The 57,671-nt window shown below is 40.1% G+C and carries 52 protein-coding genes (1 of these 52 running past the window's edge); 34 read left to right on the top strand and 18 right to left on the bottom strand.

Annotated elements, in window-relative coordinates; genetic code table 11:
• A protein-coding gene (locus FTV17_RS06365; RefSeq protein ID WP_179998627.1) for an ATP-binding protein crosses the window boundary here: on the bottom strand, positions 1-2,194 show its 5' portion. The gene continues 611 nt to the left of window position 1, outside the view; 2,194 of the gene's 2,805 nt are visible here — the first part of the coding sequence; its start codon is at positions 2,192-2,194; the stop codon falls past the left edge of the window.
• Positions 2,195-2,345: 151 nt separating this feature from the next.
• Between FTV17_RS06365 and cysM the strand changes: the two genes are divergently transcribed.
• The 4 genes from cysM to FTV17_RS06345 are packed head-to-tail and all read left to right on the top strand — an operon-like array spanning position 2,346 to position 7,841.
• Positions 2,346-3,266 (top strand): cysteine synthase CysM, encoded by a 921-nt coding sequence (gene cysM, locus FTV17_RS06360; protein ID WP_179998626.1) that lies wholly within the window; start codon positions 2,346-2,348, stop codon positions 3,264-3,266.
• Positions 3,267-3,282: 16 nt separating this feature from the next.
• A complete protein-coding gene (locus FTV17_RS06355; protein WP_179998625.1) occupies positions 3,283-4,104 on the top strand; it encodes a 3'-5' exonuclease in 822 nt (273 codons plus the stop codon).
• 9 nt (positions 4,105-4,113) lie between these two features.
• A complete protein-coding gene (gene rlmD / locus FTV17_RS06350; RefSeq protein WP_179998624.1) occupies positions 4,114-5,481 on the top strand; it encodes a 23S rRNA (uracil(1939)-C(5))-methyltransferase RlmD in 1,368 nt (455 codons plus the stop codon).
• Between the two features lie 53 nt (positions 5,482-5,534).
• Positions 5,535-7,841, top strand: coding sequence for a bifunctional (p)ppGpp synthetase/guanosine-3',5'-bis(diphosphate) 3'-pyrophosphohydrolase (locus FTV17_RS06345; protein ID WP_179998623.1), 2,307 nt, complete (start codon positions 5,535-5,537; stop codon positions 7,839-7,841).
• 54 nt (positions 7,842-7,895) lie between these two features.
• Here FTV17_RS06345 and FTV17_RS06340 read toward each other — a convergent pair whose 3' ends face one another.
• Positions 7,896-8,327, bottom strand: coding sequence for a hypothetical protein (locus FTV17_RS06340; protein WP_092768319.1), 432 nt, complete (start codon positions 8,325-8,327; stop codon positions 7,896-7,898).
• A 79-nt stretch (positions 8,328-8,406) separates the two neighbouring features.
• The gene (locus FTV17_RS06335) at positions 8,407-9,183 is read right to left on the bottom strand and encodes an SDR family oxidoreductase (RefSeq protein ID WP_179998622.1); all 777 of its coding nucleotides are present in this window, start codon (positions 9,181-9,183) and stop codon (positions 8,407-8,409) included.
• A gap of 107 nt (positions 9,184-9,290) precedes the next feature.
• On the opposite strand from FTV17_RS06335, the gene mazG reads away from it, so the two are divergent.
• The 9 genes from mazG (at position 9,291) to yjgA (ending at position 15,973) form a co-directional block, all read left to right on the top strand.
• Positions 9,291-10,085 (top strand): nucleoside triphosphate pyrophosphohydrolase, encoded by a 795-nt coding sequence (gene mazG, locus FTV17_RS06330; RefSeq protein WP_179998621.1) that lies wholly within the window; start codon positions 9,291-9,293, stop codon positions 10,083-10,085.
• Positions 10,078-10,491, top strand: a complete 414-nt coding sequence (locus tag FTV17_RS06325) for a helix-hairpin-helix domain-containing protein (RefSeq protein WP_179998620.1) — start codon at positions 10,078-10,080, stop codon at positions 10,489-10,491. Before mazG ends, FTV17_RS06325 begins: the two co-directional genes overlap by 8 nt.
• A 154-nt stretch (positions 10,492-10,645) precedes the next feature.
• Complete coding sequence (gene pcnB, locus FTV17_RS06320; RefSeq protein ID WP_179998619.1) at positions 10,646-12,103, top strand: polynucleotide adenylyltransferase PcnB; 1,458 nt, start codon at positions 10,646-10,648, stop codon at positions 12,101-12,103.
• Positions 12,100-12,588 carry a 2-amino-4-hydroxy-6-hydroxymethyldihydropteridine diphosphokinase gene (gene folK / locus FTV17_RS06315; RefSeq protein WP_035265339.1) on the top strand — a complete coding sequence of 163 codons (489 nt, stop codon included), beginning with the start codon at positions 12,100-12,102 and terminating at the stop codon, positions 12,586-12,588. Before pcnB ends, folK begins: the two co-directional genes overlap by 4 nt.
• A 40-nt stretch (positions 12,589-12,628) precedes the next feature.
• Positions 12,629-13,438 carry a 3-methyl-2-oxobutanoate hydroxymethyltransferase gene (gene panB / locus FTV17_RS06310; protein WP_179998618.1) on the top strand — a complete coding sequence of 270 codons (810 nt, stop codon included), beginning with the start codon at positions 12,629-12,631 and terminating at the stop codon, positions 13,436-13,438.
• A gap of 2 nt (positions 13,439-13,440) precedes the next feature.
• Positions 13,441-14,280 (top strand): pantoate--beta-alanine ligase, encoded by an 840-nt coding sequence (gene panC, locus FTV17_RS06305; protein WP_179998617.1) that lies wholly within the window; start codon positions 13,441-13,443, stop codon positions 14,278-14,280.
• Positions 14,281-14,319: 39 nt separating this feature from the next.
• A complete protein-coding gene (rapZ, locus tag FTV17_RS06300; RefSeq protein ID WP_035265345.1) occupies positions 14,320-15,171 on the top strand; it encodes an RNase adapter RapZ in 852 nt (283 codons plus the stop codon).
• The gene (locus tag FTV17_RS06295; RefSeq protein WP_035265349.1) at positions 15,168-15,437 is read left to right on the top strand and encodes an HPr family phosphocarrier protein; all 270 of its coding nucleotides are present in this window, start codon (positions 15,168-15,170) and stop codon (positions 15,435-15,437) included. The genes rapZ and FTV17_RS06295 overlap by 4 nt, the downstream gene beginning before the upstream one ends.
• A 2-nt stretch (positions 15,438-15,439) precedes the next feature.
• A complete protein-coding gene (gene yjgA / locus FTV17_RS06290) occupies positions 15,440-15,973 on the top strand; it encodes a ribosome biogenesis factor YjgA (RefSeq protein ID WP_035265351.1) in 534 nt (177 codons plus the stop codon).
• Between the two features lie 57 nt (positions 15,974-16,030).
• Here the strand turns inward: yjgA and FTV17_RS06285 are convergent, their stop codons facing one another.
• Entirely contained in the window at positions 16,031-17,671 is a 1,641-nt protein-coding gene (locus FTV17_RS06285) for an acyl-CoA synthetase (protein WP_179998616.1), read from the bottom strand.
• A 264-nt stretch (positions 17,672-17,935) separates the two neighbouring features.
• On the opposite strand from FTV17_RS06285, the gene FTV17_RS06280 reads away from it, so the two are divergent.
• Genes FTV17_RS06280 through FTV17_RS06270 form a run of 3 tightly spaced genes read left to right on the top strand, consistent with a single transcriptional unit; the run spans position 17,936 to position 22,167 of the window.
• Positions 17,936-19,678 (top strand): neutral/alkaline non-lysosomal ceramidase N-terminal domain-containing protein, encoded by a 1,743-nt coding sequence (locus tag FTV17_RS06280; protein WP_179998615.1) that lies wholly within the window; start codon positions 17,936-17,938, stop codon positions 19,676-19,678.
• Entirely contained in the window at positions 19,675-20,964 is a 1,290-nt protein-coding gene (locus FTV17_RS06275; protein ID WP_179998614.1) for a D-arabinono-1,4-lactone oxidase, read from the top strand. Before FTV17_RS06280 ends, FTV17_RS06275 begins: the two co-directional genes overlap by 4 nt.
• 3 nt (positions 20,965-20,967) lie before the next feature.
• Positions 20,968-22,167: an alanine racemase gene (locus FTV17_RS06270; protein WP_179998613.1), complete on the top strand. Its 1,200-nt coding sequence runs from the start codon at positions 20,968-20,970 to the stop codon at positions 22,165-22,167.
• Between the two features lie 59 nt (positions 22,168-22,226).
• Here FTV17_RS06270 and FTV17_RS06265 read toward each other — a convergent pair whose 3' ends face one another.
• Positions 22,227-23,846: a glutamate synthase-related protein gene (locus FTV17_RS06265; protein WP_179998612.1), complete on the bottom strand. Its 1,620-nt coding sequence runs from the start codon at positions 23,844-23,846 to the stop codon at positions 22,227-22,229.
• A 325-nt stretch (positions 23,847-24,171) separates the two neighbouring features.
• On the opposite strand from FTV17_RS06265, the gene thrS reads away from it, so the two are divergent.
• Together thrS and infC are read left to right on the top strand one after the other, a co-directional pair.
• Positions 24,172-26,094, top strand: a complete 1,923-nt coding sequence (gene thrS / locus FTV17_RS06260) for a threonine--tRNA ligase (protein WP_092768341.1) — start codon at positions 24,172-24,174, stop codon at positions 26,092-26,094.
• A gap of 71 nt (positions 26,095-26,165) precedes the next feature.
• Positions 26,166-26,651 carry a translation initiation factor IF-3 gene (gene infC / locus FTV17_RS06255; protein ID WP_373683335.1) on the top strand — a complete coding sequence of 162 codons (486 nt, stop codon included), beginning with the start codon at positions 26,166-26,168 and terminating at the stop codon, positions 26,649-26,651.
• A 499-nt stretch (positions 26,652-27,150) separates the two neighbouring features.
• On the opposite strand, the gene FTV17_RS06250 is transcribed toward infC, so the two are convergent.
• The gene (locus tag FTV17_RS06250) at positions 27,151-27,621 is read right to left on the bottom strand and encodes an Hsp20 family protein (protein WP_179998611.1); all 471 of its coding nucleotides are present in this window, start codon (positions 27,619-27,621) and stop codon (positions 27,151-27,153) included.
• A 281-nt stretch (positions 27,622-27,902) separates the two neighbouring features.
• On the opposite strand from FTV17_RS06250, the gene FTV17_RS06245 reads away from it, so the two are divergent.
• The 6 genes from FTV17_RS06245 (at position 27,903) to FTV17_RS06220 (ending at position 30,661) form a co-directional block, all read left to right on the top strand.
• A complete protein-coding gene (locus tag FTV17_RS06245) occupies positions 27,903-28,520 on the top strand; it encodes a glutathione S-transferase family protein (RefSeq protein WP_179998610.1) in 618 nt (205 codons plus the stop codon).
• A 72-nt stretch (positions 28,521-28,592) separates the two neighbouring features.
• Entirely contained in the window at positions 28,593-28,892 is a 300-nt protein-coding gene (locus FTV17_RS06240) for a hypothetical protein (protein WP_179998609.1), read from the top strand.
• Positions 28,889-29,314, top strand: coding sequence for a YqaA family protein (locus tag FTV17_RS06235; RefSeq protein ID WP_179998608.1), 426 nt, complete (start codon positions 28,889-28,891; stop codon positions 29,312-29,314). Before FTV17_RS06240 ends, FTV17_RS06235 begins: the two co-directional genes overlap by 4 nt.
• 158 nt (positions 29,315-29,472) lie before the next feature.
• On the top strand, positions 29,473-29,667 hold the full coding sequence (gene rpmI, locus FTV17_RS06230; protein WP_004278281.1) for a 50S ribosomal protein L35: 195 nt from the start codon (positions 29,473-29,475) through the stop codon (positions 29,665-29,667).
• A gap of 11 nt (positions 29,668-29,678) precedes the next feature.
• Positions 29,679-30,038, top strand: coding sequence for a 50S ribosomal protein L20 (gene rplT, locus FTV17_RS06225; protein ID WP_004867327.1), 360 nt, complete (start codon positions 29,679-29,681; stop codon positions 30,036-30,038).
• A gap of 83 nt (positions 30,039-30,121) precedes the next feature.
• A complete protein-coding gene (locus FTV17_RS06220; protein ID WP_179998607.1) occupies positions 30,122-30,661 on the top strand; it encodes an AAA family ATPase in 540 nt (179 codons plus the stop codon).
• On the opposite strand, the gene FTV17_RS06215 is transcribed toward FTV17_RS06220, so the two are convergent.
• Complete coding sequence (locus FTV17_RS06215; protein ID WP_179998606.1) at positions 30,646-31,671, bottom strand: hypothetical protein; 1,026 nt, start codon at positions 31,669-31,671, stop codon at positions 30,646-30,648. The two genes, FTV17_RS06220 and FTV17_RS06215, sit on opposite strands and share 16 nt — an antisense overlap.
• 169 nt (positions 31,672-31,840) lie before the next feature.
• On the opposite strand from FTV17_RS06215, the gene pheS reads away from it, so the two are divergent.
• The 3 genes from pheS to FTV17_RS06200 all read left to right on the top strand — a co-directional run bounded on the left by pheS (position 31,841) and on the right by FTV17_RS06200 (position 35,616).
• Positions 31,841-32,821, top strand: a complete 981-nt coding sequence (pheS, locus tag FTV17_RS06210; RefSeq protein WP_035265373.1) for a phenylalanine--tRNA ligase subunit alpha — start codon at positions 31,841-31,843, stop codon at positions 32,819-32,821.
• A gap of 120 nt (positions 32,822-32,941) precedes the next feature.
• Entirely contained in the window at positions 32,942-35,323 is a 2,382-nt protein-coding gene (pheT, locus tag FTV17_RS06205) for a phenylalanine--tRNA ligase subunit beta (protein ID WP_179998605.1), read from the top strand.
• Positions 35,320-35,616: an integration host factor subunit alpha gene (locus FTV17_RS06200; RefSeq protein WP_035265376.1), complete on the top strand. Its 297-nt coding sequence runs from the start codon at positions 35,320-35,322 to the stop codon at positions 35,614-35,616. Before pheT ends, FTV17_RS06200 begins: the two co-directional genes overlap by 4 nt.
• Before the next feature lie 143 nt (positions 35,617-35,759).
• On the opposite strand, the gene FTV17_RS06195 is transcribed toward FTV17_RS06200, so the two are convergent.
• From FTV17_RS06195 to trxA, 3 genes are all read right to left on the bottom strand, one after another.
• Complete coding sequence (locus tag FTV17_RS06195; protein ID WP_035268570.1) at positions 35,760-36,044, bottom strand: hypothetical protein; 285 nt, start codon at positions 36,042-36,044, stop codon at positions 35,760-35,762.
• Between the two features lie 401 nt (positions 36,045-36,445).
• On the bottom strand, positions 36,446-37,714 hold the full coding sequence (rho, locus tag FTV17_RS06190) for a transcription termination factor Rho (protein ID WP_035268567.1): 1,269 nt from the start codon (positions 37,712-37,714) through the stop codon (positions 36,446-36,448).
• 319 nt (positions 37,715-38,033) lie between these two features.
• Positions 38,034-38,360: a thioredoxin gene (gene trxA / locus FTV17_RS06185; protein WP_035268564.1), complete on the bottom strand. Its 327-nt coding sequence runs from the start codon at positions 38,358-38,360 to the stop codon at positions 38,034-38,036.
• A gap of 269 nt (positions 38,361-38,629) precedes the next feature.
• On the opposite strand from trxA, the gene ppx reads away from it, so the two are divergent.
• The 5 genes from ppx to FTV17_RS06160 all read left to right on the top strand — a co-directional run bounded on the left by ppx (position 38,630) and on the right by FTV17_RS06160 (position 43,755).
• Positions 38,630-40,150, top strand: a complete 1,521-nt coding sequence (gene ppx / locus FTV17_RS06180; protein ID WP_179998604.1) for an exopolyphosphatase — start codon at positions 38,630-38,632, stop codon at positions 40,148-40,150.
• 67 nt (positions 40,151-40,217) lie between these two features.
• Positions 40,218-41,042, top strand: a complete 825-nt coding sequence (locus FTV17_RS06175) for an acetyl-CoA carboxylase carboxyltransferase subunit alpha (protein WP_035268558.1) — start codon at positions 40,218-40,220, stop codon at positions 41,040-41,042.
• Positions 40,979-42,331 carry a tRNA lysidine(34) synthetase TilS gene (tilS, locus tag FTV17_RS06170; RefSeq protein WP_179998603.1) on the top strand — a complete coding sequence of 451 codons (1,353 nt, stop codon included), beginning with the start codon at positions 40,979-40,981 and terminating at the stop codon, positions 42,329-42,331. The genes FTV17_RS06175 and tilS overlap by 64 nt, the downstream gene beginning before the upstream one ends.
• Positions 42,332-42,352: 21 nt before the next feature.
• Positions 42,353-43,183, top strand: a complete 831-nt coding sequence (proC, locus tag FTV17_RS06165) for a pyrroline-5-carboxylate reductase (RefSeq protein WP_179998602.1) — start codon at positions 42,353-42,355, stop codon at positions 43,181-43,183.
• 23 nt (positions 43,184-43,206) lie between these two features.
• Complete coding sequence (locus tag FTV17_RS06160; protein ID WP_092768361.1) at positions 43,207-43,755, top strand: YggT family protein; 549 nt, start codon at positions 43,207-43,209, stop codon at positions 43,753-43,755.
• A 78-nt stretch (positions 43,756-43,833) separates the two neighbouring features.
• On the opposite strand, the gene polA is transcribed toward FTV17_RS06160, so the two are convergent.
• Positions 43,834-46,593 carry a DNA polymerase I gene (polA, locus tag FTV17_RS06155; protein WP_179998601.1) on the bottom strand — a complete coding sequence of 920 codons (2,760 nt, stop codon included), beginning with the start codon at positions 46,591-46,593 and terminating at the stop codon, positions 43,834-43,836.
• 160 nt (positions 46,594-46,753) lie between these two features.
• On the opposite strand from polA, the gene FTV17_RS06150 reads away from it, so the two are divergent.
• On the top strand, positions 46,754-49,465 hold the full coding sequence (locus FTV17_RS06150) for a DUF2339 domain-containing protein (RefSeq protein WP_179998600.1): 2,712 nt from the start codon (positions 46,754-46,756) through the stop codon (positions 49,463-49,465).
• A 29-nt stretch (positions 49,466-49,494) separates the two neighbouring features.
• Here the strand turns inward: FTV17_RS06150 and FTV17_RS06145 are convergent, their stop codons facing one another.
• Positions 49,495-50,412: a mechanosensitive ion channel family protein gene (locus FTV17_RS06145; RefSeq protein WP_179998599.1), complete on the bottom strand. Its 918-nt coding sequence runs from the start codon at positions 50,410-50,412 to the stop codon at positions 49,495-49,497.
• Positions 50,413-50,421: 9 nt separating this feature from the next.
• The gene (locus FTV17_RS06140) at positions 50,422-51,240 is read right to left on the bottom strand and encodes a hypothetical protein (protein ID WP_092768367.1); all 819 of its coding nucleotides are present in this window, start codon (positions 51,238-51,240) and stop codon (positions 50,422-50,424) included.
• 99 nt (positions 51,241-51,339) lie between these two features.
• Between FTV17_RS06140 and gspE the strand changes: the two genes are divergently transcribed.
• Positions 51,340-52,827 (top strand): type II secretion system ATPase GspE, encoded by a 1,488-nt coding sequence (gene gspE, locus FTV17_RS06135; RefSeq protein ID WP_035268540.1) that lies wholly within the window; start codon positions 51,340-51,342, stop codon positions 52,825-52,827.
• Positions 52,828-53,056: 229 nt separating this feature from the next.
• Here gspE and FTV17_RS06130 read toward each other — a convergent pair whose 3' ends face one another.
• From FTV17_RS06130 to FTV17_RS06110, 5 genes are all read right to left on the bottom strand, one after another.
• Positions 53,057-53,482, bottom strand: coding sequence for an organic hydroperoxide resistance protein (locus FTV17_RS06130; protein WP_179998598.1), 426 nt, complete (start codon positions 53,480-53,482; stop codon positions 53,057-53,059).
• A gap of 109 nt (positions 53,483-53,591) precedes the next feature.
• Complete coding sequence (locus FTV17_RS06125; protein ID WP_179998597.1) at positions 53,592-54,419, bottom strand: carbon-nitrogen hydrolase family protein; 828 nt, start codon at positions 54,417-54,419, stop codon at positions 53,592-53,594.
• A 38-nt stretch (positions 54,420-54,457) separates the two neighbouring features.
• Positions 54,458-54,964 (bottom strand): anti-anti-sigma factor GigB, encoded by a 507-nt coding sequence (gene gigB, locus FTV17_RS06120; protein ID WP_035268529.1) that lies wholly within the window; start codon positions 54,962-54,964, stop codon positions 54,458-54,460.
• A 112-nt stretch (positions 54,965-55,076) separates the two neighbouring features.
• Positions 55,077-56,045 (bottom strand): RsbU family protein phosphatase GigA, encoded by a 969-nt coding sequence (gene gigA, locus FTV17_RS06115; protein ID WP_035268527.1) that lies wholly within the window; start codon positions 56,043-56,045, stop codon positions 55,077-55,079.
• A gap of 117 nt (positions 56,046-56,162) precedes the next feature.
• Positions 56,163-57,137 carry a VacJ family lipoprotein gene (locus FTV17_RS06110; protein ID WP_179998596.1) on the bottom strand — a complete coding sequence of 325 codons (975 nt, stop codon included), beginning with the start codon at positions 57,135-57,137 and terminating at the stop codon, positions 56,163-56,165.
• Positions 57,138-57,671 lie beyond the last annotated feature (534 nt).

The following is a 57,671-nucleotide window of genomic DNA, read 5'->3' as shown; positions in this document are numbered from 1 at the left end:
TATCGATGCCGGACATCACTGGCATTTGAATGTCCATAAATATCAGATCAAACGGCTTTTCATCATTTTGAATCTGTTGTTGTAAAATTTGTAGTGCCTCTTGTCCACTTTGCGCTTTAGTCGTTTGAACATTAATTTCGCCGAGCAAAGCTTCTAAAACGATTAAGTTCGGTAGATGGTCGTCTACTGCAAGTACATGTAAATTAAGGGCTTTAAAATTATCATGAGTTTCAACTTCAAATATTGGTTGATTTTCCAAAAGCTGAATTAATGATGAACGGCTCAGAGGTTGATACAGTGGTCTCGCTTTGTATTCATTCAACATGTTGAGGTCGAGCGCCATTTGATAGCCATATACGGCTAAGTGACCTTGATAACGTCCGCGAATCTCTTTTAATAAAGCCTCTGGATCACCACTGTGATCTACAATCAACCACGTATTCTCAGGTTGATGTGTCAAACCATTCAGACGGCTGAATAAATCTAGAATGGATTGAGCTTCTGTGTGTTCAACACCGTAATTTTCTAAATAATGACGTAAAACATTTGCAGTTGCAGGGTGGGCTAAATAGGAGATGACACGCATGTCATGGAATTGCGGATGAATAATTTCATATTCATCAACCGCAAATTTCGCAGTAAACCAGAATGTTGAACCCTTTTCAGTTGGGGCGCGTTCTTGGTTATCTTCAAAGCCAATTTGGCCATGCATCAGATTAACCAATTGTTTTGAGATTGCTAAGCCTAAACCTGTGCCACCAAATTGACGAGTGACGGAAGCATCGCCTTGAGAAAAAGATTCAAATAACCGTTTCCGATCTGTACCACTTAATCCAATACCACTATCTTGAACACTGAAATGCAATAGGCAATGTTCTAGATCGTCATGCTCCATGCGAACACGTACAATAATTTCACCATCAGGAGTGAATTTGATGGCATTTGAAATCAGGTTAGTCAAAATTTGTTTACAACGTAAAGCATCGCCAATCACATACTTTGGAATGTTATCGGCATAGTAGAAGGCCATGTCGATATTTTTTTGGGCGGCTAATGGCGACAACATGTCCATAACATCGAAGATCGCTTCTTCTAAATCAAATGATGCGGTTTCTAACTCCAGTTTACCGGCATCAATTTTTGAAAAGTCCAAGACGTCATTGATCAGTGCTAAAAGATGTGCTGATGATTTGCGAATCGTTTGCAAATACAGGCTTTGATCATTGCTGAGATTCTCTTGGCGCAATAACAAGTGAATAAAACCATCGATACTATTCAGCGGAGTACGCAACTCATGACTGATATTGGCAAGAAAAACAGATTTTGCCTGATTGGATGAGATGGCCTGATCGCGTGCTTGTTTATAAGTAATATTTTGCACTTCAAGTGTATCAAGCGTACGTCTTAAATCGTCTTCGGTCTGCTCGGTATGTTCCTTCAGCTCTAAAAAGCTGAAATGTAGACGCTTCACGACATTCGCAATATCACGTTGGAGTAACCTTAACTCGCCAGTACTATTGATGACCATGTGTTGGTCGAGTGTGTCTGCATTGAGTCGCTGTAATTGCATACGTATTTCGTACATAGGTGCAATCCAACGTCGTGAATAAAAGTTCAAGCACAGTAATAAGAGTAAAAGTGTCAACAAACCCGTCGTGATCAGTACAATGAAAACACGATATTGAGAGATGGCTAGAGGTTGATTATCTAGCTCGATAACAAGCCATTTTTTACTTTGATCAGGCGTATTTAATGCTAAGCCATAAATATGATTATGTTGATCTTTAATCGGACCAAATGTTTGTACATTGGTTGGGAAGCTAGGCCAAGGTTTTTCATTGCGATAGCCTAACCCAAAATAAGGTTTTTGTTGTTGGTCTAGGACTGCGACACTGAGTAAATATTTTTCATTAAACATCTTTTGTAAGATGCTTTTAGCGCGGTCTTGTTGTGCTTGTGAGGGGTTTTTTTCTAGCGCAATAAGTAGGTTTTCTGTCGTGTATTTATAACGACTTAAAATTGCATTTGCGGCAAAGCGTTGTTCTGATTTTGCGGAATTAGAAGTCTCTGTGAGCACCAGTGCAGAACCAACGCTTGCCAGTACCGCAATGGGTACAAAAATGAGGGCAATCAATTGCCCATAAGCATGATTTAGTTTTAAGCGATTGAAGATTTTTTTATTCAAATTCGACATGTGCAGAGTGACTCATTCCCCATGTTGGGCATATTAGCACGCTTTAAAAAAATGATGGTGCTTTAATCACCCTCATTAAAAAGCCTTTGAAATTGATGCAGTGAGATACTTTTTTTCATACAATACCTGCACCTCAATATGGGTGCAAATAATGAGTAATACACAAGTAGATTTTCAATCAGACGATTTTTTATTAGACCACTATGTGGGTAAAACCCCATTGGTTAGGTTACAGCGTCTGGCAAGTCATACTCAAGCGACTGTATTGGCAAAACTGGAAGGGAATAATCCAGCGGGCTCTGTCAAAGATCGCCCAGCATATAACATGATCATGCAAGCTGAAAAACGTGGTGACATTAAGCCAGGTGATACGCTGATCGAAGCGACTAGCGGTAACACAGGTATTGCATTAGCCATGGTAGCGGCAATGCGTGGCTATAAAATGAAATTGATTATGCCTGCAAGTTCTAGCCAAGAACGCAAAGATGCAATGCGTGCGTATGGTGCTGAGCTTATTGAATCCGAAAATATGGAAGAAGCTCGTGATATCGCATTGCAAATGGAAAAAGATGGTCTAGGTTTGGTGCTCAATCAGTTTGGTAATCCAGACAATGTCCAAGCACACTATTTGACAACTGGTCCAGAAATTTGGCAACAAACTGGCGGTAAAATTACGCATTTTGTAAGTTCGATGGGAACAACGGGAACCATCATGGGGATTTCAAAATACCTCAAAGAACAAAATCCAGATATTCAAATTATTGGTCTACAGCCATCTGAAGGATCGAATATTGCAGGTATTCGCCGTTGGCCTCAAGAATATTTACCGACGATTTTTGATGCTTCTCGTGTTGATCAAATTATGGATATTCCACAAATTGAAGCTGAAAAAATGGCTCGTCAATTGGCACGTAAGGAAGGAATTAGTGCTGGTACTTCTTCTGGTGGTGCAGTTTGGGCGTCAATAAAAATCGCTGAACAACATCCTGGTGCTGTGATTGCATGTATCGTGTGTGATCGTGGTGATCGTTATCTCTCTACGGGTTTATTCTCTGTAGAAGATGAACAATAAATTCGAGTAAATCTATATGCGCTTACCTGTTTTAGTGTTTGATATTGAAACATTGACCGATCTTAAATCAGGAGCGCATCTATATGGCTTAGATTTACCAGAAGATAGTATTGAACAAGCGCTGAGTAAGTTAAGGCGTCAAGAAGCGGGCACTGACTTTCAGCGACTTGCTTTACATGAAATTGTCTGTATTTCAGGACTATGGATTGATGAAAAGGCGGGAATGAAATTATTTTCATTCAGTCGTGAACATTATTCAGAACCTGAAATTTTACAAAAATTTCTATCAATTTTTGATAAACGTAATCCGACTTTAGTCAGTTGGAATGGCTCCCAATTTGATCTGCCTGTTATTATGTATAGAGCAATGTATCATGGGTTGTCTGCGCCAAGTCTGTTTGATCAAGGCGAAATTGATACGCAAAAGCGCTATAATAACTACCAGAATCGTTACCATCATCGTCATATTGATTTGATGGATTTTATGGCAATGTTTAATGCGCGTCACTTCCAAAAACTGGATGATGTCGCCTATATGCTCGGTTACCCGGGTAAGCGCGGAATACCAGGTTATTTTATCCCTGAATATGTTCGTAACAATAATTGGATAGAATTAACCAGTTATTGTGAAGGGGATGTTTTAAACACATGGTTAGTCTATCTGCGCTATGTATTGTTAAAAGGACAGATTTTGCCTGAAGATCATCGTCTCTGGATTCAAGCGACGATTCATTATCTTCAAGGTCAACCCCAGCAAACAGAATTTTTGCGTATTTGGCAAGAAACTGCTGAAAAAACTGACTTCACCGCTTCGGATTTTAAATCAACTCAACATTAGGTTATCTCTTTGAAACAACGTGCCGCACATCGCTCATCTCAACTTCCTCGTTATACATTTACAGTTGAGAGACTTTCACATGAAGGGCGAGGGATCGCACATTTTCAAGGACAGGAACATCCTCAAGACAAATTGGGTAAAAAGGTCTTTATTCGTTTTGCACTGCCAGGAGAAACAGTAGAAGCTCAAATTACCCATCAGGCAAAAAAATTAGAAGAAGCTGATTGTGTGCAGTTGATTGGGGCGCCGAGTCCAATTCGTACACAGCCAGTTTGTCCACATTTTGGAAAATGTGGAGGCTGTAATATGCAGCACATAAAATTAGATGAACAAATTCGTTTAAAACAATCAGTTTTAGAGTCGCATCTCACCCACTTTGCAGGTGCTCTTCCAGAGTCGTGGCTAGAACCATTGCGTTCGACACGTGAAGATTATCGTCACAAGGCTCGTATTGGCGTTCGCTACATTGCTAAAAAAAATAAATTAGTCATGGGTTTTCGTGAGGCTCAATCTAATCAGCTTACTGAAATTAAAACCTGCAAAATTTTAGATGCAGAGCTAGATGCTGCGTTACCTCACCTCAAGGTACTCCTTGAAAAACTGAAGTCAAAAGCAGATATAGGTCATATTGAATTGGCGAAAGGAGATCAAGAGGTTGCACTTTTGATACGTCATACCAACAAATTACCGCAAAATGATGTCAACCAACTGCGTGAATTTGCGTTAGAAAGATCATGGCAGCTTTATTTACAACCAGCTGGTGTAAGTAGTGTTCATCGTGCGGATGGTGACCTATCTGAGCGATTACATTACTCACTACCTGATTTTAACGTGACGTTTGGTTTTAAACCGACTGACTTTACTCAGGTTAACCCCACCATTAATCCACAAATGGTTAAGCTGGCATGTGAATTGCTTGACCTGAGCGGAAATGAGCGTGTTCTTGATTTATTCTGTGGTCTAGGGAATTTTTCATTGCCACTTGCACGTTCTGTAACACGGGGTGAGGTCGTCGCGGTGGAGGGAAGTGAGGAAATGGTGATGCGTGGGACAGAAAATGCACTGAAAAACGGCATCACAAACGTAAAATTTTATGCTCAGGATTTAACGCAAGATTTTTCGCAACATTCTTGGGCAAATCAAGGGTTCGATGCACTCTTAATAGACCCACCACGCGCTGGAGCTGAAGAAATTATGCACTATGTGCCAAATTTTGGTGCAAAAAAAATCGTCTATGTTTCCTGTAATCCTGCTACATTAGCACGTGATACAGGGATTTTAGTACAACATGGTTATCAGTTGAAGAAAGCTGGTGTGATGGATATGTTCAGTCATACAGGCCATGTTGAATCTATTGCTTTATTTGAAAAAAGCTAGTGCTAAGTGTTGATTTAATAAAATGAAGATTAGATTTAAAAAAGGAGAAGGGTATGGTCACAGTACGTGAGCAGTTACCTGGACGACTGACTGAGTTGTCTGAGGAAACGACTGTAGAACATGCCGCTGAAGCGCAACTTGGTTTAGCAACTTGGCTAGACCGTGCGCGGATTATTTTAGACGGTGCAGAACTTAAAAAATTAGAAGAAGTCGCTCTTAGTGTTTTAAAAAAAGAACTGACTTCTGATCACCATCATAAAACCAATACCTTCGCGACTGGCTTAGGTATGGCAGATATTTTGGCTCACCTACATGTTGATGAAGATACTTTGTCAGCAGCGATGCTTTATCGTAGTGTGCGTGAGGGCATGACGTCGCTTGAGGAGATTCGTAAAAGCTTTGGTGAAAGTGTCTACAATTTGGTGAAAGGCACTTTGGCAATGGGTAAGTTGTCAGAGCTGATCGAAAAAAATAAACGTTTAGAAGATCACTTCAATAATAATCAGCGTGAACATTTAACTGGGATTTACAAGATGTTGATCTCAGTAACAGAGGATGTTCGCGTTGTATTAATCAAGTTGGCTGAGCGTACGCTGGCTTTGCGTGAGTTGGCAAACTCTCCAAAAGAGCGTCAAGAGCGTGTCGCACGAGAAATTTTAACCATTTACTCACCCTTGGCGCATCGTCTTGGTATCGCGCAGTTAAAATGGGAGCTTGAAGATCTTGCGTTTCGTTATTTAGCACCAGAGCGCTATAAAGAAATTGCATCTTTGCTCAATGAAAAACGCTTAGAGCGTGAACAATATATTCAATTCGTGGTCGATAAACTGAAAAGTGAGTTGCTGAAGCATGGCATTGAGGCTGAAATCTCAGGGCGTGTGAAACACATTTATTCGATTTATCGAAAAATGAAAAGCAAGAACTTAAGTTTCGATCAGCTATATGACATTCGAGCTGTTCGTGTATTAGTTCAAAATGTATCTGAGTGTTATCACGCTTTGGGGATCGTACACCAAATCTGGCGTCATATTCCCCATCAATTTGATGATTACATCACTAACCCGAAAGCCAATGGTTATCGCTCTTTACATACTGCAGTGATTGCTGAAAATAAATCTTTAGAGATACAAATCAGAACCACTGAAATGCATGAAGAAGCTGAGTTAGGCGTTTGTTCTCATTTCAATTATAAAGAAGGTGCGAAAACTACAGATTATTCATTTAATCATCGTTTGCACTCTTTACGTTCGGTGCTTGAGCATTATCAAGAGCGAAATGAAGCAGGTGCGCATCCGAATGAAGACGAAACTGAAAATTTCAATCAGCTTCAAGATTTTGAAGATTTTGAAAAAATTTATGTTTTTAGTCGTGATGGTGACATTAAAGAATTACCGCGTAATTCAACCGTTTTAGATTTTGCATATCATGTGCATACTGAGGTTGGTAACAAGTGTTATGCAGCACGTGTGAACCAACGTTATGTGCCACTGACTTATACGTTAAAAACGGGTGAACAAGTCGAGATTCTGACCAAGAAAGATCGTGAGCCAAATCGTGATTGGTTGGTGAACTCTTTAGGTTATATTAAGACTGCGAGAGCAAGAGACAAGTTACGCCATTGGTTCAGACAGCAAGACCGTAGTAAGAACTTAGAAGTCGGTCGAGAGATTCTCACCAAGGAATTATCACGTCTTGCAATTCACCCCAAAAGTATTGATTTGAGTGATTATTGTGCTCACTTTAACGTTAAAACAGGTGAGGACATTCTTGTATCCTTGGTGAGTGGAGATATCAGTCTTCATGCATTGATCAATCAAGTCAATCGTCATATGCACTTGGATCAAGATGAGCCTGAGTTAGTGCTGAAGCCAGCATTAAATCCACGGGCGAGTCATACACTATCAGCGCATGGGATTCTGATTGACGGTTTGGATAATGTTGAACTACATATTGCACAATGTTGTCAGCCTGTTCATGGTGAGTCGATTGCTGGATATATCACACTCAATCGTGGGGTGAGTATCCATAAGGTGGCTTGTCCGGATTATGTGCGTATGATCAGCCAAGAACCTGAACGCGCTGTTGAAGCAGATTGGGAAATGCAACCGACAAGAGGACAGAGTGTCCAAATTGTGGTTGAGGCTTATGATCGTCGAGGACTGCTGAAAGATCTAACCCAAGTGATTTTTGCAGATCAGATTAATATTCGCCAAGTGAATACTATTTCGGAAGCGGATGGTATTGCCAATATGAAACTATTGATTGAGGTCAAAGGGTTGGCTCAATTGTCACGTTTGTTGGCTCGATTGGAACAGCAACCAGGCATCATTAGCGCAAGACGTTTGGTTCAAGGAAATTAAAAAAAGCCTGCTTTAGCAGGCTTTTTTATGACTGATCACTCAAATAGCGTTAAATCAGATTTTGCATTTTTTAGAACCTTGATAGATTCCAATATTATCGATGTTTGCTTGCGATGCAGCTTTGATCTGTTGCTGTAATGGAATATTTGCAGCATCAGAAGTATCGCTTTCACCCGCTACAGAGTTTGCAACTTGCCCCATTTTTGTTGCTTTTTCTGAGTTGCCACCGAAAGTAGATAATGCATTACCTGCCATACCCGCCCATTTGCTCAATGATTTAGCTGGCGTTTGGGTTGCAGCAGCTGCAATATTTTTATCAGCATTTTCTAAGTTACGCTTAGCATTGGCTTTTTCAACAGCTAGTGTTGCACAATCCATTGCCTTGAGTTCAGCAGTTGAGTGTTGTTTCGTTGGTAGTTCACCCGCAGCTTGAGCAAGAGTCGTTGTTAAAGCAGTAGCGATAGCTAAAGTTAAAATTTTTTTCATTATATATTCTCATTTGTAACGCATTATTATAAATGCCCCTGTTGGGGCGAGAGAATATTACACAAATGTGACCAATTTGTCATTTATTTTTACTTAATAATAAATTTGTCACTCTGTTGATCAATTGGGGACTGAATCTTGACAGGTGATACATCAGTTCAGTTTTGATGCCAACAGTATGGTGAGTCACGGTTAAGTGATGGTTTTTTAAACGTGCGACACGGTAAATTTCCTGAGCAACGTCTTGGGCGCTGAGACTGACTCCCATATTTTGAATCGTACCCGCATCCATGCCTTTTACCATGGCAGTCTGAACAAATAATGGCATGATGTCTAATACGCGTATTCCATATTTTTGCCATTCAACATCAAGACCTTCTGTAATGCCGCGAACAGCAAATTTACTTGCTGAATAGGACACCAAATCAGCTTGACCATAGATAGCAGAAGCAGAGGACATATTGATGATACGTGCGTGGGAGGCCTGTTTTAAGAAAGGGAGCGCAGCATGACAGCCATTGAGAACGCCGTTAACATTGATATTAAATGTTCGATGATGCGATGAGATATCTGTATTTTCGAATGCCCCTGAATATAAGATGCCAGCATTATTTAATAATATATTTATTTCACCAGCCCATTCGTTGAACTCAGTTAAAGCACTTTGCCATTGGTCGTATTGGGAAACATCTAGCAAACCCGCTTTAGCATTTGGCCCTAAAGATTGAGCCAATTGTTCAGCTTGTTCGAGATTGATGTCATAAATACCGACTTTATAACCTTGCTGATAGAATAGTTTTGCGGTAGCTGCGCCAATCCCTTGTGCTGCGCCACTGATAAAAATGCTAGATGTCATCGAAAATCCTTGTTGTTTTACATCATTTTATGTTCCTAGTTGAGCATAAGATTGTTCATTAAATCAACAATATCTTTAAACTCATCATTCACTAGAGATCAACTTTCATGGAAAAACTTTTAAATATCATGCAAGAGCTTCGTGCGAAATGTCCATGGGATCAAAAACAAACGCCTGAAAGCTTGACTCGCTATGCGATTGAAGAGGCTTATGAGGTGGAAGAAGCAGTTCGATCACAAAATACAGCGCATGTAAAAGAGGAATTGGGAGATCTTCTGCTGCAAGTTGTATTTCAATCGCAAATGTATAGTGAGCAAGGAGCATTTAATTTTCATGATGTGGTGGAAACTCTGTGCGACAAGTTGATTCGAAGACATCCTCATGTCTTTCAATCAGCTCAATTTGAACAACTGAATGAACAGCAGGTGAGTGAACTTTGGCAAAAAATTAAGGCTGAAGAGAACAAAGACAAAACTAAATCACGTTTAGATGAAATTAAAGCGGGTCCTGCCTTAGCTCAAGCCGAGCAAATTCAAAAAAATGTAGCTCAGATTGGATTTGATTTCGAAAATGTTGAGCAGGCGTATGAAAAGTTAGATGAAGAGTTATCTGAATTAAGAGAAGCCCTCAACCATCAAAATTCCGACGAAATACAAGAAGAGTTTGGAGATTGTTTATTTTCTTTAATCAATATTGGACGTAAAATCGGCATTTCAAGTGAGATGGCTCTACTTGGAACCATCCACAAATTTAAACAACGTTTTTCATACATTGAGTTGCAGGCAAAAAATAGAAATACACCCATTGAAAATATGAGTCTCAAAGAAATGGACCAATTGTGGGATCAAGCAAAAGTGTATCTAAAGCAACATAACAATAAAATTCAGGTTCAACATGAATAGCATCATTTCTTTTCTTCTTCTGATATTTACTGCATGTGTGAGTTTAATCAGTTCGGCATATGCACAACAGTTTGATCAATCTTACTTAAAATGGAAAGCAGAGCAAGAAGCACATGATCAACGACTTAACCGACAAAGTGAGAACCATTATTTATCTCGACCAGCCGGAAATACATCATCAAAGCAAGCAACAGGTGGTGGTGTCGGGCAATCAGCCAAAGTTCGTCTTAATACGGCTTCAATGGTTGAATTACAAATGATTAAAGGTGTGGGTGAGAAGAAAGCTGCTGCAATTATTGAGTATCGGCAAAAGCATGGCAGTTTTAAGTCAATAGATGAACTTCAAAATGTGAAAGGAATAGGACCAAAGTTTATCGAAAAGAATCGCAACCAGTTAGCCCTCTAATGGTGTTTTTATAGAGATCAAATGGCGCTAAGGGGTGTTGAAATTTAATCAATTTTGACGGTGAATCTTGGAGAATAAAATTGCCCTTTGATTGTGTTAGAGCTATGATTAGCACAATTATGATTTTACGTTCTGACGTAGGAGACAGCGTCTTTTGCAAACTTTGCACGCGTCAAAGTGCGGTTTATCCACTGCACAATTACCTTCTTCCATTTTAGATGTTATTGATTCTTTAACCAAAGCCGGCTATGAAGCTTATATCGTCGGTGGTGGTGTCCGTGATTTGATGCTTGGACTTGCACCTAAAGATTTCGATGCTGTAACCAATGCGACACCTTCACAAATCAAAGAAGTATTTGGTCGTCGTTGCCGAATTATTGGTCGTCGTTTTGAGTTGGCTCATGTTTACTCTGGTCGTGAATTAATTGAAGTAGCCACTTTCCGAGCTCCCCCTAAAAAAGCAGTGACTTCTGCTGCAGGGATGATTCTAAGAGATAATAATTGGGGCTCAATTGAAGAAGATTTTGCTCGTCGAGATTTCTCAATCAATGCGATGTATTACCAACCGCGTAAGGGTATCGTTCTTGATTTCTGTAACGCTATAGATGATATAAAAACAAAAACATTGCGTTTATTGGGTGATCCAAAGTTACGTTTTGAAGAAGATCCAGTTCGTATGTTACGAACACTGAGATTTGCCGCAAAACTTAACTTTAAAATTGATCCTGCAATTTTAGATGTATTTACACCTGAAGCAACCTTGCTTTTACGTGATGTATCACCGCATCGTTTATATGATGAATCTCAAAAGTTATTCACAATGGGGCATTTGAATCGTGTGCTCCCAATGTTGATTGAGTTTGGAATCTGGAAGCAATTATTTGCAGATATTCCTCCTCATATTGATGCATTTATTGAACGTGCAGCGAAAAATACAGATCAGCGAATTCAAATTGGTAAAACGATCAACCCTGCATTTTTCTATGCGGTATTGTTGTGGAGACCGTTCCTTGAGCGTTGTGATTTTTATATGCACAAAGGTGTTGTGGCAGCTGAAGCACGTGCTCAAGCTGGCTTAGATGTACTGAAGCGCCAAGCGACACGCACGATTATCCCGCGCTTTGCAGAAACCTTTATTCGTGAAGTTTGGGAAATGCAAACTCGTTTGTTGAACCCAAAACCTCAGCAAATTGAAGCACTCTCAGGTCATGCTCGTTTTAGAGCAGGTTTTGACTTTATGTTGCTGCGTGAAAAGTCTGGAGATCAGACGACCAATGGCATGGGTCAATGGTGGGATGCTTATCAGATGATGTCTTTGGACGAAAAAGAGCGTGTAATTGCGCAGTACAATCGTCAAAGGACTAAATCACGACGTAAAGTTGCCGTGACCGAAGATGTTGTGGAAACAAAGCCTCAGCAGATTGAACCGCTAGTTAAAGAAACGGAGTTACGTAGCCGTCGCAGTCGTAAGGCCGCTTCAGCGAATGAGCGAAGAACAGAGCAAAATGCGAGTATCGCTTTGGATAATGGTATTGCAGCTGATCATCCTATTTTGAAGCGTAAACGTGTCAAACGCGATTTAAATACAGTGGTGTTTGGTCCTATCCAATGACAGTACGAACATATATTGGACTGGGAAGTAATTTAGGTGATTCTCAGCAGTTGATGGCAGAAGCCTATACGAAACTGGCAATGCTGGGTGTGGTGAAAGCATCAAGGCTTTATCATAGTCCACCTATGGGTCCTCAAGACCAACCACATTACCACAATGCGGTCGTTCGTTTAGATACGAGTCTAACGGCGCTTGAATTATTAGATGAATTACAAAAAATAGAAAATGAAGCAGGGCGGGTGCGTTTACGTCGTTGGGGTGAACGCACACTCGATTTAGATCTATTGTTATATGGTGATCAAACGATTCAAAATGATCGCTTAACTGTTCCGCATATCGGGATATTTGAGCGAGATTTTGTCATACTGCCGTTATTAGATCTGGATGTCGAATTAGAAATTCATGGACAGAAAATTCGAGAAACGAATATTGCAAAACACAGCCAATTGGATGTTTTAGCAGATTCATCTTGGATCAATATTTAAACTTTAAAATGTTCTAAGGAACTGTGTTAGAGGACATCTTATGATCAGTCTGAGCGATTTAAGACAATTCAAACAGCAAGGTCGAAAATTTTCTTGTCTGACTTGTTATGACGCCAGTATGGCGAAGGCAATGGAAATTGCTGAAATAGATACCATTTTAATTGGTGATTCGCTTGGGATGACCATTCAGGGCCATGATTCAACGTTGCCTGTGAATGTGGAAGATATGGTCTATCACACCTCAGTTGTACGTCGTGGAAATAACCATGCTTTCATCCTAACTGATCTTCCTTTTATGAGTTATGCCACACTCAATGATGCATTAGTAAACTCGAAAAAAGTGATGCAAGCTGGCGCACAAATGGTCAAGCTTGAAGGTGGTGCTTGGCTTGCTGAAACGGTAGAAGTGTTGACTCGCAATGGTATTCCAGTGTGTGTCCATCTTGGATTAACGCCACAATCCGTTCATGTATTTGGTGGCTATAAATTACAAGCCAAAACGCGTGAAGCTGCGGATCAACTGATTGCTGATTGTAAAGCTGTTGTTGAGGCTGGGGCAGCAGTGTTATTGCTAGAGTGTGTACCTGCACAATTGGGTCAAGAAATTACAGAATTATTTCCGCATGTACCTGTGATTGGTATTGGTGCTGGGGCACAAACCGATGGGCAAGTTCTGGTTGTTCAAGATATGCTGGGATTAAACTTCGGTCGTGTTGCACGTTTTGTACGTAATTTTATGAAAGAACAGTCTGGTGAAACGGCCATTCTTGATGCAATCAAATCGTATCATGCTGCTGTACTAGATCAATCTTTCCCTGCTAAAGAACATACGTTCCAAGTTGAGCTTTAATCATGAAAACTGAAACAACAATCCATGGTTTAACCGCATCACTTCATGCTGCTCGTCAAGCACGAAAGACTATTGGTTTTGTCCCGACCATGGGGAATCTACATCAAGGTCACTTAAATTTAGTACGTGAAGCACGTAAATTATGTGATGTGGTTGTGGTCAGTATTTTTGTGAATCCGATTCAATTTGGCCCAAATGAAGATTATGACAGTTACCCACGCACACTTGATCAAGACAGTCAATTGTTGGCTGAAGAGGGTTGTGACATTATTTTTGCACCTTCAGTTGAGCAAATGTATGGCAGTCAACCTCGCTTAACAAACATTAGTGTCGGTCAAATTACCAATGATTTATGTGGTGCTCAACGTCCGGGTCACTTTGATGGTGTTGCGGTAGTGGTAACAAAATTATTTAATATCGTACAACCACATTTTGCATTTTTTGGTCAAAAAGACTACCAGCAGTTGGCTGTGATTAAGACGATGGTACGTGACTTGAACATGCCGATTGAAATTATTGGTGTGCCAATTGCACGTGCTGAAGATGGCTTGGCATTAAGTTCACGTAATGGTTATCTTTCGGCTGAACATCGTCAAATTGCACCAGTCATTTATCAATCTTTAAAAACTGCTGAAACAAATTTAAAACAAGGTCAAGCGCTTACAGAGGTTCTTGCTGAGATAAAATCAACTTTAAGTGATGCTGGCTTTGTCGTGGATTATGTTGAAGCACGTAATCCAATGTTGCAGGCAGTAGAGCAATTTGACCAAGATATTGTGTTATTTGTTGCTGCGAAAATTGGTTCGACACGTTTGATCGACAATTTACAAATCAGTCATTAAAACAGGATTAAACTCGATGATGATCGTCAGGTGTGGTGCATGAAGCGAATTCTTATTGTTACAGGGCAATCCGGTTCAGGGAAGTCATCTGCATTGCAGGTTCTCGAAGATTTAGGTTATTACTGTATCGATAATTTGCCGCTAGCATTACTTCCTGAGATCGTTGGAAAGTTAGATCAAGAAAATAATTTAGAACAATTGGCTTTAGGGGTTGATGTTCGGAGTACGCGCGCTGATTTGCAAGAATTTGAGCAAGTTTATCAGCAACTGGAAAAACATGGTGAGGTCGAGGTGATTTATCTCACCACCAAAGATCAAGAATTAATTGCTCGTTTTAGTGCCTCGCGTCGACCTCATCCACTGGCGAATCGTTTTAAAAGTCTGAATGAGTGCATTCAGGAAGAGAAACAATTACTGTTGCCGATTCAATTAAGAGCAACTGTACAGATTGATACATCAGATAAAAGTGTCCATGATCTTAAAGATACATTATTATCCCGCTTAGGCCAGGTAGATAACTTAATTGTTATTTTACAGTCTTTTGGATATAAGCATGGTATTCCGTTGGATGCTGATTTTATTTTTGATGTGCGGCATTTACCCAATCCACATTGGGATTTAGAGCTTAGAAAATATTCGGGCTTAGATGAGCCCATTGAAAAATTCCTGACATCATTTGACCAAGTGAATATGATGTTTGAGGATTTAAAGCAATTTTTAGAGAAGTGGTTGCCTGCCTTTGCAGAAGGGCATCGCCATTACATTACGGTTTCGATTGGATGTACAGGTGGTCAGCACCGCTCTGTATTTATTGTGGATAGACTCAAAAAGGCGCTTGAGGCACAATGGTCTATTCAGGTCTTGCATAGAGAAATGAAGCACTGGTCATGATTGACACAACTGTTGACGTAATTAACAAATTAGGATTACATGCGCGTGCGTCAGGCAAGCTCATTGAGGTCACTACCAAATTTCGAAGTTCGATTAAAATTGGTAAGGGCGATAAATTAGTCGATGCCAAAAATATTATGTCTTTGCTCATGCTCGGTGCAGGCAAAGGAACTACATTAAGACTAGTGATTGAAGGGGCAGATGAAGAAAAAGCTTTGTCTGAGGTTCAAGCACTATTCGCAGCAAAATTTTACGAGGCTGAATAATCGTGGCACGTCGATCGCAACGTTTTACTGAAGATGATTTTGAGTCTTTAGAAGGGCGTGCAAGTAAAACTGAACAGAAGAAAGCTGTACAACGTATGGCTGCTTTAGGGGCTCAACTTGCTGAGTTACCCAAAAAAAAGATTGAAAGTCTTCCTGTGGAAGAGCGCTTAATTGAAGCTCTTTTGGATGTTCAATTGATAACATCAGGTGAGGCTCGTCGTCGTCAATTTTTGCGTATTGGTAAATTATTACGCAATGAAGACGAGAGCATGATCTTATCTTATTTGACACCTCAACAAGGGGCGAAAAAGACAGCGCAATTGCACCGCTGGGTCGACCGTATGATTGCACAAGGTGAGCCTGTCATTAAAGAATTTATGAAGACTTACAATGCTGCAGAGCATCATGCAATACGTCAGCATTTACTTCGTATTGAACGTGATATTCAAAAAAACTTAGGTGAGGATGCTGTTGCACAATCTAAGTTAAATTTGCTGAATTACGTTCAGCAAGTTGCACTTATCTCTGATCGTTAATGGTCATAAAAAAGGTCTGATGTTTCAGACCTTTTTTATTTCTTAGATGCTTAATATTTAGAGTGCAGCACGGTCTTTTGCCCAATCTCGTAATACAAACTTTTGCAGTTTACCTGTTGAAGTTTTAGGAATTTCAGTAATCACTACGTCTTTAGGTACCTTGAATCGAGCAAGATGTTGTTTGCAGTATTCAATGATTTCTTCAGGTGTAGCTTGTTGCCCTTGCTTCAATTCAATAAATGCGCACGGAACTTCTTGCCAACGTGGATCAGGTTTTGCAACAACTGCAGCTGTCAGCACGGCAGGGTGTTGATAAAGTACTTCTTCCACTTCAAGTGAAGAAATATTTTCACCACCAGAAATAATCACATCTTTCGAGCGATCTGTGATTTTGGCATAACCATCAGGCTGGCATACGGCAAGATCGCCAGTATGGAACCATCCACCAGCAAATGCTTCAGCGGTGGCTTCAGGATTCTTCAAGTACCCTTTCATGACAATGTTGCCACGGAACATAATTTCCCCCATGGTCTGACCATCATTCGGTACAGGCAGCATCGTTTCAGGATCTAGTACTTTCATCCCATCTTGAAGTGGATAAGGTACACCTTGACGTGAATGTAGTTGAGCTTGTTCTTGGATGCTTAAATCACTCCAGCCTGCTTGCGAAGCACATAGCGCTGATGGTCCATAGGTTTCAGTGAGACCATAGACGTGGGTAACATTCATTCCTAAATTTCGCATACCTTCAATAATGGCAGCTGGTGGCGCTGCACCAGCAACCATCACTTCAACTCGATGATTAATTTCGCGTTGTTGCTCTTTTGGTGTGTTGATCAACATGGACAATACAATTGGTGCACCACAGAAGTAATCGACTTGATGATCCGCGATCAATTGATAGATCTGTGCTGGATCAACTTTTCGAAGACAAACATTTGTGCCACCGTTGGCGGCCATGGTCCAAGCGAAACACCATCCATTACAATGGAACAGAGGCAAAGTCCATAAATAGGTGGCACGGGGTGTCATACCACAAGCAATGATATTACTTGCTGCATTAATATAAGCCCCACGATGATGATAGACCACACCTTTTGGATTCCCAGTTGTGCCTGAGGTGTAGTTTAAGCTGATGGCATCCCATTCATCCTGTGGTAATTGCCACTCAAACTCAGGATTACCTTGTGAAAGCCAAGATTCATACTCAATTTTTCCAATACGGGGCGCTTGATCATTGAATTCATATTCAGTATCTGCAACATCGATAACATAAATGTCTTGAGGAACTTGTGCTAAAGCTTCCTGTGCTAATTCTGAGAATTCAGGGTCAACTAAAAGTACTTTTGATTCAGCATGTTCAAGCATAAATGCGAGTGTTTTTGCATCTAGGCGCGTGTTTAATGTATTGAGTACAGCACCTGCCATGGGTACTGCAAAGTGTGCTTCGATCATGGCTGGAATATTTGGAAGTAATACCGACACAGTATCATTTTTTTGAATACCAAGCTTTTGCAGCTGATCGGCAAATTGACGGCAACGTTTGTACTTTTCTTTCCAGCTAATCCGGCGTGTACCATGAATAATTGCATCTTGCTGAGGGTAGATGTAGGCCGCACGCTCTAAATATCTGAGTGGAGAAAGGGCAACAAAATTTGCTGGCGTTCTAGGTAGTTCGTCATACGGACTTAAATTCATTTTAGTATCCATCTTCATTTTTATAATCCTGAGTAAAAGATAAGCAAAAAATAAACAGAATACATTTATCCTTTAGTCTAGCAAACGTGACATTTTGTCAATTAGGAGAAAATTCATATTTTTTAACTTCATTTTATTGCGATTTATTCGTGAAGTTGGTGATATTTATTTGTGCTGAATAATGTAATTGATCGAGAAATAGGGTAAATTTTAAACAGATTTTAAGTTTCAAAATTGAATAATAAAAGCAAAAGGATTTTGCGTATGTATATTGTTGGGTGGGGGAAAGATGAAATTAACATCGAACCCAAAGGCTATGCCATGTTTGGCTATGGGATGTGGCATCACCGTGCCTATAAAAAAAGAACTGCGCTGTATGCGAGAACAGTGACCATTCAAAAAGATCGAGATGCTCCATTAATTTTATGTTGTCTAGATTTTGGCTGTATTACTTCAGCAATTCGAATTACTGTAATCCAACGCTTGAATGAAACGTTGAGGGATCGTTTCGATCCACATCGTTTGGTTCTAATGGCAACGCATACCCATTCAGGTCCAGGCGGTTGTGGTTATGAAGCTCTTTATAATATGCCGACACCAGGATTTGTGCCTGAGCACCTTGATGCAGTAGTGGATGCTGTGCAATCCAGTATTCAACAGGCATTATCCAATCGCGATTTTACAGAGATTCGGTTAGCGACAATTGACATTCCTGAGCAAGTTCCTGTGGCATGGAATCGCTCGATAAAAGCGTATAATCGAAACCTAGATACTGCATTTGTCGACGAATCTGAAACTTACAAAGCGATCAATCGACAAATGCAAGTCCTTGGCTTTTATCGTGGGGAAAAGCTGCATTCTCTGTTGTCACTGTTTGGTGTGCATGCGACATGTTTGGGCAATCAATTAGACGCTCATGATGGTGATAATAAAGGCTATGCCGCAACACTTTCGGAAGAGACATTAAGCGCTGCTGGAGTGGATGGACCAGTATGTATATTTGCGCAAGCAACAGCAGGCGATGTGTCACCACACCTCCATGGAAAGAATCAGACTAAGATCAGAAAAAAGATAAAAGGAGAAGCAGAGTACATCTATGCGAGAAACAATGGTCGTATACAGAGTGAGTATGCTTTAGCCGCTTTACTTGAGCAACAGAATCAAAACATCCAATATCAAGATTTGGATGCAGTACTCGAGTATGTGGATATGGCAAATACTGTGGCTGATCCAGAGTTTTCAGGTGGATATAGCAATGCGATAACAAGCCAAGCTTGTCATGGGACAGCATTTATTGCGGGCACACCAGTCGATGGTGTGGGTGCTGCAAAGCCATTGATCATGGCTATGAATTTACTTTCAAAACAATTCAAACGAAGTAAGTTGAATTCAAAAGATCCAGCGGAAAGTGCTTATTATCAGAAGCTTTATCATGCTCAAGGACCCAAAAATATTATTTTTGAATCGGGTCAGCATCGGATATTAGGAAAAAAATTAGGTTCACTTCCCAGTGTTTTAGATCCACTCATTGCTGAAATGAATGCTCAAGTTCACGCCGGCGCAATTCAAGAAAGCGATTTAGTGCCACATATTGTGCCAATTCAGCTCATTCGAATCGGTCAACTTTTTTTGGTATGTGCTCCCGGAGAATTTACAACAACCTCAGGTAAGCGCGTATTAAATACCATTCAGAAAAGTGTATTACCGACATTTCCTAACGCAAAAATTTGGTTTGCATCTTATTGTAATGATTATATGGGCTATGTCACGACATTCGAAGAATATCAAGAACAAGCCTATGAAGGTGGACACACTTTATTTGGTCAATGGACTTTGGCAGCTTTTCAAACCTATTTTAAACATTTGGCTAAACAGGTTTGTTTGCCACCTGAACAACGTCAATTATCAAATTGCGTACCTAAAGCAGTACCTCAAAAAGAATTAGAGAAAAGAACCAATCGGGGAAATGTTCAAACCGCCGTTGCACAAAAGGAGTTGGCAACATGAGTAATCTGACACATCATTATTGGTCTAACTGGTCGGGATATTGCCACTCAAACCCGCAACACATCTTATATCCAGACCAACTACATGAATTACAGGATATTGTGATTCAACATCCTAAAGTTCGTGTGGTTGGTGCAGGGCATTCATTTACTCCGTTGGTAAAAACGGATGCGTCTATTATTTCTTTAGACCGATTTTCAAGTGTCTTAAATGCTGATCAGGCTAAATGCCAAGCGACGTTATGGGCAGGTACTCGACTATTCAATTTAGGGCAGCATCTTGCGCCTTTTGAACAGTCGCTTATGAATCAGGGTGATATTGATCAACAAAGTTTAGCTGGTGCTGTGTCTACAGGAACACACGGGACAGGTGCAGCGCTATATTCTATTTCAGGTTATGTAGAAGATTTTGAGCTATTACAGGCAAATGGAGAGTTGATCCAGTGCTCCAAGACGGAGAACCCTGAAATTTTTCAGGCAGGAAGAGTATCGTTGGGATCGCTCGGGATATTAACGAAAATAACCATGCAAAACCGCCCTAGATATAAATTGAAAGAGAAAATTCATTTAGCCCCTGTAGAAGAAAGCCTTGATCAATTTCTCCAATTGATGCATCAACATCGGCATTTGGAATATTTTATTTTCCCTTTTACAGATCAGTTAATTTTTAAAACACTTGATGTTACAGAGGGGGAGGTGAAGCCAAGAGAAACTTCTTGGCCATCTGAGGATCAACTTTTAACATGGTGTTGTGAAATTTCTAAAAAAGCCCCTTTTTTAACGAAATATCTTCAAAAATTAGTCGGTGTTTTTGTGAAGCCAACAGAATTCATTGATTGGTCGGGTGATATTTTTGCAACACCTCGGAATACCAAATTCAATGAAATGGAATATCAAATTCCAATTGAGAATGGCATTCAATGCATCAAAGAAGTGATTGCAACGTTTAGAAAATATCAGATAAATTCTTTTTTCCCTATCGAATTTCGCGTGGTCAAAGGGGATGATATTTGGCTAAGTCCTTTCTATCAGCAGGACAGTATTTCGATTTCCATCCATCAATATTATAAGCAGTCACCTCAAAAAGTATTTGATCTTATTGAGCCCATTTTTCAAAAATATCGAGGCCGTCCACACTGGGCTAAGATGCATCAACTGTCTCACCAAGAGATTCGAGCTCTTTATCCGAAATGGAATGAATTTATGCAAATCAGAGAAGCGCTCGATCCCCATCGAAAGTTTCTCAATCCCTATCTTGAAAAACTATTACTTGGGCAGCAAGGATGAGAGATGAATAGTTTTTTTAATCAAATGAATGATGATTTGCGGGCACATGGTTTAGGTCAACCTATGCTCTTGATCGATGACGATGCATTAAACTTTAATATTGCTTATGTAAAACAGCAGCTAGCTTCGGCAAAGCACTTAAAACCGCGGTTGGTCGTTAAATCTTTGGCTTGTTTGCCTTTGTTAAAAAAGCTAAGTTTCGATTTAGACACCCGACACTTTATGGTGTTCCATATTGATCACTTAGAATTGATGTTTAATCATTTTGATCAAGCTGATTTACTCTTTGGCAAGCCGATGCCAATTCGTGCAGTAGAAAGGTTTTATCAAAACCATCACACGCCAATCAAATGCAAGATACATTGGTTAATTGATTCCTTTGCTCGTTTGCAACAATATCATGCCTTGGCTGATCAACTGGGACTTAGCTTCAATATCAATCTTGAAATTGATGTGGGATTACATCGAGGAGGTGTTCAAAATTCTGCTGAATTTATACAAATGCTCAATTATATTCAGCAGCATCAAAAAACGCTAAATTTGAGTGGCTTAATGGGCTACGATGCGCATGTCACTAAACTACCTAAGGTGGTGAAGCGTGCAGAAACAGCTTATGCTGAATCTCAACATATTTATCAAAATTATCAGCACATCTTAAAGCACCAATTCCCAGATTTAAATCATGCTCAGCTGTGTTTTAACGGAGGAGGAAGTCCAACCTTTAGTTTTCACGTGAAACATAGTGTGTGTAATGATCTGTCATTTGGCTCAATGTTGCTTAAGCCCAGCGATTTTGATTCTGAATATCTTTCTTCACTTAAACCCGCTTTATATATAGCGAGTCCCGTACTGAAAGTTTTAGACCAAGTTTCATTGCCAGGGATGCCTTCATTTAAAAAAATAAAATTCTTTCAGAAGCATCAAGCGGTTTTTATCTACGGTGGCTATTGGATGGGTCAATATGTTTATCCAGCAAAATCTCATCCTCATTTATTGTATGGACGAAGCACCAATCAGGAAATGATTTGTGTCGATCGTAAAATTGATATCCATCCTGATGACTATGTATTTATTCGACCGAGCCAGAGTGAGGTGGTCATCCCGCATTTCAATCGCACGTATCTTTATCGAAAAGAAAATGAGTGGAATTCATCTGATTTGGAAACAAGTAGATTTGAACCTTGGGAAAATTTTAGAGAGTAGTGATTAAAAGAAAAAAAAGGGATGAAGTTAATCATCCCTTTTTAGCATTGGTTTGAAATTTATTGGACGCCGCCGTAGTGGATGCCCGTTAATTCACTGATTTCTTTTTTCCAAGTGGTTAAGTCATCTAAATTAAATTTACTTAAATGGTCATGCCCACAAGCACGCGCCATTACCTGCATCAACTCGACTGAAGCATTGAAGAAGTTGGCGAGTTGCTGTGCTGATTTTTCAATTTCGAGTCTTCGACGCAAATGATCTTTTTGTGTTGCAATACCGACAGAGCATTCATTTGTATTACACGCGCGCATTCCTAAACAACCAATTGCCTGCATGGCAGAGTTAGACACGGCAATGGCATCTGCACCCAGCGCTAAGGCTTTAATAAAATCAGCAGGGACACGTAAGCCACCTGTAATGACCAAACTAATGTCACGACGTCCTAAACGATCTAAATGACGACGTGCCCGTGCCAAGGCAGGAATGGTCGGCACTGAAATATTGTCACGGAATAATGTTGGTGCTGCACCTGTACCACCACCACGACCATCTAGAATAATGTAGTCCACACCTATCGCAATCGCAGCATCAATGTCTTTTTCGATATGCTGTGCAGACAGTTTAAAGCCAATCGGAATGCCACCTGTCTGCTCGCGGATATAGTTTGCAAACTCCTTATACTGTGAAAGCTCAGTCCAATCCGGGAAGGTTGCGGGAGAAATCGCAGATTGTCCTTCTTCTAAACCACGTACTTCTGCAATTTTTCCGACCACTTTATGCCCAGGTAGATGTCCGCCTGTTCCTGTTTTTGCTGCCTGTCCACCTTTAAAGTGAAAAGCTTGGCATTTTTTTACTTTTTCAATGTCATAGCCAAAACGACCAGAGGCCAGCTCGTAAAAATATCGTGAATTCGAGGCTTGCTCATCATCTAGCATTCCACCTTCACCAGAACAGATGCCAGTACCTGCCATTTCTGCACCCATTGCCAGTGCAGTTTTTGCTTCTTGTGATAAAGCACCAAAACTCATGTCGGAGACAAATAATGGAATATTGAGTTTCAATGGTTTCTTTGCATTTGGTCCAATAATCACTTCGCTTGCAACGGGAGCATCATCCAGTAGAGGAACTTTCCAAAGTTGAGCTGTGACCAGTTGGATATCTTCCCATTTTGGAAGTTTGTCAAAAGGCACACCCATGGCTGCGGTAGGACCATGATGACCGAAATTTTTTAGACCATTTCGAGCTAATTCTAAGATGAATCTATTGTGTGGCTCTTCAGGAGCAGGCTGTGAATCTGCATAGAGTCCTTGGTAACGATCACGGTTGAATTGCTGTGGATTTCTTTTTTCCCAAGCTTCAATTTCTTCTAAGTCAACATAGACATGATCATCTTGAATCCAAGCTTTAAATTTTTGCAGATTTTTATTGAGATATCTCGGGTTAATGCCAGTTTTATAAATGTAATGAGAGCCGTGAAGGCCACATACAATTTTGTCGCCTTGAATATGGGCATCGGACATGAGTGCTCCGCGATGCTGACAACGACCATACATGACTACGACTTTTTCTTCATCATGATCTTCAAGACGAAGAACAACAAGATCCACATTGGCTGCTAAAGCATATGCGGGTTTAAGCGGCTGGAGTGTAGACCAAGCAATTAGTGGGTGAGATTTCATATGACCTGCCTAATGATTTCAGTGGGTTATATTTATTTGTTTAAAAGTATGTTGATCATCTAATAGAAAGCATAAAAGATTATTTTTCTATAATTGGGATAATAGTAATTTAAATATCAAATTGGGAATATATTTTAACTATTTTTGTCATAATTAAAACTGCTATCGCCTAATGCTCGATTAACGGTTTATTAAACAACGTGACACGTGTAAAATCTCTAGCGATTTTATTTATCCACCGTTTTTATCTTTTGAGGTTCGCCTCGATCATAATCTCGCGGTGACATGCTCCATTGTACGGGGCATCACTCCTTAAGGATTTTTTATGCCAATTATTACTTTGCCAAACGGCGATCAAAAACAATTTGATCAAGCTGTCTCTGTCATGGAAGTTGCTCAAAGCATCGGTCCAGGTCTTGCAAAAAATACGGTTGCAGGTCGTGTAAACGGCCATCTAGTTGATGCATGTGACTTAATCACTGATGATGCCACGTTGCAGATCATTACGCCTAAAGATGATGAAGGTGTTGAAATTATTCGTCACTCTTGTGCCCATTTAGTTGGTCACGCAGTGAAGCAGCTTTTCCCCGAAGCAAAGATGGTGATTGGACCTGTCATTGAAGATGGTTTCTATTACGATATCTACAGTGAAAAACCATTTACACCAGATGATATGGCTGCCATCGAAGAGCGTATGAAAAAGCTCATCGATCAAGATTATGATGTCATTAAAAAGATGACACCTCGTGATGAAGTGATCAAAGTATTCACTGAGCGTGGTGAAGATTATAAATTACGCCTCATCGAAGATATGCCAGATGAGACTCAAATGGGTCTTTACTATCATCAAGAATATGTGGATATGTGTCGTGGTCCACACGTACCAAACACTAAATTCTTAAAGTCATTTAAGTTGACGAAGATGTCAGGTGCTTACTGGCGTGGTGATGCGAAAAACGAACAGCTTCAACGTATTTATGGTACGGCTTGGGCGGATAAGAAGCAGTTGGCTGCTTATATCAAGCGTATTGAAGAAGCTGAAAAGCGTGACCACCGTAAAATTGGTAAAGCGCTTGATCTGTTCCATATGCAAGAAGAAGCACCAGGCATGGTGTTCTGGCATCCAAATGGCTGGACGATCTATCAAGTTTTAGAACAATACATGCGTAAAGTTCAGCAAGACAATGGTTATCAAGAGATTCGCACACCTCAGGTGGTCGATTTTAGTCTGTGGGAAAAATCAGGACATGCTGCAAACTATGCAGAAAACATGTTTACTACACATTCTGAAAACCGTAACTATGCCGTTAAACCAATGAACTGCCCATGTCATGTTCAAGTGTTTAACCAAGGTTTAAAATCTTACCGTGATTTACCAATTCGTCTCGCTGAATTTGGTTCATGTCACCGTAACGAACCATCGGGTTCATTACATGGGATTATGCGTGTTCGTGGCTTCACCCAAGATGACGCACACATTTTCTGTACAACTGAGCAAATTGGTCAAGAAGTTGCTGACTTTATCAAACTGACTTTAGATGTTTATAAAGATTTCGGTTTTGAAGAAGTGCAAATGAAACTCTCAACACGTCCAGAAAAGCGTGTAGGGGATGATAAGCTTTGGGATGTTGCTGAAAAATCTTTAGCTGACGCGCTGGATGCAGCAGGTCTCGCTTGGGATTTACAACCTGGTGAGGGTGCGTTCTACGGTCCTAAAATTGAATTTTCTTTGAAAGATTGTTTAGGTCGTATCTGGCAGTGCGGTACAATCCAATGTGATTTTAACTTGCCATTACGTTTAGATGCATCTTATGTCACTGAAGATAACGATCGTGATCATCCTGTGATGCTTCATCGTGCAATTCTTGGCAGTTTTGAACGTTTTATTGGTATACTTATTGAACACTACGCTGGATTTATGCCACCATGGTTGGCACCAATTCAAGCATGTGTGATGAATATTACCGATTCTCAAGCAGATGCTTGTCAGTCAGTCGTCGCTAAATTGCAAGAAAATGGCATTCGAGCGATTTCAGACTTGAGAAATGAGAAAATCGGCTTTAAGATTCGTGAGCGTACTTTAGAGCGTATTCCATACCTATTGGTGCTTGGGGATCGAGAAGTAGAGGAAGGTACAGTGAATGTACGTACTCGCTCTGGAACAAATTTAGGTACTATGTCTATCGATGCATTCGTTGACTTAGTGAAAGTAGCCGTAGCCGAACGCGGCCGGTATATTGTGGAGTAAGAAAGATTAAACAGCCTGACCGTAACCAACAACAAGGTGCTAAAAGCAATCGTCCTGCATTAAATGATGAGATTCGTGCGAAAGAAGTACGTCTCGTTGGCGCTGACGGAGAACAAAAAGGCATCGTTTCACTTGCTGAAGCGTTGCGTGCTGCAGAAGAAGTTGATCTTGACCTCGTTGAGATCGTTGCGAATGCAGAGCCGCCTGTTTGTAAAATCATGGATTACAACAAGCATTTATTTGATCTGAAGCAAAAGCAAAAAGATGCTAAGAAAAAGCAGCATCAAGTTCAGGTGAAAGAGATCAAGTTGCGTCCTGGTACAGACGTTGGTGATTACAATGTTAAGTTGCGTGCTATTCTGAAATTCCTTGAAGAAGGCAACAAAGTTAAAATTACTCTACGTTTCCGTGGTCGTGAGATGGCTCACCAACAATTGGGTCTTGCTCAATTACAAAAGATTGAAGCTGATGTGGCTGAAATCGGTGTAGTGGAACAAGCACCAAAAATGGAAGGTCGTCAAATGGGTATGTTACTTGGTCCTAAAAAGAAAAAGTAAAACCGATTTAGAGAAAAAGCCCTGCACATGCAGGGCTTTTTTTATATGTTGTTTGAAGGAATATAGGTACATCCTGAGTTAGTAAAGAGAGGAGCGACTGTGGTTGGGGTATAAATCATCAGTTGAATATTTCCATCAGGCAGTACTTTAGTGAAGTCTAATAAACGTATATTTTAAACTTCTCGAATCATTTTGTGGCTTGAGTAAAAAATGTAATTATCTCGACAGGTAAACTCGGACTTATGCATAGAAAATTCTAGATGGATGGTAAAACTGAATAGGTTTAGAGTGTTTACTGTCTTGAAAAATGACCCAAAAAGGATTTTTAATATTGCACATCAGCACATCAGCACATCAGCACATCAGCACATCAGCACATCAGCACATCAGCACATCAGCACATCAGGAAATTCGTTGCTCAAAGTACCTGTAGATTTGATCTATAAAAAAAGCCGATACTTTTGCATCGGCTTTTTTGTGACTCATCAACTTCGATGTTTTATTCGACATGAACTGTTTTTTCAGTAGACTCTGTATTTTCTAACAGAAGTTTTTTGCCAATTGGAATTTGTCGAGGTAATTTCTCTTCTGGAATGATACGCTCTAAATCGATCACTAATAAGCCGTTTTCATAATCTGCTTGTTGAACTTCAATATGTTCATCTAAGCGAAGCGATAATTTAAATGAACGACGCGCAATTCCTTTATGAAGATATTCGGTTTGTTCAGATTGAATAGCTTCAGGTTTTCCTGTGATTGAGAGAAGTTGATTTTCAAGACTGATATTTAACTCATCTTGACTAAAGCCTGCAGTAGCGACCACGATGCGATATTTATTCTCACCTTTTTTTTCAATGTTATAAGGTGGGTAGTTTGGAGCATCACTTTGCATTGCATAATCAATAAAATCGTTTAAACGATCAAAACCAATGCTACGACGAAACAATGGATGAAGATTTAAGTTACTCATGATTAAAACCTCCTGAGGTCAGCAAAGTCATAAAAATAAGAATGTTGTTCTGTCATGACTATCATCAACAGAACCAGATGATCATCATAAATCTGGCAATTTTTTATATAGGTTCAGACCGAAATTTTTCAATAATAAATTCAAAAAATTTTTAAAAATATTTTATAAATAATTGATTTTTTATAACTTATAAATAAAAAATTTCTATCCTTGTTGTTTGGTTTGAAATGATTTATGGTGGATAAATCAATCAACAAAGGGCATATGGAGCCTGAACTGTAATGATCGATTTATATTATTGGGGAACACCCAACGGATTAAAAATAACAATTGCACTCGAAGAAATGGCTTTAGATTATCAAATCTATCCAATCAATATCTTAGAAAATGATCAGTTCCAAACTGACTTTCTTGCGATATCTCCTAATAATAAAATTCCTGCGATAGTTGATCAAAATGGACCGAATAATCAATCGATTTCGATTTTCGAGTCTGGTGCAATACTGCAATATTTAGGACGTAAAACGGGACAATTCTATCCTCAGCACGAAATCGCGAGGATTCAGGTTGAACAATGGTTGATGTGGCAAATGGGTGGTCTAGGACCGATGTTAGGTCAAAATCATCATTTCGCTAAATTTGCTAAAGAGAAAATCCCTTATGCGATCGAGCGCTACATGACAGAAACCAAAAGATTATATGGAGTGCTCAATAAGCAGTTAGTTGGGCAAGACTATGTGGCAGGTGAGTACTCTATTGCGGATATGGCAATTTTCCCTTGGTTGATGCGGCACGAGTGGCAAAGTATTCATTTAGCAGAGTTTCCTGAAGTGGAAGCTTATATTCAACGTATCCAACAGAGACCAGCGGTACAAAAGGCGCTTGCACTACTAAAGTAGATCACGGATTTAAGTGTGCTAAACTCTATACATCTAAACCACCATTTGGTGGTTTTTTTATGGAGAACTGCCATGAAGGATTTTTTTTTGAATTTTAGCAAAATTGTTGAATCTAATTCCAAAGTATACTGGGCAATTATTGCTGGTATTTTACTCTGTGTTGCTTCTTATATCGTCGAAATATTTCATGTGCAAAATATCATTGCAGCAATCGATCCAGATTCTAGGGATCAATTAAAACAGGTGATTCCAGCAATTACGAGTAAATATACGGTGCTACGTGCCATCATAGTAGTGTTGGCAATTGCTTGGTCGATAAAAGAATATCGCAAAACGCAGAAACTTTTAGCAGCGAACAAGTCCAGTAAATGAATCTGATTTTATTGTTCTTAAGTGCCTTTGGAGCCGCCACTTTATTGCCCTTACAGTCCGAAGCAATATTGTTGGGGTCATTTGCTCTAAAACAATTTTCGCCGTGGATGCTTATTTTTGTTGCAAGTGTAGCGAATGTGATGGGTTCATGCGTTAATTGGTGGTTGGGCTTAAAAATAGAGCAGTTTAAAACCAAAAAGTGGTTTCCATTTAAGTCAGATCAAATGATTCGTGCTCAACGGGCTTATCAGCAGTATGGTACATGGTCACTTTTTTTAAGTTGGGTGCCTATCATTGGTGATCCAATCACCTTAATTGCAGGAATCTTGAAAGAAAAATTCTGGAAATTTATCTTCGTGGTGGGTATAGCGAAAACAGGTCGATATCTATTTATCTACTGGGTGTATCTTGGTTTGTTGTAAATTTTCGTAGAGTAAAACTCATCAAGATTAATTTGTCTGAATCAAGATTAACGGTGCTTTTGTTTTGCGCAAAGATGCTATAGAATACTCGCTCCCTTACCTGCAGGTCGTATTGTAATGGTGCAAACGAGCCGAACAGGTGTTCAAAAGAGGTTGTTATGCCTAAGATGAAAACTCGCCGTGGTGCAGCAAAACGCTTCAAAGCGACTGCTAACGGTTTTAAGCGTAAACAAGCGTTCAAACGCCACATTTTGACCAAAAAATCTGCTAAGCGTATTCGTCAATTGCGCGGCTGTGTAATGGTTCACGTAAGTGACGTTGCTTCAGTTCGTCGTATGTGCCCGTACATCTAAGGAGATTATAAATGGCTCGTGTAAAACGTGGTGTACAGGCTCATCGCCGTCACAAAAAAATTCTTGCTCGCGCTAAAGGTTACTATGGTGCTCGTTCACGCGTTTACCGCGTAGCGTTCCAAGCGGTAATCAAAGCAGGTCAATATGCTTACCGTGACCGTCGTCAAAAGAAACGTCAATTCCGTGCTTTATGGATTGCGCGTATCAATGCTGGTGCACGTCAAAATGGTTTGTCGTACAGCCGTATGATCGATGGCTTGAAAAAAGCTCAAGTGATCATCGACCGTCGCGTACTTGCTGACATCGCTATGCATGACGCAGTTGCATTTGCTGCTTTAGCTGAAAAAGCTAAAGGCGCATTAGCTGCTTAATCATCGTAGATGAGAAAAAGACCGCTTTTTAGCGGTCTTTTTTATTTTCATTGTTTACGACCAAATAAAGCCAAGAGATCAGCATGAATAAAATTATGGTCGTCGGTACAGCAGCATCTGGGAAAACAACCTTTGCACGTAAGTTGGCTGCTCAACTGCAAGTCGATCATATTGAACTTGATAATCTCTTTTGGTTGGATAACTGGACTGAGTCATCTTCAATACAATTTCAAGAAAAATTTATAAATCGTGTTAGGTCTATGAATAAGGGCTTCGTAATTGATGGTAATTATTCCCTGATTCAAAATTTAATCTTAAGTGAGATCGACACTGTGATTTGGTTGGATTTTTCACTACGCGTAAATCTTTATCGTGTGATTAAGAGGTCGCTATATCGTGTGATTAGCCAAAAGAAAATATGGAAAAATTCTAACAATAGAGAACATTGGGCGAAATTGTTAAGTAAAGACTCAATAATATTGTGGGTAGTCCAAACACATGGGAAAAATAGACTTAAATATTCGCAGATGATGAAAGCCACTCAATATCATCATATAAAGTGGCTACATTTTCATAAATCTGAACAATTAGATGAATTTTTAAAACATCACAGTCCAAAATAGTAAGCGCAGAAACAGATTATTGCAGTGACTAAAATGAGGGCAAACACATTTGATTTACCTGTTTTAGGTGTGGGTTGGTGAGAACTGGAATCATTGTTGAAAAAGCGTTTTCCATGTTGAGTATGTGTTGAGGCTTCATCCAAAGGGGAGTGAATTTCGGGGCTTTTTAAATGAGCAGTTTTATAGTGATTTGCTACTTTAGTAATGAATTTTGCACTCAGGTCATCTAACTTTTGTTGAAATACCTTCAGTTGTTTTTCTTCCTCAAGAGATTCTTGATGATCTTGCTCCAAAAGTTTTCGTTTTTGACTCTTTAAATGTTGTTCTAGATGCATAAAACGCACTAAGGTTTCATTGGCATAAGGTGCTGCATAATCTTGTGGCAGTAATGGTAAGGCAACTCCAATGTTGCAGGGTGATTGATCGTCGGTACCATAAAAGATTGCGCCACGCTCAACGGATTCCATCCCTTGTGCTAATGCGTGATCGAACAGCTCATTCTCTGTGTAGTCGTGAATATCATTCCAATTAGGTGCTTGAAGATCTGCCTCAACACGTTTGATATGCTGGGTGGATAGATCAAAACGCCAAAATGTTTCAATTCGTGCAGGGAGTGTTTGATTGTTTGGTATGTCGAAGTCTTGTTCAGAGCTATACCATTCGGCAAGTTCTTTACCACAGATCCATGCTGTTTTTACATTACGGTGATGACTGACAATGAAATGGGGATATGGTAAAAGTTCAACATTTGGATTGGGATTTTTTTCATCGATTAATAAACTTGAGTTATGTAGGCTTAAGCGTGTGACACCCTGACGTTTTAAGCTTTCTAACCAAACTTGGAAGTGTTGTGCCAATAAGTGTTGTGTATTTAAATCTCGAAAAAGGAAATGGTGCTGATTAAAAATCGCATGATTTTTCCAGTGTTGAAAACTTAAATCCTGACTTAAAAACTCATTGCCATAAGTCACGAGTGTGAGCTGTTGTTTCCAAATTTGATCTAATGCCATGACATATCTTCTCAATGATCATTGCGCATATCTTAAACTTTTTATAAATGTAATTTCCAATTTAATTCCACATCCAACTTTAACACTTGCTGATCTTCATACGGAGCTATAAAAGCTGTTAGAATGCGCAGTTATATTATTTTTTATATTTGTTGCTTTGAGAGTTACTATGTCACTGGAAGCCCTGACCACTGAAGCGCTCGCTGCCATTGCAGCAGCTCAAGACCTTGCAACACTCGATCAGGTTCGAGTGCAATTTACGGGTAAGAAAAGCCAGCTTGCTGAACAATCGAAAGCACTGGGTAAAATGGATCCGGAAGAGCGTAAGGTCTTTGGTGCGCAGATTCATTCAGTTCGAGAAGCGATTAATGGCGCATTAACTGAGCGTCAAACTGCATTACAAAAAGCTGCACTAGAACAAAAATTAGCAAGTGAACAGATAGACATCACGTTGCCTGGTCGTGGTCAACAGGTGGGTAGTATCCACCCAGTGACCCAAGTACAAGAGCGTATTTGTCAATTCTTCACGAAAGCAGGTTTTTCTGTTGCGACTGGTCCAGAGGTTGAAGATGACTATCACAACTTTGAGGCATTAAATATTCCGGGTCATCACCCTGCGCGTGCAATGCACGATACCTTTTACTTCGATGTAAACCATTTGCTTCGTACGCATACCTCTGGTGTACAGATTCGTACGATGGAAACACAGCAACCACCAATTCGTATTGTATGTCCAGGTCGTGTGTATCGCTGTGACTCAGACCAAACACATTCTCCGATGTTCCACCAAATTGAGGGTTTGTACGTTGCAGAAAATACGAGCTTTGCTGAATTGAAAGGATTATTGGTTAATTTACTGAATGAGTTCTTTGAAAAAGACTTGAAAGTACGTTTCCGCCCATCTTACTTCCCATTCACAGAACCAAGTGCTGAAGTCGACATCATGGATGAGCGAGGAAAATGGTTAGAAGTATTAGGTTGTGGCATGGTGCATCCAAATGTTCTTCGTTCAGCGGGTATTGATCCAGATAAGTACAAAGGCTTTGCATTTGGTTTAGGTGTTGAACGTTTTGCAATGCTTCGTTATGGCATAAACGACTTGCGTATGTTCTACCAAAATGATGTGCGTTTCTTACGCCAGTTTGCTTAAAACTTTTTATTAAATCCTCTCCTAACTTGAGGAACTCCACAGAATTATTTGGGGTTCTCTCCCTTAGCAAAGGGGGTTAGAGGGAGGATTCTAGAGATTTGAATTACAGGTTTTATATCAATGAAAATTAGCGAAAATTGGCTACGCACATGGGTTAACCCAGCCATCGATAGCGATACTTTATCTAACCAACTGACCATGTTGGGTCTTGAGGTAGATGATTTATCTCCTGCTGCAAAACCATTTACTGGTGTGGTTGTAGGTGAAGTACTTACGGTAGAACAGCACCCAGATGCAGATCGTTTACGTGTAACGACTGTCAACATTGGTTCGGGTGAACCATTACAAATCGTCTGTGGTGCACCTAATGTACGTGCAGGAATGAAAGCACCCGTAGCAACTATCGGTGCAGTATTGCCAGGTGATTTTAAAATCAAAAAAGGTAAGCTTCGTGGTGTTGAATCACAAGGTATGCTGTGCGGTGCATCTGAAATTGATTTAGAAGATAAAATTGACGGTCTACTCGAGCTTCCTGCGGACGCGCCAGTCGGTGTAAACGTACGTGAATATTTAGATCTTGATGACAACGTGATTGATATTAGTATCACACCAAACCGTGGTGACTGTTTCAGTATTCGTGGGATTGCACGTGAAATTGGTGTGATTAACCAACTTCCTGTGACTGCGCCTGAAATTAAAGAAGTGGCTGCAACGATTGCTGATGAAAAGAAAGTCGTTGTATCTACTGAAGGTTGCCCACGTTACTTAGGTCGTGTGATCAAAAACGTCAACACCAAAGCGCCAACTCCTGAATGGATGGAACGCGCACTGGCTCGTTCTGGTATCCGTCAGCACAGTATCTTAGTTGATATTACCAACTATGTATTAATGGAGTTGGGTCAACCGCTTCACGCATTTGATGGTGGTAAAGTTCAAGGTGCGGTACACGTTCGTCAAGCAACTGCAGGTGAAAAACTTGTTCTCTTGAATGAGCAAGAAGTTGAAATGCAAGACAACGTGATGGTGATTGCAGATGACGAAAAAGCATTAGCAATTGCGGGCATCATGGGTGGCTTGTCTTCATCGGTGACAGACGCAACGACTGAAATCTTCCTTGAATCAGCATTCTTTGCACCACTTCATATTGCGGGTCGTGCGCGTAGCTTCGGTTTACATACAGATGCGTCTCAGCGTTATGAGCGTGGAGTGGATTTCGAACTTCCAATGATCGCAATGCACCGTGCATCTCAGTTGATTTCTGAGCTTGCAGGTGGTGAATTTGGTCCAATTACTGTAGCAGAAAATCCAGCAGTACTACCAACACGCGAAGCAATCGAGCTTGAGCAGGCGCAAGTTGATCAACTTCTTGGTTATAAAGTTGACTCTGACTTTATTACTGATGCGTTAACACGTCTAGGTTGTCAGGTAACAATTAAAGCACAAGGTCAATGGTCTGTCGTACCGCCATCACATCGTTATGATATGGCAATCTACCAAGACTTAATTGAAGAGGTTGCGCGTATTCATGGTTATGACAACATTCAAATCAGCTTGCCTGTGATTGATGTGAAACTTGCAAAATACCAAGATCAATTTGAAGTTGTACAATTACGTCAAACTTTGGTTGCACTTGGTTACCAAGAGGCAATCAGCTTTAGTTTTGCTGATTTAAAACTTGAAAAACAGTTAAATCCAAGTGTAAATCCTTTGGCATTGGCAAATCCAATTTCAAGTGATTTGGCTGTAATGCGTTCGACTTTACTTTCAAGCTTAATTCCTTGTGTCCAATACAACGTTAATCGTCAACAAAGTCGCGTACGCTTCTTTGAGCTTGGCTTACGTTTTGATTATCAAGAAGCAACCAGTATTCATGATCTTAAGCAAATACCTACACTTGCGATTGTGGCAACAGGTGCGAAGAATCAGGAATCTTGGCATGCTAAACCTCAGCCAATGGATTTCTTCGATTTTAAAGGTGAAATTGAGGCTGTATTGGCAGCTGGGCGAGTTCAAGTAGAATATGTGCGTTCAGAGCGTTCATGGTTACATCCAGGTCAATCTGCTGAAATTTTAGTGGACGGAAAATCGATTGGTTATATTGGTCGTTTACATCCATCGCTTGAAGATGAGCTTGATCTCGCAACGACATGGGTAGCAGAACTCGATCAATCGTCTGTTTTGCAAACTTATGTATCTAATTTTACAGAATTATCACGATTTCCTTCAGTGAGACGTGATATTGCAGTTTTAATTAGTGATAAGATTAATGTTAGTGAAATTCAGCAACTTATCGAAAAAACTGGAGGAGAGTTACTTGATTCTTCTTGGTTATTCGATGTGTATACGGGTCAAGGTGTAGAAGAGGGTAAACGTTCATTGGCGTTTGCACTTTTATGGCAGCATCCGAGTCGCACGCTTGAGGATGCTGAAATTAAATCTGGTATGGATAATATTTTACAAGTGTTAGAAAACACTTACCAAGCGACATTGAGGGCCTCATGACAGCATTAACAAAAGCAGAAATGGCTGATCATTTGAGTGAGCTGACGAGTTTAAATCGTCGTGAAGCTAAACAAATGGTTGAGTTGTTTTTTGATGAAATTAGCCAGGCATTAATTGCAGGTGAACATGTCAAATTATCGGGTTTTGGTAATTTCGAACTGCGTGACAAGCGTCAGCGTCCAGGGCGTAATCCAAAAACAGGTGAGGAGATTCCTATTTCTGCTCGCCGTGTAGTGACCTTCCGTGCTGGTCAAAAGTTTAGACAGCGTGTAGGGACAGAGCAAGTCGATTAATCGCTTGATCAAATAACATTTAAAAAAACCTGAGCTCCGCTCAGGTTTTTTTATGCTCTTAACTTTATGCGAATTCATAGAATTCAGCGCATAAAAAAAGAGAACCAAAGGTTCTCTTTTTTTCGAATAATCTAAAGTTTAGATTATTGAGCAGCAGAAGCAGCAGCAGTAGCGTCAGCAGCAGCGTCAGTAGCTTCAGCAGCAGCGTCAGTAGCTTCAGCAGCAGCAGCGTCAGCTTGAGCAGCAACTTCAGAAGAAGCTTCAACAGCAGCAGCGTCAGCAGCTACAACAGCTTCAGAAGCAGCTTCTACAGCTTCAGATGCAGCAGCGTTTGCGTCAGCAGCAGCTTCTTCAGTTTTTTTAGCACAACCAACGAAAGCTAAAGTAGTAGCAACGGCAGCAGCAATAGCAATTTTTTTGAATAACATGGCATCACTCTCATTAAAATAAATTGAGACAAAAAACCCGGTTAGTCTGTTGTGTGCTTTTATTATTCCTAACGTTAGTAAGGTTAATAACGCATGGAGCAGCCTAACTGGTATGCCGACATGCTATCACTGAGTATTTTGAATTACTACTAGGCGAAATGAAAAAATGCTTAAAAAATGAGAAATTTGACCCTATTTTTAACAGAAAATTACAATCATTTTTGCATTTTGAATTGGATAAATACTAAGTAAATACTTAAAAAATAAAGGGAATTAAAATACAAGATGATAAAAATCACATACTTGCAAGAAAAGTTACATTCAAAAGTCGGTATTGTGTATTTATGTAAATGGTGTCAACCTAAATAAAAGGCCATCAATAAATGATGGCCTTTTGCGTATTAGTTGGCAGCTTTGCGTTTCATTTGATCGAAGAAATCATCATTAGTCTTGGTTTCCTTCATGCGATCAAGTAAGAATTCCATCGCAGCAAGTTCGTCCATAGGATGGAGAAGCTTACGTAAAATCCAAACCTTACGTAGTTTATCTTCATCCATGAGGCGTTCTTCACGACGTGTACCAGATTTCTTGATATTCATCGCAGGGAATACACGTTTCTCAGCAATACGGCGATCAAGCGTAATCTCTTGGTTACCTGTACCTTTGAATTCTTCGTAGATGACTTCATCCATTTTACTGCCAGTTTCAATTAAAGCAGTAGAAATGATCGTAAGTGAACCACCTTCTTCGATATTACGTGCAGCACCGAAGAAACGTTTTGGACGTTCTAAAGCGTGGGCATCAACACCACCAGTTAAAACTTTACCTGATGATGGAATAACCGTGTTATATGCACGTGCTAAACGTGTAATTGAGTCAAGCAAAATAACAACGTCTTTTTTGTGTTCTACCAAACGTTTAGCTTTTTCAATCACCATTTCAGCGACTTGAACGTGACGTGCAGGTGATTCGTCAAATGTTGAAGCAACAACTTCACCACGAACGGTACGTTCCATTTCTGTTACTTCTTCTGGACGCTCATCAATGAGAAGAACGATTAGGAAGCATTCAGGATTATTACGAACAATAGATTGAGCAATGTTTTGGATCAACATTGTCTTACCAGCTTTGGGTGGTGCAACAATAATTGAACGTTGACCTTTACCAATTGGAGCAACTAAATCGACAACACGCGCAGTTAAATCTTCAGTCGAACCATTTCCTAACTCCATCACTAACTGTTCAGTTGGGAATAAAGGCGTTAAGTTTTCGAAAAGAATCTTATTGCGAGAGTTTTCTGGCGTGTCGTAGTTAATTTGATTCACTTTTAAAAGTGCAAAATAACGTTCGCCTTCTTTTGGTGGACGAATCGTACCTGTAATCGTATCTCCAGTGCGCAAATTGAAGCGGCGAATTTGAGATGGGCTGACATAAATGTCATCTGGACCCGCAAGGTAAGACCCTGCTGCAGAACGTAAAAAACCGAAACCATCAGACAGAATTTCAAGAACACCATCGCCGAAAATTTCTTCACCATTCATAGCATGGCGTTTCAAAATGGCAAAAATAATGTCTTGCTTACGGTTACGTGCCATTCCTTCAAGGCCCATGAACTCAGCAATTTTGATGAGTTCGCCTATCGGTTTTTTCTTGAGTTCAGTTAAGTTCATAAATGGTCGATTGAATTAAAAGGAAGTGTGGAACACAGATAGAATAGAAGCAAAAGACATCCGCAGTGCAAGAAAAGAGCAGCAATTGATTTGCACAATAACAAACTCAGAATCTAGTAAGTTCTTTCGAGGAGAAATGTGTAAACAATTTCTTTAGCCGAGCGGCGATCTTATGTTTTGTGTATTGTAAGAAACGAGGAGAAATTGTCCAAGTGTTTCTTGATCATGCAATATAAGTGAGATATGGCTCTTTGTCAATTTTACCGTCAAAAAAAGCGCCAAAAATTTGACGCTTTCAAACCCATTAAAATTGAAAGAATTAGATATTTTCTTCAATAAAAGCTGCAAGTTTTGATTTAGGAGCTGCACCAACTTGTTGAGCAACAACTTCACCATTTTTGAACATCAATAAAGCTGGGATATTACGAATATTGTAATTTACAGCAGTTTGTTCGCATGAAGTTACGTCAACTTTTACGATTTTAACTTTACCTTCGTATTCAGTTGCTAAAACTTCAAGTACAGGAGCAATAGCTTTACATGGCGCACACCAGCCTGCCCAAAAATCAACAAGAACTGGCGTGTCAGAATTTAAAACGTCAGCTTCAAAATTAGCATCAGTTGTATTAACGATATTAGCAGACATGGAATTTGCTCCGAATAATTTTTTGAAAACGGTCTATCTATGTATATAAGTATTACATAGACCACTTTAACAAAGTAGGGGATAGGGTTTATTTTCGGACTAAATTCTGTAAATGTCTAATTGATGCTCACGATTCCCATGATCGGTGTAACACAATTGTCATATATGATGATTTTTTAAATAGTCGTTAAATTGACTAAATAAATGGCTTTTAAATTACAGTTATGTGAATTAATCTAGGCACAATTCTGGTTGAACTTAGCGCAACAATGTCTGATTTTTTGATTGATGAAGAACTCCTTGCAGCCATTGATATGGGCTCAAACAGCTTCCACTTGGCGATTGCTCGAGTTGATCATGGTGAGGTAAAAAAAGTCGCATCGATGTCTGAAAAGGTCCAATTGGCCGCAGGTTTAGATGAAAATAAAAATTTGACAGAAGCTGCTCAACAACGTGGTTTAGCATGCTTGGCTCGATTTGTAGGGCGCCTAAGTTCAGTCCAATCGAATCGTTTAAGAATTGTGGCCACCAATGCTTTGCGCCAAGCTAAAAATGGGCATGAATTCATTCAAAAAGCAGCTGAAATTCTGCCTAAACCTATTGAAATTATTGCTGGTCGTGAAGAAGCACGCTTAATTTATTTAGGTGTATCACATACTATGGCGAACAGCGGTCGCCGTTTGGTGATTGATATTGGTGGTGGCTCGACCGAGTTAATCATTGGTGAAGAGTTTGAGCCGATTCATACTGAATCCGTGCAAATGGGATGCGTTGCATTTACGAAGGCCTATTTTGCAGACGGCGATATTAATCCAAAAGCTTTCGATCGTGCGGTGACTGCCGCACGCAAAGAAATCTCGGGTATCGCGACTACTTACCGTGCGGCAGGATGGGATACTGTTGTTGGTTCAAGTGGAACCATTAAAGCTTGTCGTCAAATTGCGGTAAATATGGGTTGGAGCGATGATCAGGAAAACTTGACGCGAGAAGGCTTGGAAAAACTTAAAGATAAGTTACTCAAATACAAGCATATTGCAGACATGGAATTCGAGGGTCTTAAGGAAGATCGTCGTGCAGTCCTACCTGCGGGTATTGCGATTTTATACGCTGTATTTGAAGTTCTTCAAGTTGATAAGCTGGTCTATTCAGATGGCGCCTTACGAGAAGGTGTAATGTACGATTTACTCGGGCGTTTCCAGCATGAAGATATTCGAGATCGTAGCGTACAAGCCTTGATGGGGCGTTATGGTGCTGATCAAAAACAAGCAGAGCGTGTTGTTGAAACGGCTCAACAATTATTTGATAGCGTGGCAGGAACGCTTGGTCTAAATAATGACGATAGTGATTTGCTACGTCGAGCAGCTTATCTTCATGAAATAGGTTTAGCGATTAGTCATAGTGGTTATCATCGTCACGGCGCATATTTGCTTCAGCATTCTGACATTGCTGGTTTTTCACAAATTGATCAAAATCATTTGTCACATTTGGTCGCTCATCATCGCCGTAAATTGCGTGCTGAAGCAAAAAATGATGTGACGAAAGTCGGTGGAATTAAACTTGTCTATCTATGTTTGCTCCTTCGTCTCGCAATTTTGCTGAATCACAGCCGAAGCGATGAGATGCTTCCTGCCATTGAATTAAAGATATTAGATGAGCAACAATGGCAACTGAAAGTTTCTGGTGATGCAAAACAATGGCCTTTGTTGGTTGCAGAGCTGCATGATGAGCAGGTGCAATTTAAACATTGGGATATCGTTTTGAATATTCAGTCGGAACAATTTATTGGCTAACAGAAGCTGATAAGCGAATTTTATTAGTTAACTACGTCATAGTTAATTTAGGGATATTCATCGACTTATGAAAAATAAAGCTGCTCAATCTAAAGCATGGAAAACGGTTCAAATTGCGCGTCATCCAGATCGCCCACAATTTTTAGATTATGTGAGCGAAATTTTTACAGAATTTGATGCACTTCATGGTGACCGTTTATATGGTGATGATGGTGCAATGGTTGGCGGTTTAGCACGTTTTAATGGTCAGGCTGTGATGGTGGTTGGTCAACATCGTGGTCGTAGTACACGTGAAAAGTTACAGCATAATTTTGGGATGAGTAATCCAGAAGGCTATCGCAAGTCTCAGCGTTTACTTGATATGGCTGAACGATTTAATCTTCCAGTTTTCACATTTATTGACACCATGGGTGCATACCCTGGTGTAGGTGCTGAAGAGCGTGGACAAGCAGAAGCAATTGCTACGAGTCTAGCTCAACTCTCAAGTTTAAAAGTACCTGTCATCGCGACTGTTCTAGGCGAGGGTGGTTCTGGCGGCGCATTAGGCATTGGCGTTGCAGATCGTGTGATTATGCTTTCTCACAGTATTTACTCTGTGATTTCACCTGAAGGTTGTGCCTCAATTCTTTGGAAAACTGCTGAAAAAGCTGAGCAAGCGAGTGAAGCACTTGCACTCACTGCAGATAAACTGAAAGAACTTGGTATTGTTGAGTATGTTGTAGATGAAGGTGAGGGTGCTCATCTTCAGCCAGACGTAGTCATGGATAAATTAAAACATGTGTTACAAGCTGCACTTGATGAGCTTGTTCCAATGGATGCAAATGCAAGATGCGAAGCACGTTACCAACGTTTAATGAAGTTTGGCAGCGACAATTCAGGTCTAGCTTCTTAAAACAAATTGCCAAATTTGATGATGAACACACGTTCTTAGTGGGATGCAGTGGCGGCATGGATTCCATGCTGTTGCTGTATGTCATGTCTCAATTAATTCCCCAAAAAATCCGTGCGATTAATATTAACCACCAGTTGCAATCTGCAAATCAGGAATGGGCTGAATTCGTCCATCAATTTTGTATGGCAGCGCACATCCCTGTGGTTCTCGAGACAGTTCAAGTTGCTGAAGGGAATTTGGAACAGCAAGCTCGAGCAGCACGTTATCAAGCTTTTAAACATCATTTATCCGACACAGATATTTTAGTACTGGCACATCATCAGCAGGATCAAGCTGAGACCGTATTATTACGTTTGTTCTCTGGTGCTGGAATACAGGGGTTGTCCGCGATGAAATTATTAGATTCACGTGAAGACATCATTATTTGGCGACCATTATTGAATCTAAGTCGTGAGCAGATTTGCCAATGGGTAGAGCAACTCGAATTGCCCTACGTGGATGACCCGACCAATTTTGATACGCATTATGATCGAGCTTGGTGTCGTCATGAGCTTTGGAATATTTTGCAAAGCCGATTCCCTAAAATGCAACAGGCGATTGTGAGAACCAGTGTGCTGATGCAAGATGCGAATGAAATTTTGCAAGAGGTTTTACAACAGGATTTGGCATTCTGTGGCGATGATGATCATCTAGATTTACGACAACTCAATCAATTAAGTTTAGCAAGAAGAAGACAACTTTTATCCAATTGGATGAAAGGACAAGACCAATACCGTCCTGCATTTGAGATGGTAGAGCGGTTGACTGAAGAAGTTATTTTGGCGAAACCTGATGCACAAGCAGCATTGCATTGGAATGGACAATATTATGTTCGTTTCCAAAATATCTTATATCGAGTTCCTAAGGATGAATACTTAGCAGCATCAAATACAACTGATTCAGAAATAAAATTTGAAATCCAGCATGTTGTAAATTTAGCTTCGGGTCAATTTAAGATCTGCCAACATCAGCAAGAGTATGGTCTGCGTATAGAACTTTTAAATCAGCCTTTGACATTGCATTATCGTCAAGGTGGGGAAAAAGTCCATTTGCATGGACGTGTGGGGAAATGGCCATTAAAAAAAGCAATTCAAGAGGCACAAATTTTTCCATGGAAGCGTCATACTATTCAAATTTTAAGCTTAGATAATGTTATGCTTGGTGTTTTCACGCCAAAAGGGTTTTGGCTGGCTGAATCAGAGTATTGTGAAGTCGGTGGTTGGCAGCCAAAGTTAGTTTCATCGCTATAAAATCAAGGTTGAGAGTCGTTCATGAGTGTTGCGTTAAACTGTAATATTTGTTTCATTGGTGGTGGTAATATGGCTCAAGCCCTAATTGGAGGGTTGATTAGTCGTGGTTTACCAACAACGCGTATTACAGTTTCCGATCCTGTAGAACGTGTGAGAGAGTTATTAAAAGAAAAAGAAATTCAAGTTACAGACAATAATGAAGACGCGATCCAAAATGCTGATGTTGTTGTTCTGGCGGTGAAACCACAAGTACTGGCACAAGTCCTTAAACCGTTAAAAGGTAAATTTGAGAATAAGTTAATTGTTTCGATTGTAGCAGGGGCTGAAATTGCAACGATTGCTGCATTAACGGGGACGGAGTTTATCGTTCGTGTCATGCCTAATACACCTGCATTGGTTCAAACAGGTGCCCATGGTTTATATGCACATGACGTTGTTGATCAAGCAAAGCGTGAATTGGCAAGTCAGATTTTAGCTGCAACAGGCTTAACACTTTGGGTAAACTCAGAAGAGCAAATTGATGCAGTAACTGCGGTATCGGGTTCAGGTCCAGCGTATTTCTTCTATATGATGGAAAGTATGATTCGTGCTGGGAAAAATTTAGGCTTGGATGAGAAAACTGCAACAGCCTTAACGCTACAAACAGCTCTCGGTGCTGCGCAAATGGCGATCACCAGTTCTAATACGCCATCTGAACTGCGTAAAAATGTGACATCACCAAATGGTACAACTCAAGCAGCCTTGGAAGTTTTTGATCGAGCGCAAATTTCACAGAATATTCAGGCTGCTCTTGCGGCTGCAAAAAAACGCAGTCAGGAGCTCGCTCAGGAATTAAGTGATAGTTCTAAATAACTAAATTTTAGGAAAATTGAAGTATGGGTGCGAACTCTGCGCTATTTTTTGACATTATCATTAATGTTGCGATTTTATTGGTATTTTTCCGTTTTTTAATGCAATTGGCGGCAGTCAGTCCATATAATCCTGTTGTGCTCTCCACAGTGAAAGCAACTAAAATCGTAGATGTATTTGGACGAATCTTGCCAACTGTGGCACAGGGGCGTGTAAACCTAGCAGCTTTAGTGCTGATCGTGTTGTTGTATTTTCTTAAGGTATTTGGCTATAAATATTTAAATGCCTTACCAACAGGCGATGCATTGTACTTTATTGGTTCAACAGTACTTTCAATGTTGCAGGCATTAATTTCAATTCTTAAATATTTACTGTTCGCTTACATCATATGTAGTTGGATTTTGATGTTTTCACAAACACGTTCACCGTATATAGAAGTGATTCAAGAATTAGCTGAACCGATGTTGGCACCATTCCGTAAAGTAATGCCAAATTTAGGGATGATTGATCTATCTCCAATCCTTGCATTCTTTACACTTTATATTGCTGAAATCATGTTGAAATCAATTGGTTAAATCTAGATTACGGATTTTAACAATTTTATAAAAAAGGACTCAAATGAGTCCTTTTTTATAATTTAAGAATCTTAGGAGTTAGTGCGCTTCGCCCCAGTTTTTCCCTTTGCCGACTTCAACAACAAGTGGCACAGAGAGTTGAACAACACCTTGCATTGCATCTGCGATTTTAATAGCGATCTCGTCAGCAATCGCTTCATCTACCTCAAACACTAATTCATCGTGAACTTGCAATAATAATTTGGCCTGAGCTTTAGGTAAAATTTTATCTACTTCGATCATTGCCATTTTGATAATCTCCGCAGCAGAACCTTGAAGAGGCGCATTAATTGCAGCGCGTTCAGCTGCCTTTCGAATCATCATATTGCGCGCATCGATATCTGGGGTGTATAAGCGTCGCCCTGTAATGGTTTCAACAAAGCCTTGTTCTAATGCGACTTGTCGTGTGCGTTGCATATATTCATAAATGCCAGGATAGCGATGGAAATATTGTTTAATGTAATTTTGAGATTCTTCGCGTGTGAATCCCAACTGACGTGTTAAACCAAACTCAGACATGCCATAAAGTAATCCAAAGTTGACTGCCTTGGCTTGGCGACGTTGATCATTGGTTACATCATCCAAAGCAATATTTAATACTTCTGCAGCAGTACGGCGATGAACATCTTGGCCGTGATTAAACGCGTCAACTAAAGCCTCATCTTGTGAAAAATGTGCCATAAGACGTAGTTCAATTTGTGAGTAATCGGCAGCAAGTAAAACCCGACCTTCAGGTGCAACAAAAGCTTTTCGGATTTGACGACCGATCTCTTCACGAATTGGAATATTCTGAAGATTAGGATCAGTAGAAGATAATCGTCCAGTTGCGGTTAAAGCTTGATGGTAGCTGGTATGAACACGATGACTTTCGTTATTGGCTTGTTTGATTAAACCGTCAGTATAGGTACTTTTTAATTTAGACAAGCCACGATATTCTAAAATAAGTGCAGCGATCGGGTGATCAATTTTCTCAAGAATGCTTTCGCTGGTACTGTATTGACCTGTTGAAGTTTTCTTACCACCTTTTAAACCTAACTTATCAAAAAGAATATCACCCACCTGCTTAGGTGAGCTGACATTGAAGGGTTGACCCGCGATTTCGATAATCTGATTTTCTAACTCTAGAATTGTATTAGAAAATTCTTGACCCAATTGATCGAGGAAACTCAAATCGAGCTGAATTCCATTTTCTTCCATCGTCGTCAGAACTGCAGCTGTCGGCATTTCGATTTGATGAAGAATATTGAGAAGCTCTGGGATTTCTTTAAGCTTACGCTCCAATACCTCATACAAACGATAGGTTACATGGGCATCTTCAGCGGCATAATGCGCTGCTGTTTCGATTTCAATTTGATTAAAGGTTTTTTGTTTAGCACCTTTGCCCGCCACTTGTTCGTAAGTGGTGGTTAAGTGGCTAAGATAAACGCGCGCAACGTCATCCATACCATGGCGCGTCGCCACAGCATTGAGCACGTACGAGGCGAGCATGGTGTCAAAGTACCAGCCTTGTAAATGAATTCCATGATTTTCGAGAATATGAGCATCATATTTTAAATGATGACCAATCTTCTCAATCTCAGCGTTTTCTAAAATTGGTTTGATTTGCGCAAGAATAGCGTCGCGATCCAATTGCTCTGGAGCACCTTCATAATCGTGAGCAAGCGGAACGTAATATGCATCTTGGGCATCAAATGCCACAGAGAAGCCTACCATCTCTGCAACACGATAATCTAAACTTGTGGTTTCAGTATCGAAAGCAAAGCGTTTCTCAGTAGTCAATCTTTGAAAGAGTTTTTCCCAATCCGCTGGTGTTAAAACGGTATGGTAAGTTGCCTCGCCAAGCTGATCATCTACACTAGTCTGAACCGCTTGGTCTTCGATTTTCGATGTTGCAGTACTCGATTTTGCGACAACTTGACTTGATTGTTTATACGCAGCACTATTTGGATTGTTGGGATGATCTAAAGACTGAAGTTGATTTCTAAACTCAAGTTCGGTGTAAAGCTGACGTAACTCTGCAACATTTGGATCTCGGAGTTTAAGATCATCGTAGGTCAGATTCATGTCTAAGTCACAAACAATACTTGCTAGTTGATGATCTAGCGCAATACCATCTGCATTGTCTTTAATATTTTGGCCTACTTTGCCTTTAATTTTATCGACATTTTCAAGAATGCCGCCTATTGAACCATATTCATTCAGCAGTTTAGCCGCAGTCTTTGCCCCGATACCAGGAACGCCCATGATGCCGTCAGAGGCATCTCCCATGAGGGTTAAATAATCAATAATTTGGTTCGGCCAAACACCAAACTTTTCAAAAACGCCATTCACATCCATCGGCTTGTCTTTAAAACTGTCTTCAAGTGTCACTTTGTCCGTGACCAATTGAGCCATGTCTTTATCGCCTGTGGAAATCAAGACTTGATAGCCTTCTTTTTCTGCACGTTTTGCCAGCGTACCGATGATATCATCGGCTTCCGCGCCTGGAATGGCATGGAGTGGGATACCTAAAGCGCGAATTAAATTATGTAAATATGGAATTTGTTGAGCGAGTTCGTCAGGCATGCTCGGTCGATCCCCTTTATATATTGGGGAAAGTTGATGACGGAAAGTTGGTTCAGGTGTGTCAAAAATGACAGCCATGTGTGTAGGTTGAACACGACGCATTAATTTTTGGATAGCAGAAATAGCTCCGCGAATTGCGTTGGTTTGTAAACCTGTTGACGTCGTTAGCGGTGGTAGTGCGTGATAAGCACGAAATAAAAAATATGACCCATCGACCAAGACAAATGGTGGCATTGAAACGTTCCTAATCCAATTAACTTTTTTATTGTACGTGATTTTCAGCAGTTGCGCTGATACAAGATTTGCAATCAAGTGTACAGAATATGCGATGAAAAACGCAAAATGCCAATTCTTGCTGAGGTATCATCAATCTAGTTAAAAAGGAATGATGTATATGCTGAAGCAACATAGTGAAATAAAAATGATTTGGTTGATGCTACTCATCATAGTAGCGATCAGTGCTTGGGTTCTAGCGTTGCCGATCATTACGTTTTTATGTGTTGCTGCATTGATCATAAGTGTTATGCAATATGCCCATCATGTTGAAAAACCGCTTACCAACATTGAGCAACAGACTCATTATTCAAAGCAGAATACATCACGATTGCCCTTATATATTTCTTCATTTCTTGCATTAATTGGCAGTTTGTTCGATTGGACATGGTTGGTTGGGTTGGGTTTAACACTCTGGATTTATTTTTTTCTAAACTGGTTGCGTCAACTTGAGGGTCGATTAATTCAAATCAGTGCTCTGCAGGAAAAACTGATCAAACAAGATCGAGACGATCAGACCAGCACCCCAAGTATTTTACAAGATTCAGAGGTAATCCAGACAAATCAGCAGGATGATTTTGGTTTTGGGGCGCAAATCAGACGATGGATCTTTCATGGGAATCCTGTCCTGAAAGTTGCGATTACTGTCCTGGTGATTGGGGTCGTCTTATTATTGAGATATATGGTTGAACATTGGACCTTAAGTCTTTCAATCAAACTTTTGGCTGTTGCTGTCATCGCCGTCCTATGTGTTGCCTTTGGTTATCATATACAGAAAAAAAACCGCGGCTTTGGTCTTGCTTTACAAGGACTGGGTTTTGCGGGATTGTTATTAAGTATTCTATTTGCTTATCACTATGATCTGTTAAATCTCATTAATACGATTACGCTTTACAGCTTGAGCATGCTGTCGTTGGTCATACTGATTTTAAAACAGCGGTCAGTGGAGCTTTCCCTGATGGGAGTTTTGGTTGCTTATATTGCACCGTTCACATTACCTCATGCAGATTTTTCCTCAGCTCAATTACTGTCTTATTATCTAGCGGTCAATTGTGTTGTAGGTGTAATTTGTACATTACATCCATGGAAAATAATCACTCAAATAGCGTTGCTGCTCATTATTGTTATCGGTGGTGGTTATGCCTTTTTGAATGGCGGTGTTGCAGAGAGATTCGTTTTATCCTGTCTAGTTATTGCACATGCGAGTGTATTTATTTGGTCGGGTTTCAGATTTAACCAGCTCGCTACACATCAAAATCAAGCTCATTTAGGTCAGCGTATTATTGACTCCGCATTGATTTATGTCAGTCCCTTGGTCGCATATGCATTTTTACATCTTATGTATTTAGATCAAACATCGGTTCAAATTGCCTTGTGTTTGGGTTTTGCATTGACTCACTTTGCGATTTTTAAAGTTGTGCAGCACGCAAAATTTGATACGGCGATTAAACAAAATTATTTAATGTTAGGTTTTATTTTTCTAAGTTTTATCCCGCCGATCTTGATTCCACAAGCATGGAGTGTGATCGGGTGGATCATTGAAGGACTTCTTATTTTAATTTGGGGCTTGCATCGTGAGTTTAGGGTAGGGCGAACATTAGGTTATGCGTTGTTAGCAGTTGGATTTTTTTCGTATTTATACTATTTGATCGAGTTAGCATCAATTCCAAATATCATCCCATGGTTACTAGGTCTAAGTTATATCCTTGCGATTGTGGTCTCCAATGTTGTTATGCGTTATCGAAAACAGCTGACACTGTCAGATAAAATTTTCCTGTCTATTTTTTCTTTTTTTGGGAGTCTTTTACTGCTTTATCAAGGTGTGGAAAGTTTTAGTGAACCGATGAGATTAATCTACACACTTGCATTCACAACTGCGATTTATTTTGCTGCTAATTTAGTCTTACAACCGCGCCAAGTAGTCTCATGGTCATGGTTATTACCAAAATGGTTGGGGCTGATTTCTATTGTAATGTTCGCAGCTATTATGCTGATCGATCAATACACTCAAGGTGTCATCGTCTGGCAATCATTTGGTGAGCAAGGCTTGTTTATCTTGGCTTGTTTGGTCCTGAGCTATCTGTGGTTAAAACCAATTTCAAATGCTCAGTATGAAAATGAATGGATCGCTTTTGGTGGACTCGCTTCTTTAGCTTGTGCCAGTGTGGGTGTAGTTTCAATGTCACCTATGATGGGAGCTGTTCTTTTACCGTTGATACTTTATGGCTATAGTGTTTCTAAAACAACAGACTTGAATAAGCTTTGGTTAACTAAGACTAGCCTCATTTTATTGTTGTGCTGGATTGTCAGCTCACAAATTTGGGTGGTAGAACCCTTTTGGAAATATTTTATCCCAATCTTAAATCCTATTGATGTCGTCAGTTTGACTGGTTTGTGGGTACTTATTCAGGTGCTTCGCAGTCAAATCAGAATGGGGCTAGAGCGAACACTTGGCGCATTCTTGATATTACTCGCTGTGCTATGGGTAAGTAGTTATGTACTTCTTAGAGCCTTACATTTTTATTTTGCTACACCTTATAACCAGTGGATCATTTGGCAAGATTCTGCAGTGCAATTGGCGTTGACATTATTGTGGGTGGTCATGGCATTCATTGTGATGAAATATGCCGCTGTCATCCATAATCGAGTGGTATGGATGTTTGGTGCAAGTATTTTGGCGATCGTGACTTTTAAGTTGGTGTTGTTAGATTTATCCCATATCGGCACTCTAAGTCGAGTTTTATCATTTTTAGGCGCGGGAGGATTGATGCTGATTATTGCGTACATCGCCCCAGCGCCAGAGCAAAATCGAGTAGAAGAGACTAATGCTTGATCCTGAGATCAAGCATTAACCTTAATTCATTATATTTTAGGCTCTCTTTTGATTTCCTTATCATTGGCGTATTGGTCTATTTCCTCATCTGTTAACGAGGGTTGTGGAGGGCGGTCAACAAAACCCATTTTAGGTACAGGAATTTCAATATGGTGATCAACAAAACCATTTCGAATCCGCTCTTGCATTTCATCACGCACTTTCAAAAAGTTTTCCTGTTGGCACCAAATGGCGAATAACAATTCGATTGAAGATTCACGAAATGCGGTTACCGTTACAGCAGGTTTAGGATCTGCTAACACTAAAGGATAGCTGTTCGCCACCTTTAACAAAACTTCTCGTACTTTAATGATGTCTTCATGAAAGTTGATTGCGAGTGTAATAGGGATGCGCCGTATCGGGAATTTAGAAAGGTTATGTACGGGAGCACGAATTAATTGCTCATTAGGTAAACGGACATAGACATTATCTTGAGTCAGTAATTTGACAGATAGTAAATCAATGGAGATCACTTCGCCTTCGATGGTATGTCCGCGAATTAACGTAATTTGAATGGTGTCACCAATTTCAAAAGAACCTTCACCAATCAAGAATAAACCACTGATTAAGTTAGTCGCAGAGGTTTGAGAGGCAAAACCCAGCGCTACGGTCAAAATACCAGCGGCACCAAGAAATACACTTAATTTAAAACCTGCTTCTTTTAAACTCGCCATCACAAAGATGAGGAAAATAAAATAAAAAATACCGCGCCGCCATACCAAACGCTGATGAGCATTAAATTTGGCACCGATCGTTCTCACAAAAGTATTGGAAACGACTCGAGCAAAAAGGAATCCAATAAAGCAAAGCACAATCGCAATAATAATTTCAGTTAAGCGATCTGTATTGATATTGGTAAATATACTTTTGAGGCTATCAGCAATGGTACCGGTAAGACTATCTGCCATATGCCCCCCTTAGAAGAATGAATCAAACATGTTAAATAAAGTACTACCTGGGGCGCGTGCTGGATTGACATAAATTACATCACCAGCCAATGGTGGGGTGCGATTTTCAATACGAATACGTGCTGGTCGATCCATCCCTTCGTGAATGACTTTAATTTGCGACGTCCATAATCGCTCGGTACTTTCACTATAAAACAAAGGCAGAGCAGGAACAGGTACATTCATTCGATCGAAACGGAGTTGATGTCCACTGACATTGTGAAAGTCAATTGGAGTGACTGCACGAAATGCACGTGGTCGAAGTTGTTTGAGTTCTGTTCGACCATCAACTGAAGTGGCGTAACACATTTCACCACTGCGTTGATCAGGACCGAACCATGTATCTTTAGGCATAATGACCGGTATATCGAATAATGGGGTCTTTTGACTTTCGACATAACCTGAAAGCCACAGAGGGGTACTAATATAAAGCGTGCCACGTTGACCAGCTGGAATGTAAATTGGGTCTACAGGACGAATCACGACAGATCGATCTGCAAGACGTGGTATCAATTGAATTTTAGGGTGAGTTTCCCTGAACATGTAACGTTCAACATGTACTGGCCGAGGAAATGAAAAATGGGGGTCATCCATTTCCTGCCACTTTTGTTCGTAGTCGTATTGAATTTGAGGACGGTAGTACTCCATGCGCCATTCTTGTAAGCCACGAGTGAGTCGAAAGAGCAATGAACCAAATTGCCAAGCACGCACTTGATTGAGTTCAAAATGCTGCTCACCCCACCATCTTAAAGTCGAAGGGTTTTGCTCAAGTTTCTGATCTAGAGACAATAGGGAATATCCTTAAATAAATTCATTAAAAAACTGTCTTCACGCTGTCAAATGCTTAGAGTACACTCGAGGTAATTTTAATCATGATTATCATCCCTTATGCAAGTACTTAAACAAATACAAATACCGTATAGTTTTGCAAAAAAGCATGGCGTTTTGTTGCGTTATGAAGGGGATCAAGTTTTTATTGTCCGTCGTCAAGATACTGCTTTGGTTGCTTTGCAAGAAGCACGCCGTTACGTGGGGCGTACGGCCCAATATCAATTGGCGACTGAACAAGATTTTAGTCAGTTACTCAGTTCAAGCTATGCTGGTGAGACAGGCGAGTCTCAGCAAGTGGCTGCTGGTTTAGAAGATCATCCTGACCTCTTAAGTTTAGCCGATCAAGTACCTGAAGCAGAAGATCTGATGGATCAGGAAGACGATGCTCCGATTGTTAGATTGATTAACGCATTATTGTCCGAAGCCATTCGAGTGAGTGCATCAGATATACATATTGAAGCTTTTGAAAAAAAGTTATCAGTTCGTTTACGTGTTGATGGGCAACTTCGAGAAATCGTGCAACCACGTCGTGAACTTGCCCCATTGTTGGTTTCACGTATTAAAGTAATGGCAAAACTTGATATTGCTGAAAAGCGAATACCTCAGGATGGTCGTATCTCTTTACGACTGGCAGGTCGTGAGGTGGATGTCCGTGTTTCGACTTTACCCTCTTCACATGGTGAGCGCGTAGTAATGCGTCTTTTAGATAAGCAAGCAGGTCGTTTAAATATGACCCATTTGGGTCTGATGAAAGATGATTACGAGCGATTAACCCAATTAGTGCATCGTCCTCACGGTATCATTCTCGTGACTGGACCGACAGGTTCTGGTAAAACGACGACACTTTATGCTGCACTCTCAGATTTAAATGACGGATCTAAGAATATTTTGACCGCGGAAGATCCAATTGAATATCAACTTGAAGGTATTGGACAAACCCAGGTTAACACTAAAGTGGATATGACATTTGCTCGTGCATTGAAAGCGATGCTTCGTCAAGATCCAGATGTGGTAATGGTGGGGGAGATCCGAGATTTAGAAACTGCAGAAATTGCTGTGCAAGCATCCTTGACGGGTCACTTGGTATTGTCGACTTTGCATACCAATACTGCGATTGGTGCAGTGACGCGTTTAAAAGACATGGGGATTGAGCCATTCCTTCTATCGAGTTCTTTAATTGGTGTGATTGCGCAACGATTGGTTCGTACTTTGTGTTCGCATTGTCATAGTTGGCGTGCCGCGGATGATTTTGAAAAAGAAATTTTTAAGAATGTCCATGATGGTACTGCACTCAATCTGCCTCAACCAGAGGGATGTGAACATTGTGCGCATACAGGTTTTAGTGGTCGTACCGCCATTTATGAAATCGTCCCTGTTGATGATGGAATGCGCCGTCTGATTCATGGGAATGCTGCAGAGTTTGAAGTTGAAAACTATGCTCGTCAGCAGTCAGGTTCGATACGTGATGATGGGTTAAGAAAGGTGCTTGAAGGTAAGAGCACATTAGAGGAAGTACTTCGAGTAACAAACGAAGCGGCGGAGTGATTCAGAGATTATTTAATAATTCTCGATAAAACGAAGAAGCGCTGATTTGAAATTAAGCCCGAAAGCTGAGGATTCAATAAAAGAGCCCAATCGGAGATGAAAGGGCTTTTTTTTATATGGTTAAACAACTGATTTTAAATGGGTTCTAACATGAACTTAACCTACAACGCTAAAAAAGCTGAGATGCAATATGCATATCAGCGTGATTTTTAGGATTGAAACAACTGGATCAAACAATCACATTCAAGGTCACATCAATATTGCCACGTGTTGCATTTGAATATGGACAAACGATATGAGCAGCATCTACTAGCTTTTGAGCTTGCTCTTTATCCAAGCCTTCCAGATGAATATTTAAAGTGGCTGCTATTCCAAAACCAGTTGGAATAGGACCAATACTCACTTCACCTTCAATATAAGCATCTGGTGTGATTTTCAATTTATCGCGGTTGGCAACAAATTTCATCGCACCTAAGAAACATGCAGAATAACCAGCAGCAAATAATTGCTCTGGATTTGTTCCACCACCGGGACCACCCATTTCTTTTGGTACAGCGAGCTGAACATCTAAAATTTGATCTGATGATGTAGCACGACCATCACGCCCACCAGTAGCTTTTGCATGTGCGGTATAAACAACTTTTTCTAATGACATGATTCCTTCCAGATAGAGTATAGGTGAATATCTATACTCTCTGATTTAAAAGGAATGATAAGCGGTAATTTTGTAAAGCTTGGTATTCAATTTTTTATGTGTGAGCAGGTCAAAGCTGAATAAGTTTACGATGCTGAATTAATGGCATCGATTCTCTAATTTTTTTCTGTTCATCGATGTCAAACGAAACTGTAATCATTTGAGCACCTTCTTCAGAGATGATATCTAACAATTGACCACGAGAATTCGCAGCACCAGAGTGACCCCAGGTTTGTCTTTTTTCACCGTGCCACCCTTGTTGAGCTGAGCCTAAAACTTGGCATTGACTATCCATGGCACGAGCTTGTAAAAGTAATTGCCAGTGCATTTGACCTGTCGTGTAAGTAAAAGCAGAAGGTGCTGTTAAAATATTTGCGCCTTGTGCGCGCAGCTTTAAAGCAAGTTCAGGAAAACGAAGGTCATAGCAGACCATTAAACCAATATTGCCAAATGGAGTTTTAGCAATGACGGTTTGATCACCTGGTTCAAAAAACTTAGATTCTTGATATCCACCTACCGCATCACCGACTTGAACATCGAATAAATGAATCTTGTCATAACGTGCTTCTGTCTTTTCAGGGCTAATACAAAGACTGGTTGTTCTGACACGACCATCTGGCACAATGGTGCCGTCTGGGCGAAAAGGACAGGGGAGTGTCCCAGCAACAATCCACATTTGATATTGATGAGCAAGTTGTTCTAAACGAGATTGTATTTCTTCAAATCGTTCAGCAGTCTCACGCTGTTTGCCTGCCGCAAAACAAACGAAATTCTCCGGGAAAACGATCAAGGAGGCCCCTTGATTCTTACTTTTTGCTAACAATGATTCAATGACTTGAAAGTTATTTTCAATATCATTTTGGGAGTTCATTTGGGTGACAGAAAGTAAGGTTGTCATGAGGTTCTCCTTAAGCGCTCAGTATGCTTAAGAGAATATCAGATGCTGTGATCGATGGTATCTTGTTGTTGTTCTAATTGTTTAACCAAAGGCTCGAACATATTTTGGTTATCAGCATTTAATTTCATTAATGTACGATGAGCATCTAATACAGTTGAAAGCATTGCATTATGTGTGATGTGTTCGTCCAATAAAGCGCGCGTGCACACATTCGGATCTCCGCAATAGTTTAAAATTACGAAAACCTGACCAAGACCCATACTGTTCGCAAGTGTAGTGATATCTGGGTTAGTAGATAACATAACAGCTTGAACTTGATGCACTTGTTTGAGCTTTAATCCTAGTTTTGCGAGGATTCCAAGCACAGTACTGTCTATGAATGTAGTTTGGGTTAAATCAACAATTGCGCCTACGACGTTTTGTTGTTGTTCAATCCGAGATAATAATTTATCAAGGCTTATACAAGATTGAGCGCGCACTTCTCCAATGAGTTTGAAAATGTGCGTACCATCCAAGCTTGCATATTCAACATGACCTGTTGACATATAAATGCCATTTGCAGAAAGGATGCTAAAATTATCACATAGCGCAAGTCGATACTCAAGTAGTCTTCAGTCGTAGATCGATTTATAAACAGCTAAACTATTGATTATTAAATTAATTTAGACGTTGGAAGCTGAGTATTGCAATATCATCTGCAACATGTTCAGGAACTTCGAATGATTGATTTTGCAAGTGATAGACCAATTGGGTGAATTGTTCATTCAAACCACCATCAAAAGGTTCAAGCGCACCATCTGAGCAAATAATAAAACGAGCTCCACGATTCAACGTACATTCAAACTCTTCAATTTCGAGGTCTTCAGTAAGACCTAAGGGGAAACTGCTGGTGTTGAGGATACGAGCATCCTGATTAGGTTCAAAAATAATTGCTGGAGGGTAATGCCCTGCGCTGGACCACTTAAGTTGGTGGGTCTCTAGATTCAATGTGCCTGCAATCATTGTAATATGCTTTTCAATGTTCTCTTGCAAAAGCATGCCATTAAGTTTTTTGAGAAGTTCTCGTGGGGTTTTTGATCTACCGTGAAATGCAGCCATCCAAGAGGTAAGAAGTGAGCTTGTTACACCATGTCCAGAAACATCCGCGAGATAAAATAAGATTTCACGATCACTGAGTTTCCAATAATCATACCAATCACCAGATAAGTAAGCTGACGGTTGAAATAAAGTCTCGACTTTATAATTAAGTAGGTCGATTGGGTTGGGTAATAGTTTTTTTTGTAATTCAGCTGCAGAGGGCAGGTCGCGGCTGTCCTGATTGCGTTTGTATTTTGCTTCAATTTTAGCAATCGATTTTGCGAGATCTTTTGGAAGACGGTCCCAAATCCAGCCAGCGAGTGCGCCAAGTTCCCATGCTTGCGAGAGTTGAAGTCCCTCATCTGCATGACCTATCACGATCGTAGGGAGGGTCCATTTATATTGCAGAAAATCATTAACATCACTAATGGCAATGATGGTTGAATCGTAAAGATGAAGATCATCTATATGAATCATTTGTAAACTCGGCAGAGCCTCTAGAACGCTATCTAGAAGATGGATGTCACGAGTGGGTTGAATGAAATACATAGATGAAAGAATCAATCCTAAATGCTTTATTTATAAAACTATCTTAGACGAACTTATATCGAACGCCAAGTTAAAGTCTAAAAACAAAAGATTTAGACTTTAACTTACATATGGCTTTTATTCAGATTCGATAGATTCATCCATGAAGGATTCATCATCTGAAAAATCATCTTCAATAAATAGTCCAGAACCCGTTTCTAAACCGCGTTTTTCAGCAATAACATAGTTTTTTCGTTGTAAGTAGGCATCACGCATTGCTGCATACTTATCACCTTGCAAGACTTGTTCAATCTCTAAAAGTTGAGCACGTGTATCTAATGCGCTAAGTGCCCAGTCACTATAATAAATACGATCATGACCATCGAGTAGGTATTTTTGAGGGCGTGCTTGACTATCTACTACGCGGCCAACAGTATCACGGAAGGTGCTTGGGCCCATAAAGGGTAGAACAAGGTAAGGACCAGAAGGGACACCGTAATAGCCTAAAGTAGTTCCAAAATCCTCATCTTCCATCGGAAGAGATAAGCGACGTGCAGGATCAGCGAAACCAAGCGTTGTAATTGTATTTAATGTAAAACGACCAAACGTTTGTGCGGCACGTTTAAAGCGACCTTGAGCAACCTGATTTACAGCATTCCATGGCTCACCCAAATTGTCTCGGAAGCCACGTACTGAATCTCTAACTTGTTCTGGAATTTTATCAGCGTACTGCACAGCTATAGGGCGCAAGACATTTTGATCGACAACATCATTAAATGCATAGATTTGTCTGTTTAAAGGTTGAAGTGGATCTTTTTCATTTTCAGGTAATGCTGCTGTTGCATTGACTTTGAAGTTATCAATTTTTAAATTTTTTAAATCTTTGATAGATCCATTGGTATTAACTGAATTTTCTAAAGCAGGGTTTGAGGCGTTAGCAGTATCGTTGTCTGAAGGCTGATTATTATCATTTGTGGCAGACAACTCATCAGATGTAGATAATGCAGTATCGTCAGCAACTTTATTGCCTGCAATCTCAGGTTGTTGGGCGTAAGCGGGTGCAGCTAAACCAATACTTAACATACTGACCCAAAGAAATTGAGAGTACTGCATAAAAACATCCTAGAATAAAAGCTGAATATTAGTCTTATTAAATAAATAGTAAGTGCGAACAGAATAACGCCATTATAGCGAGAGTTGAAAGCAGTTTACTAAAGTATATTTGCACAAAAAATGTGAATTAACCGTGAAAAAAGAGTGATTTTGTAGAAAATATAATCACTTGTTAAGAAAATATAATTAAATTTTACAAAAGTAGTTGCATTGGGAGAGGAATGCTGTAGAATGCACATCCATCGGCGGTGATGTTGATTAAAACTTGTTGAAAAACAAGGATTTAGCTGAATAGGTTGGATCTAAGTTTTGAGAATGAGTTAGAAAATAAATTAACATTTCTAGTTGACTTTCTGAAAAGAAAGCGTAATATAGCCGACCTAGCTTGATGCTGACGAAGCATTGAGAAGATCATTAAGAGATTATGAAGAACAACTTGTGTGGATTTTTACTGGTTGATTGATCGATATATATTATCATTGATTGATGGTAGAAATTACTCGAAGTTTATTTGAGCAAATTTTTTGTCAGTAA

Origin of the sequence: Acinetobacter sp. YH12239 (genome assembly GCF_013417635.1) — a bacterium.
In the GTDB taxonomy this organism is placed as follows: Bacteria; Pseudomonadota; Gammaproteobacteria; order Pseudomonadales; family Moraxellaceae; genus Acinetobacter.
The sequence above is the reverse complement of the archived record's forward strand: the minus strand, read 5'-3'. Positions and strand labels throughout refer to the sequence as shown.

Excerpts from the sequence above, each read along its gene's own strand:
- cysM (WP_179998626.1), top strand. The coding sequence starts at position 2,346 with ATGAGTAATACACAAGTAGATTTTCAATCAGACGATTTTTTATTAGAC.
- FTV17_RS06355 (WP_179998625.1), top strand. The coding sequence starts at position 3,283 with ATGCGCTTACCTGTTTTAGTGTTTGATATTGAAACATTGACCGATCTT.
- FTV17_RS06345 (WP_179998623.1), top strand. The coding sequence starts at position 5,535 with ATGGTCACAGTACGTGAGCAGTTACCTGGACGACTGACTGAGTTGTCT.
- FTV17_RS06340 (WP_092768319.1), bottom strand. The coding sequence starts at position 8,327 with ATGAAAAAAATTTTAACTTTAGCTATCGCTACTGCTTTAACAACGACT.
- FTV17_RS06335 (WP_179998622.1), bottom strand. The coding sequence starts at position 9,183 with ATGACATCTAGCATTTTTATCAGTGGCGCAGCACAAGGGATTGGCGCA.
- mazG (WP_179998621.1), top strand. The coding sequence starts at position 9,291 with ATGGAAAAACTTTTAAATATCATGCAAGAGCTTCGTGCGAAATGTCCA.
- FTV17_RS06325 (WP_179998620.1), top strand. The coding sequence starts at position 10,078 with ATGAATAGCATCATTTCTTTTCTTCTTCTGATATTTACTGCATGTGTG.
- folK (WP_035265339.1), top strand. The coding sequence starts at position 12,100 with ATGACAGTACGAACATATATTGGACTGGGAAGTAATTTAGGTGATTCT.
- panB (WP_179998618.1), top strand. The coding sequence starts at position 12,629 with ATGATCAGTCTGAGCGATTTAAGACAATTCAAACAGCAAGGTCGAAAA.
- panC (WP_179998617.1), top strand. The coding sequence starts at position 13,441 with ATGAAAACTGAAACAACAATCCATGGTTTAACCGCATCACTTCATGCT.
- rapZ (WP_035265345.1), top strand. The coding sequence starts at position 14,320 with ATGAAGCGAATTCTTATTGTTACAGGGCAATCCGGTTCAGGGAAGTCA.
- FTV17_RS06295 (WP_035265349.1), top strand. The coding sequence starts at position 15,168 with ATGATTGACACAACTGTTGACGTAATTAACAAATTAGGATTACATGCG.
- FTV17_RS06285 (WP_179998616.1), bottom strand. The coding sequence starts at position 17,671 with ATGAATTTAAGTCCGTATGACGAACTACCTAGAACGCCAGCAAATTTT.
- FTV17_RS06280 (WP_179998615.1), top strand. The coding sequence starts at position 17,936 with ATGTATATTGTTGGGTGGGGGAAAGATGAAATTAACATCGAACCCAAA.
- FTV17_RS06275 (WP_179998614.1), top strand. The coding sequence starts at position 19,675 with ATGAGTAATCTGACACATCATTATTGGTCTAACTGGTCGGGATATTGC.
- FTV17_RS06270 (WP_179998613.1), top strand. The coding sequence starts at position 20,968 with ATGAATAGTTTTTTTAATCAAATGAATGATGATTTGCGGGCACATGGT.
- FTV17_RS06265 (WP_179998612.1), bottom strand. The coding sequence starts at position 23,846 with ATGAAATCTCACCCACTAATTGCTTGGTCTACACTCCAGCCGCTTAAA.
- thrS (WP_092768341.1), top strand. The coding sequence starts at position 24,172 with ATGCCAATTATTACTTTGCCAAACGGCGATCAAAAACAATTTGATCAA.
- FTV17_RS06250 (WP_179998611.1), bottom strand. The coding sequence starts at position 27,621 with ATGAGTAACTTAAATCTTCATCCATTGTTTCGTCGTAGCATTGGTTTT.
- FTV17_RS06245 (WP_179998610.1), top strand. The coding sequence starts at position 27,903 with ATGATCGATTTATATTATTGGGGAACACCCAACGGATTAAAAATAACA.
- FTV17_RS06240 (WP_179998609.1), top strand. The coding sequence starts at position 28,593 with ATGAAGGATTTTTTTTTGAATTTTAGCAAAATTGTTGAATCTAATTCC.
- FTV17_RS06235 (WP_179998608.1), top strand. The coding sequence starts at position 28,889 with ATGAATCTGATTTTATTGTTCTTAAGTGCCTTTGGAGCCGCCACTTTA.
- rpmI (WP_004278281.1), top strand. The coding sequence starts at position 29,473 with ATGCCTAAGATGAAAACTCGCCGTGGTGCAGCAAAACGCTTCAAAGCG.
- rplT (WP_004867327.1), top strand. The coding sequence starts at position 29,679 with ATGGCTCGTGTAAAACGTGGTGTACAGGCTCATCGCCGTCACAAAAAA.
- FTV17_RS06220 (WP_179998607.1), top strand. The coding sequence starts at position 30,122 with ATGAATAAAATTATGGTCGTCGGTACAGCAGCATCTGGGAAAACAACC.
- FTV17_RS06215 (WP_179998606.1), bottom strand. The coding sequence starts at position 31,671 with ATGGCATTAGATCAAATTTGGAAACAACAGCTCACACTCGTGACTTAT.
- pheS (WP_035265373.1), top strand. The coding sequence starts at position 31,841 with ATGTCACTGGAAGCCCTGACCACTGAAGCGCTCGCTGCCATTGCAGCA.
- pheT (WP_179998605.1), top strand. The coding sequence starts at position 32,942 with ATGAAAATTAGCGAAAATTGGCTACGCACATGGGTTAACCCAGCCATC.
- FTV17_RS06200 (WP_035265376.1), top strand. The coding sequence starts at position 35,320 with ATGACAGCATTAACAAAAGCAGAAATGGCTGATCATTTGAGTGAGCTG.
- FTV17_RS06195 (WP_035268570.1), bottom strand. The coding sequence starts at position 36,044 with ATGTTATTCAAAAAAATTGCTATTGCTGCTGCCGTTGCTACTACTTTA.
- rho (WP_035268567.1), bottom strand. The coding sequence starts at position 37,714 with ATGAACTTAACTGAACTCAAGAAAAAACCGATAGGCGAACTCATCAAA.
- trxA (WP_035268564.1), bottom strand. The coding sequence starts at position 38,360 with ATGTCTGCTAATATCGTTAATACAACTGATGCTAATTTTGAAGCTGAC.
- ppx (WP_179998604.1), top strand. The coding sequence starts at position 38,630 with ATGTCTGATTTTTTGATTGATGAAGAACTCCTTGCAGCCATTGATATG.
- FTV17_RS06175 (WP_035268558.1), top strand. The coding sequence starts at position 40,218 with ATGAAAAATAAAGCTGCTCAATCTAAAGCATGGAAAACGGTTCAAATT.
- tilS (WP_179998603.1), top strand. The coding sequence starts at position 40,979 with ATGCGAAGCACGTTACCAACGTTTAATGAAGTTTGGCAGCGACAATTC.
- proC (WP_179998602.1), top strand. The coding sequence starts at position 42,353 with ATGAGTGTTGCGTTAAACTGTAATATTTGTTTCATTGGTGGTGGTAAT.
- FTV17_RS06160 (WP_092768361.1), top strand. The coding sequence starts at position 43,207 with ATGGGTGCGAACTCTGCGCTATTTTTTGACATTATCATTAATGTTGCG.
- polA (WP_179998601.1), bottom strand. The coding sequence starts at position 46,593 with ATGCCACCATTTGTCTTGGTCGATGGGTCATATTTTTTATTTCGTGCT.
- FTV17_RS06150 (WP_179998600.1), top strand. The coding sequence starts at position 46,754 with ATGCTGAAGCAACATAGTGAAATAAAAATGATTTGGTTGATGCTACTC.
- FTV17_RS06145 (WP_179998599.1), bottom strand. The coding sequence starts at position 50,412 with ATGGCAGATAGTCTTACCGGTACCATTGCTGATAGCCTCAAAAGTATA.
- gspE (WP_035268540.1), top strand. The coding sequence starts at position 51,340 with ATGCAAGTACTTAAACAAATACAAATACCGTATAGTTTTGCAAAAAAG.
- FTV17_RS06130 (WP_179998598.1), bottom strand. The coding sequence starts at position 53,482 with ATGTCATTAGAAAAAGTTGTTTATACCGCACATGCAAAAGCTACTGGT.
- FTV17_RS06125 (WP_179998597.1), bottom strand. The coding sequence starts at position 54,419 with ATGACAACCTTACTTTCTGTCACCCAAATGAACTCCCAAAATGATATT.
- gigB (WP_035268529.1), bottom strand. The coding sequence starts at position 54,964 with ATGTCAACAGGTCATGTTGAATATGCAAGCTTGGATGGTACGCACATT.
- gigA (WP_035268527.1), bottom strand. The coding sequence starts at position 56,045 with ATGTATTTCATTCAACCCACTCGTGACATCCATCTTCTAGATAGCGTT.
- FTV17_RS06110 (WP_179998596.1), bottom strand. The coding sequence starts at position 57,137 with ATGCAGTACTCTCAATTTCTTTGGGTCAGTATGTTAAGTATTGGTTTA.